Source organism: Massilia sp. ZL223 (assembly GCF_018119395.1).
In the GTDB taxonomy this organism is placed as follows: Bacteria; Pseudomonadota; Gammaproteobacteria; order Burkholderiales; family Burkholderiaceae_D; genus Telluria.
The window spans coordinates 56386-111654 of record NZ_JAGPWD010000003.1; the positions used below are offsets into that span (position 1 = coordinate 56386).

The window sequence follows — 55269 nt, forward strand, 5'->3', positions numbered from 1 at the left end:
TGCGCCCGGGTCAGCCTGGCCAGTGCGTCGTGGAGTTTGTCGTGTTCCGTAGCTATCGACGGCGGGACCCGGCCGCGCCCTGGTGCTTCCTGTGGCTGTTCGGGGCCCTGCATCCCGGCCATGCAATAGCCGCCCATCGCCGTGCTCGAGAGCGCACAAACTGCCGTGATGCGCAAAATCGTTCTCGTCAGCATGGAGCCTCCTTCGCCTTCGCTGCGGTTCTCAAGACCGGGCCCGGTGGGGCTCCGTCTCGTCGGCGCCCTCGCGGACATCGGGTCTTGCCGCCGGAACAGGCCCGTCGGCAGATGCGCCTCTGGCCGGCGCGTCCTGCCATTGAAGCCACCAGAAACCCAGGACGCAGATCAGCAGGACCACGGCCACGCCGCGCCGTGCGCTGTGTATCCCGTCTTGTGGTGCACCGGACTTGCGTCCGCTGATCATTGCCGCGACCAGGTTTTCACGGTGAACCGCGCTGCCGGCAAGGACCCCGGCCACGTGAACACCGACGATCGCCAGCATGAGGTTGGCAAGGACCTCGTGGAGTTCTTCCATCGTGTCGCCGGCCAGCCCCCTGTCGGTGGCCCAACCGGAGCCGGCAATAATGACGGTCAGGAGCAGAAAGGCGAGAATTGTCATCGCGCCGGCAGGATTATGGCCGACGTAATGTTCGGGCCGGCCACGAAGCAAGCCGCGGAAGTAGCGCAGGATGCTGCCGGGACCGCGGACGAAATCGGTGAACCGCGCATGGTGCGTTCCGATCACGCCCCAGGCGATGCGGAAGACAACCAGCCCAGCCATGGTGTAGCCTAGCGTGACGTGCAACAGGCGCCACTCGTCCAGCTCGGCGGTCAGGTAGGCGCCGGCAAAGCACAAGACCATGAGCCAGTGAAACACGCGCACCGGGGCATCCCAGACGAGGATCTTGCGGGTCGCTGCTACCTTGTCGATCGCTTCGGTATGAAACAGCCGGTGCGTACCCATGCCGGTCTCCTTGAAAGGGGTGGGTCCCAGGATGGCGCGGCGTGCACCCGGGCGCTGTCCATCCCTGGAGCCCTCATTGGCATTAGATGCCACGCCGGGCATGAGTACGTTTGATGCAGGTCAAAATACTTGGTTTTAGTCGAGAGCTACGTTCGGGGCGGGGGCGTCATCATGCATATGAATCGGCGGTTGAATGTGCTCCAGGTGGCAATCTGCGCGCTTGCCCTGGCCACCGGGGGAGCCTTGTACCTGCTCGGCATGGCGCGCCCCGCGACCTGGGTCTGGCTGGGCGGCGCCACTGTTGTGCTCGTTGCGGTGCTGCACAATACCGCCTTGGCCTTGTGGCAGAAGAAATTCGGTCTCGACCTCATCGCGCTGGTATCGATCGTCGGCGCCGTGGCGCTCCAGGAGGCCCTGACCGCGGCGGTCATCGCCTTGATGTTTGCGAGCGGGCGCGCGCTGGAGGACTACGCGGAAAAGCGGGCGCAGGACGAGATGTCCGCACTGCTGAGCCGGGCGCCGAAGCTGGCCAACCGTTATGAACATGGCTCGGTGGTGCAAGTGGCGCTTGCCGCGGTACAGCCGGGCGACAGGCTCCTGGTAAGGCCGGGCGAGACCGTGCCGGTGGACGGTAGGCTGCTCACTGGCGCCACGGTCGATGAATCGAGCCTCACAGGCGAGGCCCTGCCGGTGACATACGGGCCTGGAAACACGGTAGGCAGCGGTGTCGTCAATGCCGGCAATGCCTTTGACTTGCTTGCCACGACCACGGCGGAGGACAGCAGCTTTGCCGGCATCATCCGTCTCGTGCGCGCGGCCCAGGAATCCAGGGCGCCTGCGGCACGCCTGGCGGACCGGTATGCGCTGTTGTTTGTTCCCCTGGCACTCGGGATCGCCGCGATCGCATGGCTCGCGACGGGGGACCCGAACCGGGCCCTGGCCGTGGTCGTGGTCGCCACGCCGTGCCCCCTGATCCTTGCCGTGCCCGTCGCGATCGTCAGCGCGATGTCGCGCTGCGCCCAACGGGGCATCCTGATCAAGCACGGCGGTGCGCTGGAAAAGCTGGCGCAGGTGAACACTATCTTCTTTGACAAGACGGGGACGCTTACCGGCGGCAAGGCCCGGCTGGCCGCTATCGCGGCCGATCCGCTGCTGCAGCCGGAGCACGTGTTCAGGCTGGCGGCATCCCTGGAACAGATGTCCGGCCATGCGATTGCCCAAGCGGTGGTCGGCGCGGCGCTCGAACGGGGAGCGGTCCTGTCGCTCCCCGAAGAGGTGAGCGAGGAGGCCGGCGCGGGACTTTCCGGGTTCGTGGACGGAGCGCTGGTGCGCGTCGGCACCTATCGCTACGTCTCGGGGGATGCGGAGAAACCGGGCTGGGCCGCCAGCGTCCTCGAACGCGCCAGGTATGAGGGCGCTGCCGTGGTCTGCGTCGCCATCGGCGGGCGCTTGAGCGGCGTCTTGCTGATGGCCGATGAGATCCGGCTCGATTCACCCCGGGCATTGCGCCTCTTGCGGGCCTCGGGCGTCACCCGGATCGCAATGCTGACCGGCGACCGTAGCGACGTCGCCGCGACGATCGCGGCGTCACTGGGGATCGATACCATCTTGCCTGAGCAGACGCCGGCATCGAAGCTTGCCGCCATCTCCGCGGCGCGGATCGACGGGGTGACGATGATGGTCGGCGATGGCATCAACGATGCCCCGGCGCTGGCCGCCGCCGACATCGGCGTCGCCATGGGCGCGCGCGGCGCCGCCGCTGCGGCCGAGTCGGCGCAGGTGGTGCTGCTGGTCGACCGTCTCGACCGCCTGGTGTTTGCGATCCGTATCGCCCAGCGGACCCGCAGCATTGCGCTGCAGAGTGTCATTGGAGGCATGGGCATGTCGATCATCGCCATGATCGTTGCGGCTTTCGGCTATCTGCCCCCGGTCGCCGGCGCACTCCTGCAGGAATTGATCGACGTCGCCGTCATCCTGAACGCGCTGCGCGTCCTGCGCCTGGACACGGGAGACGCCGGACGACAGATGCCGCCCCGCGAAGCCAGCCGCTTGAAGGAGGAACATCAGCGCCTGATGCCGGTCATCGATCACGTGGGCTGGCTGGCCGACCGGGTGGACGGCATGCCGGCCGAGGTGCTGCGAAGCGAAATCTCGCAGGTGAATGCAGCGCTTCGCGACCGCATACTTCCCCATGAGTCGAACGATGACGCCGCGCTGTACCCGCAGCTGGCGCGGATGCTGGGCGGCGAGGACCCGATGGCATCCATGAGCAGTACGCATCGGGCGATCTTTCACCTGAGCCGTGTCATCGAGCGGCTCGCCAGCGCCACGCCGCAGGACGGCGAAGCCGGCGAGTCCAGGCGCGAGTTGCGCCGGACCCTGTATGCACTCGACTCCATCCTGAGATTGCATTTCGCCCAGGAGGAAGAGCTCTACCATGCCTTGACATCCTAGGCGAATCAGGCCCCGTGCGGCAGGCCCAGGTTCTGGTTGGCGGGCACGGCCACGTCGATCAGCTTCGGCTTCGGCAGGTTCAGTTCGCCCATGAGCTTGACGAAATCCGCGCGGCTGCGGCCGGCCAGGCGCGCGTTATGGCGCTTTTCCCAGCCGATTGTCGATACCGCCTGGCCTTTGTAGTCGTGGCCCGGCCACATGCGCGTGTCGTCCGGCAATGTAAACAGCTTGGCGTTGACGCTGTCGTACAGCGCGTCGGCGCTGCCGCTCTGGAAGTCGGTGCGCCCGCAGCCGTCGATCAGGAGGGTGTCGCCGGTGAAGACGTTGCCGCGCCAGACATAGCTCATGCTGCCGGCGGTGTGGCCCGGGGTATGGAGGACGGCGATCTCCTCGCCGGCGCCGAAGCGGAGCACGTCGCCGTCCTTGAGTTGCAGCTCGGCGGGTGCGATGCCGCAGCCCGCCGGCACGGCGGCGGCGGCGCCGGTCAGTTCGCGCAGCCGGCCTGCCGAGGTCACGTGGTCGGCATGGGCGTGCGTCTCGAGCACGTAGCGCAGCTTCAGGCCGAGGCGCTCGAGGTGCCGCAGGTCGCGCTCCCAGTGGCGCTCCACGGGATCGATGATGACGGCCTCCGTCTCGCCGGGTGCGGCCAGGATGTAGGTGAAGGTCGAGGATTCGGTGTCGAACAGCTGGATGGGATTCAGGTTCATATCGTTCTCCAAAAGGAAGGGAGGCTGCATTTCAGGCGAGCAGGGCCTTTGCGATCATGCCGGCGGCTACCAGGGCCGAGACCGCGGCGAAGGCCTTTTGCAAGGCTGGTCCCGCCACCCTGGCGGCGAGCGACCGGCCGCCCAGCATGCCGGCCAGGGCGCCGCCGGCAAACGGGACCGCCATCGGCCAATCGATGCCGCCCTGGGCCGCCGACGCCGCGACCCCGGCGGCGGAAATGATGGCGATCACGGCCAGCGAGGTCGCGACCGCCGATTTGATGGGCAGGTCGGTATAGCGCTGCAGGGCGGGCACCATGACGAAGCCGCCGCCCACTCCGAGCAGGCCGGACAAGAAACCGGCAAGCGCGCCGGACAGGCCCAGCGCCCGCGCACAGGGGCGGGTCCAGACGAAGCGGCCGGTCTGTTCGCCGCGCAGGCATACCGGCGCAGCCGCGGACTGGCCCGGGACGGGTAGGGCGGCCTGGCGCCAGGTCCTGGCCGCCACATACAGCAAGGTGAGGGCGAACAGCAGGCCCAGCCAGCGGGCGTCGGCCAGGCGCGCCGCCCACAGCCCGGCCGGCGCCAGCAGCATGCCGGCTGCCGCGACCAGAAGGGCGGCGCGGTAGCGCACCTGCCCGGCGCGCAGCCCGAGGATGGCGCCCAGCGTGGCCGCCATCCCGACCGCCAGCAGGCCGATCGGACCGGCCTGGGCGACCCCGATGCCGGTGCCGAACACCAGCAGGGGCACGGCGAGGATGCCGCCGCCTGCGCCGGTCAGCGCCAGGACCAGGCCGACCGCGAGGCCGAGCAGGGCAGGGATCATGGCGTCCGCCTCAGGCCTTGGCGGCGGCGCGGGCGGCGCCCAGCCGTTCGAGCAGTTCGAACACCCCCATGCCGGCGACCATCGCGGCCGTGAACACGAGCGGCTTGGCGCTGCCGCTCGCCAGCGAGGCCAGCGCCGGGCCGGGGCAGTAGCCCGCCAGGCCCCAGCCGGCCCCGAAGGCGAGCGAGCCCAGCACGAGGCGGCGGTCGATCCGGGTCGCGCTCGGCAGGCGCATGGCCTCGCCCAGCAGCGAGCGTTCGCGCCTGCCGGCCACGCGGAAGGCAAGCAGCCCGACCAGGATCGCCCCGCCCATCACGAAGGCGAGCGAGGGGTCCCAGTTCCCGGCCAGGTCGAGGAAACCGAGCACCTTGGACGGGTCGGTCATGCCCGAGACGATCAGGCCGATGCCGAACACCAGTCCGACGATGAGTGCGCTAAGGATGTGCATGGCGGTGTCTCCAGTCTCAGGTGAACAGGTGGCGCGTGAGGAATACGGTGGCGAAGCCGGCCAGCATGAAGGCGGCGGTAGCCACCAGCGAGCGCGGCGACAGGCGCGAGATGCCGCACACGCCATGCCCGCTGGTGCAGCCGGCGCCATAGCGGGTGCCCACGCCGACCAGCAGGCCGGCGGCGACCAGGGTCGGCCCATCGGCCTCCACGGTGACGGCGGGCGGCGCCGCCAGCAGCGCGTAGGCGAGCGGCGCACTTACCAGGCCGAGCAGGAAGGCCAGGCGCCAGCCGATGTCGCCGCGCGCGGGACGGAGCAGCCCGCCCAGGATGCCGCTGATGCCGGCGATCCTGCCGTTGAGCAGGATGAAGGCGGCGGCCGCCGCGCCGATGATGAGCCCGCCGGCGAGCGAGCTCCAGGGGGTGAAGTGGATCCAGTCGATGTTCATGGTGTGACTCCTTGGGATGGCAGGCAGAACTGCTGGTACAGCACCTGCATGAGCGCCAGCGCTTCATTGCTGTCGATTCGGTAGAAGATCTGCTTTCCTTCGCGCCGCGTGCCGACCAGCTGTTCTTTGCGCAGCACGGTGAGCTGCTGCGACAAGGTCGGCTGGCCGATCCCCAGCAGGGACTCCAGCTCGCCGACGGCGTGTTCGCCCTGGCTCAGCTGGCACAGCAGCATCAGCCGGTCCGGATTGCCCAGGACCTTGAGGAGGGCGCAGGCCTGGGCGGCGGCGGCGCGCATCTGCTGCAAGTCGAGTTGTTGTGTGTCGCGCATAAGGTTCTCCGTCAATCTATTGAATTACATTATATCGACAAACAATCTATTTTTCAATATAATGTAATTTATCGACGCACAGGAGAGCAACATGACGATCCGTTATCTCGGCACGCACTACGCAGTGGCGCTGCAAATCACGCCCGCGGACGTCGGGCGGCTGAAGGAGCAGGGCTTCGCCACCCTGGTCTGCAACCGGCCGGACGGCGAAGGCCCCGGCCAGCCCTCCTTCGCCGAGATCGAGGCGGAAACGATGAAACACGGCATGCGGGCGCTGCACCTGCCTGTCACGCCGGGCAGGATCACGCAGGCCGACCTCGACGCCTTTGCCGCCTGCTATGCAAGCGCGCCCAAGCCGGTCCTCGGCTTCTGCCGTACCGGCATGCGGGCCGAGGCGCTGTGGGAGGGCACGCGGCTCAGGTGATCCGCAAGCTGATTTCCGCGACCGTGCCCTGGCCGTCCGGCTTGCGCCTGATGCGGACCTGGCCGCCGTGCTGGTCGACGATTTCCTTCACGATCGCCAGCCCGAGGCCGAAACCGCCTGCGGGAGCGCCCTGCACGCGATAATATGGCGTGAACAGTTTGGCGATCTCGGCCTCCGGGATCGGCACGCCGTCGTTCGATACCGTCAGGACGGCGGCTTGCCCGCGCCGCGCCAGGGTGACCTGGATGTCGCCGCCGGCGGCGCCGTGCACCGACGCGTTGTCGATCAGGTTCTGCAGCATGCGCCGCAGCTGGGCCGGTTCGCCCAGCACGTGGCAGTCCTGCAAGGCTTCCAGGCCGATGCTCTGGCCGCGCTGGTCGAGAAGCGGTTCGAGGGTGCCGATCACGTCGCAGCAGACTGCCATCAGCGACAGGCGCTCCAGCGGCGCGGCGTCGCCGCCGGAACTGATCCGGCTCAGGGTGAGCAGCTGTTCCGTCAGCCGGCTGGTCCGGCGCGCCGCCGCCAGCGCGGACTCCAGCGATCCGGTGCGCTGGCCTTCGTCTCCCGCGCGCAGCGCATTTTCCAGGTGCAGCTGCACGGCCGCGATCGGCGTGCGGATCTCGTGGGCGGCCGCGTTCAGGAAACGCTGCTCGCGTTCCATCGAGGCGCGGGTTCGGTCCATCAGCTTGTTCAGCTCGGTCACGATCGGCATCAGCTCCAGGGGCGCGGCGTGCAGTTCGACCGGATCGAGCGATTCGGGCTTGCGCGCCGCGATCAGGGTAGCCAGTTCCGACAGCGGGCGGGTGCTGCGCAGGATCAGCCAGTTCAGCACCGCCAGGAGGCACAGGGCGCCCAGCGCCAGCGGCGCCAGGATCGACATGCCGATGCCTTCCGAAAGTTCTTCGCGCACTTCCTCCTTCTCGGCGGCCATGATCCAGACGTCGCCCGAGCGCAGGACGAACACCTCCCACAGCACGCCGCCGATGTCATGCTCGGAAAATCCCGGCCGCAGCGGCGCCAGCGGCGCTTCCGGCGCGGCGGCCGACTTCACCAGTAGCGCCCCATCGCGCCAGACCTGGAAGGCGATCTTGGTCTCGTAGCGGTGGCCGAAGAACTCGGGCAAGTCGCTGGTGCTGGTTTCCAGCTCCTGCGGCAAGGAGATCACGATCGGCCGGCCGACCGTGGCCGACGCCAGCTGCTGCGCCACCAGCGCCTCCAGCACCCGGGCCGAGGTGGCCAGGCGCGCGCTGAACAGCTCGACCGATTCGTGGCGCGCCACCTTGTGGGCGCCGACGCCGATGCCGGCGAAGATCAGCAGGATGCAGGCCAGAGTGCCGAGCACCAGGCGGCGCCGGCCTGAATACGGGCGCCCGCTCATGCGGCCAGGTCGCCGATGCGGTAGCCGACTCCGCGTACGGTCTTGATCGCCTCCGGCCCCAGCTTGCGGCGCAGGTGGTGCACGTACACGTCGATGGTATTGCTCTCGCTGCCTTCACCCCAGCCATACAGGGATTCCTCGAGCTGGGCGCGGTTGAACACGCGCTGGGGGTGCTCGGCCATCTGCTTGAGCAGCATGAATTCCAGGCGCTGCAGCTCGACCGGCTCGCCCCGCCAGCGCACGCTCAGGCTGCCCATGTCCATGGCCAGCGCGCCCAGGGTCAGCTGGTTCACCTGGTGCCCGTTGCGGCGGCGCGCCAGCACCCGCAGCCGCGCCAGCAGCTCGTCCAGCTCGAAGGGCTTGATCAGGTAATCGTCGGCGCCCAGGTCGAGGCCGGCGATACGGTCGCGGGTGGCGTCGCGCGCCGACAGGATCAGCACCGGGATCGGATTGCCGGCGGCGCGCAGTGCCTTGAGCACCGCGATGCCGTCGATCCCGGGGAGGCCGAGGTCGAGCACCATCATGTCGAAATCGTTGTGCGCCAGCGCCGACAGAGCGGCCTCGCTGGTGCCGACGTGTTCGACCGTATATTGGGCCTGGCGCAGGGCGACCTGCAGGCCGCTGCTCAGCAGTTCATCATCTTCGACCAGAAACAGCCTCACATTCTCCCCCTGCTTGAATTACCGGCGCTTCGCAGCGATCTGTTCGAGCAGCTGCGCGATCTCGCCGCGCCGTCCTTCGTCGGCCAGCTTGCGGCCAGGACGCGCCGGCGCCTGCAGCGCCTTGCGCAGGGCGCGTTCGGCGCCCTCGTAGTCGCCCTTGCGGAACAGGTAGTCGCCATAGAAATAATTCGGGTCGATGCCGTCCGGATTGATCGCCAGCCCGCGCCTGAGGTTCTCGAGCGCCTTTTTGTCGTCGCCGAAGCCGATCGGCCAGCCCGGCACCTGATAATGCAACGAGCCCAGGCTGGTATAGGCCGAGCCGTTCAGGGCCTGCGGGTCGATCGCCAGCGCCTGCTCCAGCGTCTTCTTGGCGTTCTTCACGTGCGACAGGGCCCCCAGTCCGCCCTTGGCGCCTGCATAGGTCGACTCGATGATCGCATACCAGATCAATACCTCGGCGCTCGCGGGATTCTGGAGGGCGGCCTGGCGCGCCTGCCCGGTCAATTGCTCGAACTGCTTTTCCTGCTGGTTGGCCGGTGTCTGGTATTTGATCTGCTCCCAGGCGCCCTGCAGGCGGGAAACTTCCTCCGGCGGCGTGGCCGCGGCCGACAGCGCGACGGCGGACAGCAGGGCAATGGCGAATCGGGCGAATAGGTTCATGGCGTTTTACTCCTGGTGATGGGCGAGGCTTTTCAGCCGGGCAAATGCTTGCGGATGACCGCCAGCTGCTTGCGGATCCCGCCGTCCGGCAGGCCGGGCAGCAGCTTGTTGACGAGCACGAAGAAGCTCTCCTTGCGGCCCAGCGTACGCTGGAAGGCGCTGCCGCCGAGGAAGGCCATGAACGCGGCCGCTACCGCCTCGGGCGTATCCTCGGCGGTGCCGAGCTCGCGGTTCATGGCGTCCACCGCGCCGCTGTTGATGGCGGTGCGGGTGGCGCGCGGCGCGAAATGGCGCACCGTGATCGTGGTATCGAGCAGCTCGCGCCGCAGCGCCTGGGAAAACGTCAGCATGCCGGCCTTGCTGGCGCCATAGGCGGCAAAGCCCGGATAGCCCAGCTGGCCGAAGACCGAGCCGACGTTGACGATCTGGGCCGCGGACGCCTCCTTCAGCAGGGGCAAGAGCTGGCGCGTCAGCAGCATCGGCGCGAGCAGGTTGGTCTCGAGCATGGCGCGGATCCGTGCCGGAGACTGGGTCTCGAAGGCGTGGAAGTCGCTGATGCCGGCGTTGTTGACCAGCAGGTTGATGCCGCCTGCGGCGCGCCCGGCGGCTTCGACGGCGGCCAGGGTCGATTCCTCGCCCAGGTCGCCGCAGACGATCCGCACCGGCACAGCAAGTCCGGCGGCGAGGGCGTCCAGCGGTTCGCGCCGGCGCCCGACCAGCACCATGGCGTCGGCGGTGGGCGCCATGGCGCGTGCGATCGCCGCGCCGATGCCGCCGCCGGCGCCCGTGATCACGGCGCGGTAGCGCGCGCCGCTCACGGCGCCTCCGCGAACAGGGCCGCGCCGCGCGGCAGGCTGCGGAACACGCCGCCGTACAGGCCGTACATCATGCGCGCCATATGTACCACCGCATCCTGGTCGCGCGGGTCGTCGAGACGGTTCACCAGCTTCTCGAAGAAGGCCACGTGTTCAAGATCGAGGCTGCCGTGCGAGCTGAGATAGCTGAACGCCTCCGGCGGCAGCGCCAGGGCGCCGCGGATGGTGTCGGCGGCGTGGGTGGCAAGCGCGGTGCTGGTGCCTTCCAGCACATGCACCATGCCGAAGAAGGCCACCGGATTGCCACGATCGACCTGGTGGTAGGCGTAGGCGACCATCAGTTCCGTGCTGGCGTGCGGGCGCGAGGCGCGCGCCGCCGCGGCGTCGCCGCCGCAGGCGGCGATGTCGTTCAGGATCCACTCCTGGTGCCCGATCTCTTCCTCGATGTATTCCGCGATCGCCTGGCGCAGCCACTCGTGCCGCTCGTCCAGGCGGCTGCCGCAGGCCATCATGAGGGGCACCGTGTGCCTGACATGGTGGTAGGCCTGGGTCAGGAAGGCGATGTACTGGCCGGTCGTCACGCTGCCTTGCAGCGCGTCCTGGATGATCGGGATGGAGAACAGCTGCTGCCGTTCCTGCTCGGTCTCTGCCTTGAGCTTGTCGAAAAAATTCACGATGCGTGCTCCGTCTGGTCGAAAAGGGATGCGATGCGGTCCGCATACTGCTGCTGGATCGGCGCGCGGCGCGGACGGCCGTTGGCGGTGGCCAGGCCATTCGCCGGGGTGAACGGCGCCGCCGGCGCCCAGCGCCGTATCTGCGCGTAGTCCGGCAGCTCGCGGTTGGCCAGGTCGACCGCTTCCTGCAGCTGCTGCGCGGTGAGGCCGGGGGCCGCCGGCACCAGCAGGGCGGCCAGCCAGGGCTGGCCGTCGCCCACCACCAGCGCCTGGGCGATGCTGCCGGTGCCGAGCAGCGCCGACTCCGGCCATTCGGGCGACACGTTGCGGCCGTAGCCGGTGATCAGGATGTCCTTCTTGCGCCCGTCGATATACAGGTAGCCGTCCGGGTCGAGGTGGCCGAGGTCGCCCGTCGCGAACCACTCGCCGGCGCCGGCCGCGCCGTCCAGCTGCCCGAGGTAGCGAGCGGGGGCTCCGCGCACCTCGATTTCGCCGTCCGGCGCGATGCGCAGGCTGCGGTTCGCCAGCGGGCGGCCGACGCTGCCGTCGCGCGCCGCGCCCGGCAGGTTCAGAGCGACCACCGAGCTGCATTCGGACAGGCCATAGCCTTCGTATACGGGAAGCCCGCGCGCGCGGGCCGTGGCCAGGATCCGCGCCGGCGTCCTGGCGCCGCCCACGGCGGCGAAGCGCAGGCTGGCGAGGCGCGGGTCGCCAGGGGCGCTGGCGGCTAGCAGCGCGGCCAGCATCTGCGGCAACAGGATCACGCTGTTCGCCTGGTGGCGGGCGATCGCGTCCAGGCAGCGCTGCGGATCGAAACCGCTGGCGCCCGACAGCCCGACCTCCGCCAGCGGCGGGCAGATCGTGGTGGCGCCGCTCAGCAAAGCCGTATAGGGGCCGGCGATGTTCTCTAGCAGCACTGCGAACGGCAGCAGGCACAGGTGGCGCTCGACGTCCAGCCTGCCCAGCCCGGCGGCATGCAGCGCCTGGGCCACTTCCCATTGCTGGGAAGTGCTGAGGCAGACCCCCTTGGGCGCCGAGGTGGTGCCGGAGGTGAAGGTGATCTTCTGCACGCCGTCCAGTCCCGGGGCCGGAGCAGGGGCGGCCGGGCCCGGACGCTGGCACAGCGCCAGCGGGCCGTCCAGGGCGACGGTCCCGGTAAAGCCGAGCGCGGCTCCCTGGGCGGGATCGGCGCAGAACAGGGCTTGCGCGCCGCTGGCGGTGATCGCATGCTGCCACTGGGCCGGGGTGAAGAACAGCGGCAGCGGCACCAGGGTCAGACCGGCCCGCTGGGTGGCCAGGTCGATCGCCAGCCATTCCGGGCTGTTGTCGGCCAGGATCGCCACCGGGGCGCGCGGCGCCGTGCGCGCCGCCAATGCCTTCAGCAGGGTGGCGATGCGCTGCGCCAGCGCGGCGCGGTCGAGCGTACGGACGCCGTCGCTCAGCAGGGCGCGGCCCGGCGGGAAAGTGTCAGGAAAGCTTGTCATGGCCATAACGGATGTCGCCGAACATTACTTGAGGATGGGTGTCGTAGTAGCTTCCCCAGTCGCGCCCGCCGTCGGGCAGGCGCGCCGGGTCGGCCTGCGCCAGCAACTGCGGCTGCAGGCGCAGGCGCCGGAAGGAATTCAGGAGGCTGGGCGTGGCCGTGAACGCGACCCAGCGCAGGCCCAGCCCGTGCAGCAAGTGGGTGGTATGCACGATCAGCGCGCGCGCCGCGCCCGCGTGGATGGCGGCCAGGTTGCCCACTTCGACCACGCCGGCGCGGTCGACCGGCTGTCCGGTCCGGGCGGCGATCTCGCATTCCAGCGGCGCGTCCAGGTATTGCTCGAGGAAGACCGGGCCCGCGGCGGCGGGGGTGTAGCCAAGCGCCGCGATCCAGTTGCCATCCTCGTCGGCGCAGCCGATCAGGGTGGTGCTGAAATGGTGTACGCGCGAGCCGTAACTCGCGAGGAAGGTCTGGGCGATAAAAGCTTCCAGGCCTGCGCGGCGGCTGTCGCCGCGGCTGACGGTTTCGATCTGGTAGCGGGGAGGGCGCGCGGCGTGCGGCGCTTGCGCACGCGGAAAGACCGGCTCGGCGAGGGCGGGAGGCATAGGGCTTCTTCCATTTCTTTGTTGCATTGGAAGAAGCCTATGCAGCGAACATTAATTGCAGATTAAACGGCCGGGCAAGCGTGCGCCTGCCGGCGGGAAACCGCTGCTCAGGCGGCGCGCTCGCCCAGGCGCCCCAGGCGCGCGCACCAGCGGGCGGCCCGCTCGGGCGTCATGGCGCCGGCGCCGCCGACGATGGTCGTGGATACCGGAGCGATGCCGACGAAGTGCAGGATATTGCGGCGCAGCGAGCGCACGCTGTGCGCACGGTAGAACGAGCGGTACAACAGCGAGGGCATCCCCATCGTGACGATCACGCGCGCACTGCGGCCGCCGAGCAGCCCGGCCTTGAGCGGATTCGCGGGAGTGCGCGCCAGCGCGAAGCCGGGCCGCAGCACCTGTTCGAGGAAGCCTTTCAAGAGCGCAGGCATGTCGCCCAGCCACAGCGGATAGACCAGCACGATATGCGCGGCGCGGGCGATCGCTTCCTGCGCCGGCAGCAGCGCCGCCGGCGGCGCGCCATCCTGCCACTGCTGCGCATCGGAAAGCAGGCTGAAATCGAGGCGCGCCGGTTCGATGGTCTCGACGACGTGACCGGCGGCGCGTGCGCCGTCGGCGTAGGCTTGGGCAAGCGCGTGGCACAGGTGTTGGCGGGCGCCGTCCGGGTGCCCCTGGATGATCAGGATGTGCTTGCTCATCACGCGGCCCGGCCGGCATCGAGAATGCGCCGCATCGTCACCATCCCGTCCGCGCCGGCATGGACGTCGAAACCCAGCGCGTGCGCCAGCCCATGCATGCCGGCATTCTCCGGCAGGGCGACCCCTTCGACGACGGCCACGCCGCGCTGCGCGCAGTAGTCGAGCAGGCAGTCCATCAACAGCCGCCCGAGACCGCGTCCCTTCAGGTCGGAACGCACCGTCACCGCGAACTCGCCGCGCACGTCGTCCGGGTCGATCACGACGCGCGCCACGCCCAGCGTTTCGCCATTCCCGGCCGGATCCGGGCGGGTGGCGATGAAGGCCATCTCGCGCGCGTAATCGATCTGGGTGAAGCGCGCCAGCTGCTGGGGCGAAAGCTCCCGCATCAGGCCGAACATGCGCATGTGGACGTCCTGCGGCGTGAGTGCATGGAAGAAGGCCACGTGCGCGGCGGCGTCCTCCGGACGAATGGGACGCAGCGTCAGCCTGCCTGCCGCGCTGTCCACCTGGCGTTCCAGTTGTTCCGGATAGGGCAGGATCGCCAGCCGCGCATGGCTGTCGCACCCGGCGGGAACCGGCTGCAGCCGCATGCGGGCGTCGAGCGCGATCACGCCGCCGGCGTCGGCCAGCAGAGGATTGATGTCGAGCTCGGCCAGTTCCGGCAGGTCGGCCGCCAGCTGGCCCACCCGGACCAGCACATCGTACAGGGCTTCCATGTCGGCCGGCGGCCGGCCGCGGTAGCCCGCCAGCAGGCGTGCCACCCGGGTACGGCTGACGAGCTCGCCGGCCAGGACCCGGTTCAGCGGCGGGAGTGCGACCGCCTGGTCGGCCGTGACCTCGACGGCGATGCCGCCGTGGCCGAACAGCACCACCGGCCCGAACACGGGGTCGGTGCTGAGGCCGACGATCAGTTCCAGCGCCTGCGGCCGGCGCGCCATCGCCTGGACCGTGAAGCCGTCCACGCGCGCGTGCGGAAGCCGGCCGCGCACGCGCTCCAGCATGGCGTCGAGCGCCGCGCCAAGCGCTTCCGGGGTGGCCAGGTCGAGCGCTACCCCGCCGACATCGGACTTGTGGACGATGTCCGGCGACACGATCTTGAGCGCCACCGGATAGCCGAGGCGGCCGGCGGCGGCGAGCGCACTGGCGGCGTCGGCGGCGAACTCGGTTGCCACCACGGGAATGCCGTAGGCTGCCAGCAGGGCCTTGGTGGCGCGCTCCCCGACCGCACCGTTCGGATCCGTGCCGCCGGCCAGCAGCCGGTCGATGTGGGCGCGGGCGGCCGGGCGGTCGGGAGCGCCCAGTTCGCACGGTCCCGGCGCCTGCATCAGGGCGGCCTGGTTGCGGCGGTAATCGACCAGCTGCTGGAATCCCTTGACGGCTTCCTCCGGGGTGTCGAAAACCGGGACGCCGGCCTCGATGCACAGGCGGCGGGCCTCGGCCACGCTGGGGCCGCCCAGCCAGCAGCACAGCACCGGGCGGGCGGCGCCGGCCATCAGGGGCAGCAGGATGCGGGCGATCTCGGCGCTGGGTACGATCGCCGTCGGCGCATGGATCAGCAGGACTGCATCGGTCTCCGGCGCGTCCAGCAGTACGGCCAGCGCATGGCGGTAGCGCTCGGCGGGGGCATCGCCCACGATGTCGACCGGGTTGGCGTGCGACCACAGCGGCGGCAGGCCGTCGCCGAGCCGGGCCAGCGTGGGCGGCGCGAGCTGGGCCAGTACGCCGCCCGCGTCCGCCAGCGCGTCGGTCGCCATGACGCCGGGCCCGCCGCCATTGGTCATGATCGCCAAGCGCTCGCCGCGCAGCGGCCGGGTGCGCGCCAGCATTGCCACCGCGTCGAACAGTTCGTCCGTGGTGAGCACGCGCAGCATGCCGGCGCGGCGCAGCGCGGCGTCGTAGACCAGGTCCGAGCCGGCCAGCGCACCGGTATGGCTGAAGGCCGCGCGTGCGGCGTCCTCGCCGCGCCCGGCCTTGACGATCAGGGTCGGCTTGCCGCGCGCCGCGCTGCGCGCGGCGCTCATGAACTTGCGGGCCTGGCGCACGCTCTCGGCATACAGCAGGATGGCGTCGGTGCCCGGGTCGGCGGCGAGGTAGTCGAGCAGGTCGCCGAAATCGACGTCGCTGCCGTCTCCCAGGGAGACGAAGCAGGAAAAGCCGATCCGCCGCGCCGCCGCCCAGTCGAGCACGGCGGTGACCAGCGCCCCTGACTGCGCCACGAAGGCCAGCCGGCCGGGCAGGGCCGCGCCCGGCGCGAAACTGGCGTTCAGCCCGATGCCGGGCACCAGCAGGCCGACGCAGTTCGGACCCAGGATGCGCAGCAGCCAGGGTCGCGCCGCTTCCAGCATCGCCTGGCGCAGGCTGCGGGCGCCGCCGGCGTCCGCGTCCATGCCAGCGCTGATCACCACGGCGGCGCGGCAGCCGGCGGCGCCGAGCTCGCCGATCAGTTTGGGCACCGTGGGCGCAGGGGTGCAGATCACGGCAAGGTCGGGCACGCCGGGCAGGTCGCGCACGCTGCCGAAGGCGGGATGGCCGCCGACCTGGGCATGGCGCCGGTTGACGGGCCACAGCGGTCCTCCGAAACCGCCTGCGAGGACGTTCCGCCACACCGTCGCGCCCACGCTGCCGGGCCGTTCGGAGGCGCCGATCACGGCCACCGAGCGTGGGTGGAACAAGTGCCCGAGGTTGCGAATGCTCATGAAGTCTCCTTCCGATGGCTGGATTGGATCAGCCTAGCGAAGCATTACAAGGATTTATTTGACCGCAATCAAAATTTGCTCCGAAAGTTATGTTAAGGCAGCGGCGCGGCTGGACGGCTTGCCTCCGTGCCGCTACCCTGTCCGGATTCCTTCCGCCCGACGTGCTCGCGCAGGCTGGACCGGCCGCGCAGGCGCGCTGCGACCAGCTCAGGCACGAGGCGCGCGAGGCTCTGGCGCGCTTCGCAGCGCTGGCCGAGGCGGAAGGCGTCGCGTCGTTCGAGCACAGCCTCGCCGAGGACGAGGTCGGGTGCGTCCTGGCGCTGCGGGCACGTTAATGCGACCTGGTCGTGGTAGGACAGGACATGGCCGAAACGGGGAGATCTGCACCGGGCGACCTGGCTGCACATGTGCTGCTGCATGGCGCACGGTCCGTCCTGGCGATTCCCGGCGCGGGTACTGCGTGGCCCGGCATGGATGCGCTGGTGGGCTGGGACGGCAGCGCGCAGGTCTGCCGCGCGCTCGACGGCGCCATGCCCCTCCTGCGCGCCGCCCGGCAGGTGACGGTCATGTCCCTCGGGGAAGGCGACGAGGGCCAGGAGCGGGGCGCAGCGGACCGCTGCGTCGCCTTCCTACGGCGGCACGGCGTCGTCGCGACATTCCTGCAACAGCCGGGCGCGGGCCGTACCGGCGAGGTTCTGCTGAACGCGGCCCTCGCCGCAGGGCCGGGGCTGCTCGTCATCGGCGCCTATGGCCATGCGCACCTGCGCGAACAGATCCTCGGCGGCGTCACCGCGACGGTGCTGAAGGACATGTGGCTACCCGTCCTGTTGGCCCACTAGCCGTTGTAATGGTCGACCTGAGCGCCGAGACGAAAGTCGACTGATGGTCAATTCATGGGGAGCAAGTCGATTTGATCTCGGTCAAACACGCCGCCGAGCGAAGCGGGGAGACTGTCTTGATTCCGAACATCATCAACATGGGGAGCAGGAACGATGAGCTACAAGACCATATTGGTGCATGCCGACTTGTCACGCCATGCGCCCGCACGCATACGGATCGCTGCGCAGCTGGCCAAGGCGCATGGCGCGCACCTGATCGGCCTTGCCGCCACCGGCGTGTCGCGCGACGTATTCCCGCACGGGTATCATGCTGCTCCCGACAGCCTCGAGGCGAGCTATTTCCAGCCCCTGCACGACACGGCGTCCCGCGCGCTCGAGCAGTTCACGACGATTGCCGCCGAGGCCGGGGTGTCGTCGGAAAGCCGCCTGGTGTGCGACCTGGCCAGCGATGCGCTGGCCCGCGTGGGTCGCTTCAGCGACCTCGTGGTCGTCAACCAGGACGACCTGGCCGAAGCGCTGACCGATACGATCGGCCGCATCCCCGAATACGTGCTGTTCACCAGCGCGCGCCCGGTGCTGGTCGTGCCCTGCGCACCCGTGGCGCGCCAGCCTGGCGACCATGTCCTGGTCGCCTGGAATGGCAGCAAGGAAGCCTCCGCCGCGCTGCGCGCCGCACTGCCGGTGCTGCAGCGCGCCGTCCGCGTCACCGTCGTGTCCTTCCGCCTTCCTGACGAGAGCAGCCTGGTCGAGGACGACGACGACGCCGGCATCACCGCCTTCCTCGGCCGCCACGGCGTCCAGGCGCAGATGCTGACGATCGGACGCAACATCGATTGCGGGCACAATCTGCTCACGCTGGCGACCCAGGACGGCTACGACCTGGTGGTCATGGGGTGCTACGGCCACACCCAGTTCCGCGAACTCTTCCTGGGAGGAGTGAGCAGGACCTTGCTTCAGAACAGCACAGTGCCGCTGCTCATGGCGCGCTAGGGCGGGCGTCCCAGCCTAGCTGGCCGGCCGGTCGCCGAACTCGGGCTGCGAGGCCTCGCGCGGCACGCGCAGCAGCATCACCGGAACCGTCGAGTTCGCGAGCACGTACTGGGCGACGCTGCCGGCAAACAGCCGGTTGGCGTCGTTGGGCCCATGGGTACCCATCACGATCAGGTCGCAGCCCTGTTCTTCCGCGATCCGGACAATCTCCGGACCCGGCGTCGACGAGAGCGGCGCCGCCGTCTCGCAGCTGACCCCGGCGGCTTGCGCGATGCGCAACACCGTGTCGAGGTGGGACTGGGCGGCCTCGTGCGCGCGCAGAAACTCCGCCTGCGCGTCGGGCATGGCAGCGGACCGCTCCGGCATGGAGAAATGCGGCTGCGCAACCGACACGGCGAACATCCGTCCCGCGCCCGAGCGGGCGAGCAGGGCGGCCATCTGGGCGGCCTGTACCGCGAGGTCGGAGCCGTCTGTTGCCACGCAAACTCGCTCTAGGAACATGATCATCGGCCCTGGAAGAGATGAGTCGTCAGGATTACCAGTCTTGATCTTGTTGTGTTTGACTAGCGTCAAAGAACTGCTAAGTCAGCCCCGCAAAACGGTGTATCGACCGGTCATGACCCATCATCGCCAGCTTCGGCCTGCCGGGATGTTCGGGGCGATCCCCTGTCCGGGGCGACAGAAGGTCCACAAGCACAGCTCCTGTGCAAATGCCGGTATGTTCAGCCGGCGCTCTGCGCCTTGCCCGCGACGACACTCACCTGCGCGAAGCGCAGGTTTTCATAGGTCCTGATGCGCCGCTTCAGCGGCCACCAGTCGTAGAGGAAGATCTGCACCGGGCGCCACATCGCCACCCAGCCGATGATGGTGAGGCTTTCGCGCGCGATCTTCCCGCCATGGCCGGGAGCCAGGCCGGTAATCAGCTCGGCCAGCACCAGGCAGGACGCGACGAAGCCCAGGCCGATCGCGAGGCTGGTCCGCCCCTGGCGCAGCAGTTGCCCGAGCTCGCCGCGCACCAGGCCGATCTTGTAGGTGTAATAGTTATGCACCGCATCCGCGACCATCTCCCCCGCATCCCGGGGCAGTTCCGGATTCTCGACGCGGATCGCCAGCCGCAGGTGGCTGTCGAGCGGCAGCGGCAGCGCCCAGCTCTCGATGAAGGCTTCGCACAGATGATCGAGGTCGCGGTTCAGGAAGGGGGCGGGATCGAGCGAATTGAACAGCTGCGCGAGCTCGCGCACGCGCAGGTCGAGCGTATGGGTAGGGTGCTGGGTGATGTGCATCGCTCAGGTCCGGCCACGCGCCATGCCCGGTGATCCATCCGTCCTAATGCGCCATCCAGAGCGGAATGGTCGAGGTCGCCAAGAGCGAGCGCGTCATCCCGCCGAGCATGATCTCGCTGAAGCGCGAGCGTCCGTACGCGCCCATGACGATCAGGTCCGCCTCCTTGGCGGCTGCGAACGCGAGCAGCGCGCGGTCCTCGTCGCGCCCGGCCCCGGTGACTGTGACTTCGACCTGCACGCCATGCTGGGCCAGGTAGGTGGCCATATCCGCGCCCGGTTCCTGCCCGTGCGCCCCGCGCGTGCTGCCGGGATCGAACACGACCAGGTCAACCTGGCGCGCCTGCCGCAGGAGGGGAAGGGCGCTTGCGATCGCCCTCGCCGCTTCCTTGCTGCCGTTCCACGCCACCACCACCCGCGTGCCGGGCACGGCGCCGCTCCAGGCGCTAGGGAGGACCAGCACCGGCCCGACCGCGTTCAGCACCACGTAGTCGGGAAAGTCGCTGCGCTGGCGCGGCAGGAACTCATCCAGGGAGGCCTGGCTGATGACGACCAGGTCGCTGTAGCGCGACTGCAGGCTGATGGCGATGCCCGCGTCCTCGTCCACGCAGCGCCGTTCGACCGAGGCCACGCCGGCGCGCCGCGCCGCGGCCTCGAACAGCTCGAGCGAGCGCTCGGCCTGGCCGCGCGCCTCTTCGAGCGGCGCGATGTCGACGGGCCCCGCGGCCACCATGCCGTCGGTGGGAAACAGGTAGGCGGGAACCCCGGTCGTGGCGACGCCGATCAGGCGGGCATCGCTGGCCAGCGCCATGGCCGCCGCCACCTCGGTGCGTTGCGCCGAGCGGGCGGTTTCGTCGACGTGAACCAAAATTGTCTTGTACATGGACTTCCTTTCTGTCGTGAAAGTGATGTCTGGACTGTACTTTGCGCGCCGCCGCGCTGTAATTGATGTGGATCAAATTTAGGATCGCATCGCTTGCCGTGCGGGTCAAGTCGTGCGGTCTTCAATCGGCGCGCAGGGCCCGGATCAGCGGCTGGTCCAGTCCATAGATGTCGTCGGCGAACAAGGCGCGCCCGTCGCGGTCTGCAAGCGCGGTCGCGTAGAACAGGACCACCGGCACCGGCGCGCGCAGCCTGACCGTGCGGCTCGGTCCCGGGCGCATCGCGTCGGCGACGCGCTCCGCGCTCCACTGTTCCGGGTCGGCGAGCACGAATTGCGCCAGTTCCGCCGGGCGCTCCACGCGGATGCAGCCGTGGCTCAGGTCGCGGCGCGTGCGGGCGAACAGCTCCTTCGAGGAGGTCGAATGCAGATAGACGTTCATCGGGTTGGGCATGGCGAACTTGACTTCCCCGAGCACGTTCGACGGCCCCGGGCGCTGCCGGGTCCGGGCCGTGCCGGCGCGCAGGCGCGCGAGCGCTTCGCCGCCCGTGGACGGCAGTACCTGGCCGCCGGCTCCCACCAGCTCCATGTCGTGCTGTTCGAGATAGGCCGGATTGCGCGCCAGCTTGGGGATGATTTCGCCGAGCTCTATGCTGCGTGGCACATTCCAGTAAGGGTTGAACTCGAGATAGCGCATCTGACCGATGAACAGCGGGGTCGGCGTCCTGGCCGCCTTGCCGACGATGACCCGCATTTCGAGCGGGGCCGTCCAGGAACGGCTGCCGAGGTCGAAGGCCCACAGGCGATAGGCCGGCAGGTTGACCGCCACCAGCCTGCCGTCCGGCGGCGGCGGCATCCAGCGCAGGCGTTCCAGGGTCAGCGCGAGCTGGGCGACGCGGTGGGTGAGCGGCACCGACAGGGCGGCAAGGGTGCCCGGGCCCAGCACGCCGTCCTCGACGAGTCCGTGGCGCGACTGGAAACGCCGGACCGCGGCCGCCAGCTCGGCCGTGTAGATCTGCTCGCCGGCGGGAGCGTCGTCCTCGCCGAGGTCTCCCAGCAGCTGCAGGCGTTCGCGCAGCAGCGCACTGCCGGGGTAGGCGCTTCCGGCCGCGACCCCCGCCTGGCCGGCGGGCGGCAGCGATGGCCATTCCGGATACAGCCGCGCCAGTTCCCGGTACTGCGCCAGCGCCGTCCTGACCCTGGCGTACAAGGGGATCGCCGGTGCGGCCTGGTCGACCGCCTGCGCCAGGCGTTTGGCGTCCAGCGCCAGGCGCAGCTGCAAGGCGGGGTCGAAACCGGCCGCGGCGCCCGGCGCGGGACGATAAGGCGAGGCGGTGCGGCCGGCATGCAGGTCCGCCAGGTAGCGGCCCATTGCGGCGCCAAGGTCGCGCTCGAACGCCGTCGCGCCGGTGGAGTCCTCGCGCATTTCCAGTGCGCCCAGCCGGCGCGTCAATGCGTCGGCGTCATAGCGCGCCGGGTCGAGGCCGTGCGAGGCGGCGTCCCGCAGCAGGCGCAGCGCCAGGCGCGCCTGCTCCTGTCCATTCTCCAGCCAGGGCAGAGGAAGGGCGGCGGCCGCGGCATGGATCAGCGAGAAAAGGATGCCGCAAGCGATACGGCGGAAAGAAATGGAAAGCATGATACTGAGCAATCGTTGACGTCACTGCACGATAGAGGAGCGGTCCGCGCACCGTCCTTGACCTAGGTCAAACCAGGGTGGAATCCTCCCGGAATGCCGCCGGCTTCGTGCCGGCGCGCTCGCCGGCGATCCTGACGCAGTTCCGGCCCGACTGCTTGGCGGCGTAGAGCGCCTCGTCGGCCTGTTTCAGCACCTCTTCCCACGTGGCGTGCGTGTCCTGCATGCGGGCCAGGCCGATACTGATGGTGACGCGCACAGTGCCGCCCTCGGCCGGGACTTCGAGCGCGGCGATGGCTTGCCGGATGCGTTCGGCGCAAAGGCTCGCGCTGGCGTCGGACGCCTGGGGGAAGATGCAGCAGAATTCCTCGCCGCCGAACCTGCCGGCATGATCGGTTTCGCGCAGGGTGCCCTGCATGGTGCGCGCCACGGCCTTCAGGACCTCGTCGCCGGCCTGGTGCCCGTAGCTGTCGTTGACGCGCTTGAAATGGTCGATGTCAAGCATGGCGAAGACCAGCTCCGTCCGGTAGCGCCGTGCCGACGAGAACGCCTGCGCGGCCGCCTGGCTCAGCCAGGCGCGGTTATGGATGCCGGTGAGCGGATCGTGGCTGGCCTCACGGACCAGCCTGGACTCGACCGCCTGCGCGTAGCGGCGCAGCGCGACCGCGATGTGCATCTGCACGAAAGCCACCGCCAGCGCCGAGGCGTACAGCAGGATGCCGCGCAGCAGTTCCGGCAAGCTGCAGGCCAGGACACTGCACGCTACGAACAGCAGGGCCGGGGGCGCGACGACCTTGGCGAAGTGGGCGCTGCCGTTCGCGATGAAGGGCACCAGGAACAGGCCGAGCACGATGCCCCCCACGCCCTGCACCAGGCCGCCGTCGAGCTGGGCGCTGGCCAGGATCACACCGCTGGACAGCATCCAGTGCGCCCATGCCGCCCGCAGGTGCGCCGAGCAGGTGGGGACGACCGGCCAGAACGCGAGCGCAGCCAGCACGGCGAACGCCGCCCGCGTCAAGCCGGACTGCAGGACGTGCGCCGGATCCAGCAGGAAGTCCCATACCGTATACACGATGAGTATCGCCGCCAGCGCCGGGCCGACGCGCGGCAGGAGATGGCGCAGGTCGGCCTCGGCGCGCGCATGCAGGGTGAGCACGGAGGAAGGAGGGTTCACGGGCGCCGGATTCATTGGCTGCGCTCAGGGACGGCGGGCTCCCAGCGCGCAAGCGCCGCTTCGTCGTGCTCGCGCGCCTCGACCCAGCGCGCGCCGGCGGGGCCCCATTCCTTTTTCCAGAAGGGGGCGCGGGTCTTCAGGTAGTCCATGACGAATTCGCAGGCCGCGAAGGCGTCGCCACGGTGCGGGGCCGCCACGGCCGCCAGCACGATCTGCTCGCAGGCTTTCAGCGCGCCGATGCGGTGCACGACCAGCACCTCCGAGACCGGCCAGCGCAGCATGGCCTGCGCCGAGATCTCCTCCAGTGCCGCTTCCGTCATGCCTGGATAATGTTCGAGCTCCATCAGCGCGACGGGACCCCCGGCGCCCATGTCCCTGACCGTGCCGACGAAGGCGACCACGGCGCCGATTTCCGGACGGCCGGCGCGCAGCCGCGCCAGTTCGGCGTTCAGGTCGAAGTCCTCGTGCTGGAGACGTACCGGCATCGCTAGCCTCCCGTCACCGGAGGGAATACCGCCATCTCGGCGCCGTCGTGGATGGGGCTGGCGAGGCCGCCCATGCGCTGGTCGACCGCGATCCGGTAGGCACGCTCCGGCCCGAGCGCGGCGTCCCATGGACCCCCGCGCCGGCGCAGCAGGTCCAGCACGTCGCCGGCGGTGGCGACGTGCTGCGGCACCTGGATGCGCTCGCCCGAGGTGCCCAGGGCTTCGCGCAAGCCGGCGAAGAAGCGAAGTTGAATATGCATGGTGCGGTCCAGTAGTCGATGCTGGCGCCATTGTAAAGACGGCAAGCGGTGGCCGCAGTCGGCATGACGGACTAGAAAGACTAGGCATTCGGTACTAGATCGTAGGGAGGGCGGACGGCGCCGATCGCGCTGTCTATACTCGGAGGGCGGCGACGGCGCCGCCAAGCAAAGGAAGAACCCATGCAAGACACTCGCACCTCCCACGCGCTGCTTGCGCACCTGGCGGCGCGCCGCAACACGCCGCCGCGGCGCCTGGCGGCGCCCGGGCCGGACCAGGACGGCCTGCACCGTATCCTGGAGGCGGCGGCCTGCGCCCCCGACCATGGGCGCCTGCTGCCATGGCGTTTCATCCTCATTCCGGACCACAAGCGCGCCGAGCTCGGCGCCGTGTTCGCCGCGGCGCTGGCCGAGCGCGACCCCGATTGCGGCGACGAGGCCCTCGCCGCCGCCCGCCAGCGCGCTTTCCACGCTCCCTGCCTGATGGCGGCGGTGCTGGCCGATGATGCTGCCGCCGGAGCGGTTCCGCTTGCGGAAAAGCTGGTGTCGCTGGGCTGCGCGATTCAGAACATGCTGCTCGCCGCGCAGTGCCTGGGCTTCGGCAGCGGCCTCGCCAGTGGAGGCGCGATGAACCACGCCGCGATGCGCGCAATGCTGGGCCTGGCGGGCGATGAGGAAGCGGTGTGCTTTATCGCCTTCGGCACTCCGGCAACGGCAAAGGCCGCACCCGCAAGGGCGCAGCCGGGGCAATTCTATTCGGTCCTGTAAGGCCTAGTGCCCGCCGCAGGAACCGCAGCACCCGCCGCCTGCGTGCGGCGCGCCCGCAAGCAGCGGGAAGCCCGAGCGGCTGACGCTGGTGCGGATTTCCTGCGCCGAGGTCAGGCTGTCGTCGAACTGCACATAGACCCGGCTGCTGCCGGCCGTGGCTTCGACCGCGCGCACGCCCGGGACCGCGCGCAGGGTCTGAAACATTTTTTCCACGCCCGGGTGGTCGAGCGTCGCGGAGAGTTGCAGGCTGTGTTCCATGTTGTTTCCTTGAGAAGTGAGGAGGAGCGATGGGTTCATCGTAGCCGGACGGCGCGCCGCCTTCCTTGAACCAGTTTCAGGTTTCGGCAAGCGGCGCAGGGAGGCGTCAGCCGCAGCTGCCGATGTAGTGGCATTCGGCGCAACGCGCGCAGCCGTCGACCTTGTGCAGCGCCCTGGCGCCGCATTCGGGGCATTTTGCGGCGCTGCCGGCGCCGGGTCCCGGCACGGGCTGGGGCTCCGGCTGGTGCTGGACAGGCCCCTGGCCGCGCAGCGCCAGCTGGCGGTCGAGCTGCTGCACCGGCACCTGGTTGCCCCAGGCGTCGAGGAAGCCGCGCCGGATCAGGACACGCTGCAACATGAAGGCGATCGCCGCGACTTCCGAGTCGTGGTAGACCGGCACCTGGACGCCGTCCTCGCGGGTCAGGAAGCCGCAGCGCACCGGTCCCTTTTCCCAGACCACCTCGCGCATGTCGGCCAGCGCCTTGGCGATCGAGCTGCCGGCGCGCGCGGCCAGCGACAGCAGGCGCATGGTCGAGGTGATCCACTGCTGGCCGTCGCTGCGCTGGTTGGCCGGCATGAAGAATTCGAAGGGGCGTTCGATCGCGACCTCGCGTCCGTCCAGCAACCCATCGGCGCGGATGAAGCTGATGGTCAGGTAGACCGCCTTCTTGCCTTCCTGGGTCGTGTACTCGACCTTGGAAGTCACCGACTCGAGCTCGCCGAGCGGGCGGCTGTCGAAGCGCTTGCGCAGCGGATCGATGTCGCCGGCGGCGGGAAGGGCCGCTGGCTCGGGCGCCACGCTCAGCACGCTGCCGGTGACGCTGTTGGGACGGTAGGTCGCCAGGCCCTTGAGGCCAGCGCGCCAGGCGTCGGTGTACAGGTCCTTGAACTGATCGTAGGGATAGTCGGCGGGGACGTTGACGGTCTTCGAGATCGCCGTATCGACGTAGGGCTGGACCGCTTCCATCATGCGCAGGTGGTCGTGGGCCGACATCGCGAGCGCGGTGACGAACTGGGGCGGCAGCGCGGCGTCGTCGCTTACGTCGTGGCCGAGCTGGCGGTACAGGCGCCAGGCGTGGTCGGCCACCTCGTAGCTGCGCAGGCTGTCGTCCGGCATGCGCTTCTTGCGCTGGTAGACCCAGGAGAACGCCGGCTCGATGCCGTTCGAGGCATTGTCGGCGAAGGCCAGCGAAATGGTGCCGGTCGGCGCCACCGACAGCAGATGCGAATTGCGGATGCCGTGTCGCGCGATCGCCGCGCGCAGATCCTCCGGCAGGCGGCGCACGAACTGGCCCGCCAGGTAGGCGTCGGCGTCGAACAGCGGGAAAGCCCCTTTTTCGTGCGCCAGCGCGACGGAGGCGGCGTAGGCCGCGTCGCGCAGTTCCTCGGCGATGCGGGCGGCCAACTGGCGGCCTTCTTCGCTGTCGTAGCGCACCCCGAGCATCACCAGGGCGCTGCCGAGTCCCATGAAACCGAGGCCGACGCGGCGCTTGCTGCGTCCTTCCTGTTCCTGCTGCGGCAGCGGCCACTGGGTGGCGTCCAGCGCCAGGTCGAGCATGCGCACCCCGATGCCCGCGACTTCGCGCATGGTGGCGAAATCGAAGTACGCGCCGGGCGTAAAGGGTTCGCGCACGCAGCGGGTGAGGTTCACGGAGCCGAGGTCGCAGCAGCCATAGGGGGGCAAGGGCTGTTCGCCGCAGGGATTGGTGGCGCACAGGCGCTCGGCGTAGTAGAGGTTGTTCTCCGCATTCATGCGGTCGATGAACAGCACGCCGGGCTCGGCATGGTCGTAGGTCGAGCGCATCACCTTGTCCCACAGGGCGCGCGCACCGATGCGGCGGTAGACCCACATGCCGTCCTCGCGCTGCGCCGCGCCGGCGGCCAGCAGTTCTTCGCCCGGCTCGGCCTGGTGCCACAGCTCGACCTCGCCGTCGCCCAGCACGGCGTGCATGAAGTGGTCGGTGACGCCGACCGACAGGTTGAAATTGCTGAAGGCCCCGCCGTCCTTGGCGGCGATGAAGCGTTCGATGTCCGGGTGGTCGATGCGCAGCACGCCCATCTGGGCGCCGCGCCGCGCGCCCGCCGATTCCACCGTGCGGCAGGAGGCGTCGAACACTTCCATGTAGGACACCGGTCCCGAGGCGCGCGAGCGGGTGCCCCGCACCGCGCTGCCGGCCGGGCGGATCGGGCTGAAGTCGTAGCCGACCCCGCCGCCTCGGCGCATGGTTTCGGCCGCCTCGGCGACGGCGGTATAAATGCCCGGCAAGCCGTCGTGCGCGCCGGTGATCGAATCGCCCACCGGCTGCACGAAACAGTTCATCAGGGTGGCCTTGATGCCCAGCCCGGCGGCGGAGTTGATGCGCCCGGCGGGCACGAAGCCGTGCTCCTGCGCCCACAGGAAGCGCTGCTCCATCTCGGCGCGCAGTCCTTCGGCCTCGTAGGCGGCGAGGGCGCGCGCGACGCGGGCGCGCACCTCGGCGATGGTGGTCTCGTTTCCTTTCGCGTACTTTTCGCGCAGCACGTCGACGGATACCTCTTGTGCCGGCATCGTTGCGGCGAACATCTGGTCGTTTGCGTTCATGGTTCTCTAGTCGGTGGATCGGGTGGATCCGGTTGGGGGAGGGCGCCGTCCAGTATCCGCTCCTCGCGCGGCGGGCGCCTTGAATCAGTTCAAGCAAGGACGACGCCATCCGCCGCGGGTGGCGCGGCCGGGGCGCTCGCCAGGGCGGCGACGTCCTTGGCCACGACGGCCACCAGCGTTTGCGCCTGCTCCGGCTCGAAGCCGGCGTGATAGCGCTTGCGCACGCCGTGTTCGCCCAGTTGCCAGTGCAGGGTGGGCGCCACGTCGTGGCGCGCCAGGCAATTCTTGGCGCACACCAGCGGGCAGCCGTCGACCACGACGACGGGGCGTCCGGATTTTGCCAGCTTGACCAGCGAGGGCACGTCGCCGCCGACGCCGGCGACGCAGGACATCTCCGCCACGCCGAGGCGGTCCAGCTCGAGGGCGAGGTGGTTCGCCATCTGGGCCGCGCTGGAGCAGCCGGAACATGAATACACCAGGGGGAAACTGCTGCGGGCCTTGGCCATAAGGTCCTCCTTCAATGTCGGGTGGATGGGCGGCCGGCGCGGCGCGGCGGGAACAGCTGCCCGAGCACCCTGCGCGGCGCCAGCGCGGCCGGGTCGAACAGGGGCGCGTCCACCGCGTCCAGGGTGTTCTTGACCAGCAGCCCCAGCTCGGTGTCGCCTTCCATTACCAGGCGCCGGCTGAAGAACAGGGTATCCGGGTCTTCCTTGCGCCGCGCCAGCAGGGAAAAGTCGTGGGCGCTGGCGCTGATGGTGAGGTCGGCGTCCGCGCCCGGCTTGACGGGACGGAAGGCGCGCCCGTCCCAGCTGAAGTCGACGGCGATGCCGGCGTCGCTGGCGCGCAGGCGCAGGCGCTTGCCGGCGAGGGTGGCGCGCACGTCGTCGGGCAGGTGGCGCACCACCGCCAGGTTCAGGGCGCAGGCGAACAGGCGCGAGCCCGGGTAGGCGGGAAGCAGGGAGAGCAGGCGGCCGAGCGGGGCCGGCAGGTGTTGCGCTTGGGTGTGCATGAGCTGTCCTTTCGTAGGCGGTCGCCTTCAGGCGGCCTGTTTGACAAGTCCGGGCCGGCCGTGCCAGAAGCCGTCACAGGCGGCGGCCGGCATCAGCGGCGTCATGCGGACGGCGGCATCGGCAGGCGCCAGGGCGCCGTCCACGGCGGCGCGCATCAGGGCCACGATCTCGGCCATGTGGGCGGACTGGGGACTGAGGCGCAGCACGTCGACGCCGGCGGCGCGCATGGCCGGGATCTCCGCCGCCAGGTTGTAGACCAGGGCCGACTGGGTCTGGATGCCGTTCAGCACCAGGAAGGGCTGCTTCTCGCGGGTCTCCATCAGCAGTCCGTCGGGGTGGTCGATGCAGCTGAAGCGGCAGTCGTCCTTGGGCAGGTTGCGGTGGCGCGCCGTGAAGCAGCGCGCCGAGAAGGCGAGCGGCAGGCGGCCGTAGGCGAAGACCTCGGTCTCCAGCCCTGCCGGGCGCCGGGCCAGCACCTGCTCCAGGCAGGTGCGCGACATTTCCAGCGGCATTACCCAGCGCACCGCCCCTTCGCGTGCGACGATCGCCAGGGACGGGGCGTTGTACAGGTTGAGGTGGGGACCGGCGACGAAGGGCCGCCCGCTCATGCACTGGACCGCGCCCATGTCGTTGGCCTCGACCAGGTGGCGGCCGTTGGACGCGATGCGGCGCAGGGTGCCCAGGTCGGAGCCCGATTCGATCAGCACCTGGGTCGAGAGCACCACCTGCTTGCCGGCCTGCTCGAGGCGGTCGGCCAGCGCCAGCCAGTCGGGCAGGCGCAGTTCGTGGCGGCGCGAGCACACGGCTTCGCCGAGGTAGACGATGTCGACGGGAGCCGCGGCCATCTCCTCGTAGAAGGCGAAGACTTTGTCGCGCGGCCAGTAGTACTGGATGGGGGCGAGGGCGAGTTTCAAGTCGGTTGCTCCAGGCAGTTCATGTTCATTTCCAAGGGCGGTGATAGGCGCCGAGCGTGTGCTGCTGACCCTCTGCGACCTTGTCCAGCTCGTTCATCCAGGCCGGCTTGACCGAGTAGCGCTGGTGTTCCGACAGGCAGCAGTCGATCGCTTCGCGCCACACGCGCGTGACCTGGGCAACATAGGCGGGGCTGCGCTGGCGGCCTTCGATCTTGACGGCGCGCGCGCCCAGGGCGACCAGCTTGGGCAGGATCTCGAGGGTGTTCAGGCTGGTCGGCTCCTCGACCGCGTAATAGGTTTCGTCGCCGACGTCGAAGCGGCCCTTGCACAGGGTCGGATAACCGGCATGCTCGCCTTCCGCATAGCGGTCGATCAGCACCTCGTTCAGGCGCGCTTCGAGTCCCCTGGGAGTGGGCTGCCAGCGCACCGCCTTGGCGGGCGAGCACACCCCGTGGGTGTTGGGCGACTCGCCGGTGGCGTAGGAAGACAGCTGGCAGCGTCCCTCGACCATCACGCACAGGCTGCCGAAGCCGAACACCTCGATCTCGACCGGGGTGTTGCCGATCACCTGCTCGACCTGGGCCAGCGACAGGACGCGCGGCAGCACGGCGCGGGCGATGCCGAAGTGGCGGTGATAGAAATTGATGGCCTCGGCATTGGTGGCCGAGCCCTGGACCGACAGGTGCAGGCGCAGCTTGGGATAGGTGCGCGCGGCATACTCCATCAGGCCCGGGTCGGCCAGGATCACGGCGTCGATGCCTAGGTCCGCGGCGTGGTCGACCGCGCCGCGCCATATCTCCAGGGCGCCCGGCTGGGCATAGGTGTTCAGGGCCAGGAAGACCTGGCGTCCGCGCCGGTGCGCGTAGTCGATGCCGTCGGCGATCGCGCGTTCGCTGAAATTCAGGCCGGCGAAGTTGCGCGCATTGGTAGCGTCGCGAAAGCCGAGGTAGACGCAGTCGGCGCCGTTGTCGACCGCGGCTTTGAGGGCCGGCAGGCTGCCGGCGGGGCAGACCAGGTCGAAGGCCGGCCTGGCCGCCGGGGCGGTGGCGGAATCGGTAAAGATGGAAGGCATGGATCTCCGTCTAAAAGGGGGAACGGCATTCACCCTGGCCGGAGCATAGCCCCGGCGCCCGGGGAAGCGCCATGAACTGGTTCAAGAAGGGCGCGGCTAGTGGAAATGCACGGTCCGGCCCTCGGGGTCGAAGGCAAGGAAGCGCTCGATGGCGCCGCGGTGGACCGCGTCGACCATCATCCGCAGCGCGCGCTCGACGTCGTTTTGTTCCGGGGTCCTGTTGTCGCGTCCGGGCAGCGCGGCCACGAACACCATGTCCCAGGGTTGGCCGGTGCGGCGGGATTCGGCCGCCAGCGCGGCGAAGCTGTCCAGCTCCGCAGGCGCCTTGTCGACGCACATGACCGGCGCCAGGGCGCCGCCGCGCCCGGTCTCGAAGCGCTTCTTCTGGCCGGGGGAATGGGTCTGCGGCAGCTCGGCCACGGCGAACACGAACAGCAGCCGCTGCGGCTCGTCCTGCGAGCGGGCGGCGGCGAGGAAATCGGAAAAATCTGTGATCTGCATGATGGAGAAGCGGCGCGTCAGCGCGCGAGATAGCGCCCGGGGCGGTGGTTGATCGCCAGGGACAGGTTGAGGACCGCGGTGCCGGCCAGCGACAGCAGCCAGGCGCGCAGCGGAATCACGGCCAGCGACGCCAGCAGGATCATGGCGTCCAGCGCCAGCTGCACCAGGCCGGCGCGCCAGCCGAAGCGCTCCTGCAGGTAGAGGCACAGGATGTTGAAGCCGCCCAGGCTGGCCTGGTGGCGGAACAGCATCAACAGGCCGACCCCGGCCAGGACCCCGCCCATCAGGGCCGCGTACAGCGGATGCACGCGCTCCAGCTCCAGGGCGCGCGGCAGCAGCTCGCTGGCGAAGGAGAACAGCAGGACGGCCCCCAGCGTCTTGAGCGTGAAGCGCCAGCCCAGCTTGCGCAGCGCAAAGGCATAGAAGGGCAGGCTGAGGGCGAAGAAGATCTTGCCGAAGCCGATTCCGGTCGCGTAGTGCAGCAGAAGGCACAGGCCAGCCACGCCGCCGGTCACCAGGCCGGCCTTGCCCATCAGCCCGACGCCCAGCGACACCAGCATGGTGCCGGCCACGAGCGCCTGCAGGTCGTCGAGCACGGAATGCGGCGCCACGGGCGGAACCGGAAGCATCATGTGGGAATGCGCCATGGGACGCCTACTGCACCAGCGGGGTGGAAGCGCCGTCCAGCGTGACGCCGCCGATCTCGGCGCGGCCCACCAGCAGCTGCATGTACTGGTGGATGCCGCGCTGCCAGGCCGCCGTGCTCAGGTAGTCGGCGATCTGCGCGTGCACGGCGGCGAACGGCAGCAGCCTGCCTTCGACGCGGCGCAGCACCTGCACGATGTGCAGGCCGAAGCGGGTCTCGACCAGGCGCTGGGCCAGTTCGCCTTCGCCGAGGCGGAACAGTACCTTGTCGAACTCCGGAACGCACTGGCCGCGCGAGAGCTGGCCCAGCTGGCCGCCGACCGCGCCCGAGCTGCAGTTCGAGTACTGGCGCGCCAGTTCCTCGAAGCGTCCCGGTTCGGCCTTGAGGGCCTCCAGCACGCCTTCCGCGGTGTCGCGCACCAGCTCCAGCGGCACGCTCGGCGTGACCTGGAACAGGATGTGGCGCGCTTCCAGCATCTCGCCGCTGGTGAAGCGCTGAGGATGCTGGCTGTAGAAGCGCGCGCAGGCGGCTTCGTCGGCCGGCGGCACCCGCACCTCGCGCTCGAACAGCGCCTCGATGAGGGTATCCTCGTCGCTACCGGTTAGCCCCAGCCGGCGGGCTTCCTGCAGCAGCACGGTGCGCAGCACGACTTCGTGCACCGTTTCCTTGAGCGGGTTGGCGCTGCCCTGGTGATGCGGCAGTTCCTGCGCGATCGCGCTGTCGTCGATGTCGACGCCGTTGACGGACAGTCCCATGATAGTCTCCTTGCTCGATTAACGCGGACGGACCAGCTGGAAGGCGCGGCCCAGGTAGGCGACGGCGCCGAAGCCGCTCCACACGTGCACCAGGCGGGTGAACGGGAAGATCACGAACAGCGACATGCCCATGAACAGGTGCAGTTTGAACACCAGCGGCGCATCGAGGATGAAATCCGGGGCGTCGCCGCGGAAGGTCACGACGTGCTGGGCCCACTGCATCAGCTGGACCATGGTGTGGCCGTCGAGGTGGTCGGCCGAGACCACGATGGAGTACAACCCCAGCAGCAGGGTGGCCAGGATCCACAGCAATACGACCTTGTCCTTGACGCTGGTGACCTTGCGCAGGCGGTCGCTGGCGAAGCGGCGCGCCAGCAGCAGCAGGATGCCGATCAGGCACAGGCCACCCATGATGCCGCCCGCGATCATCGCGAACAGCTGCTTGGCGCCGTGCGGCACGCCCAGGGTATCCCAGACCCAGACCGGGGTCAGCAGCCCCACGGCGTGGCCGAAGAATAGGCCGATGATGCCGATGTGGAACAGGGTGCTGCCCAGGCGCAGGCTGCCGCGGTGCAGCACCTGGCTCGATTCCGACTTCCAGGTGTACTGCTCGCGGTCGAAGCGGATCAGGCTCCCCAGCAGGAAGATCGCCAGCGCGATGTAGGGATAGATCCCGAAGGTGAAGTGGTGCAGGTAGTTCATGGTGGTCTCCTAGTGCTGGGCGGCGGCCGCGCGGTGCGTGCCTTTCGGGTAGAAGTTGATCGGCTGCAGGCCGCCGGCCTGGGGCTTGAGCAGCGGCTCAACGCCGTCCACGCCCGGGCCGAAGGTTTCCAGAGCCTCGTCCATGTCCTTGACCGGCGGCTCGCTGAGCGCCTCGGCCGCGACCGGGCTGAGTCCCTCCAGCACCTCGAACACGCAGGCGTAGACGCTATCGTTGGCGGACAGCTTGCGGCCGATGTGGGCCAGCACGTGCACCGCGTCGCCCAGCAGGCGGCCGGCAGCGTCCTCGGTCGGCAGCTGCGACAGGAATTCCAGGAACAGCGGCACGTAGTCGGGCAGCTCGTCGTCCGTCATGGCCAGGCCGTGCTTCTTGTATTCCTCCATCAGGTCGACCATGGCCTGGCCGCGGTCGCGCGATTCGCCATGGATGTGCTCGAACAGGTGCAGCGAGTGCGAGGGCGTGCGGTCGAACGTCTGGACATAGACCTGCTGCAGGGTGATCAGGTCTTCGCGCGCCAGGTGCTCGAACACCGGGCGCAGCACGGCCAGCATGCGCGGGCTGTGTTCGAGGCCGGCCTCCAGCTCGGGCAGCGCGGCCACCAGCTCGGGTTCGGGGTAGAGCAGCAGGGCCGACAGGATTTGAAAGTGTTGCATAGTGGTTCCTTAGACGGTGGCCGGGCTTACGCCTGCTCGGCTTCTTTTTTCTTGCGCGACTTGGGCATCGAGACGAAGATCACCGAGCCCTGCTTCTTCTTGCCGAACAGGGAGGCGTCGCTGACGCCGTCCGAGCAGCCGTTGCCGAACGAGAAACCGCAGGAGCCCTTCTCGTTGAAGCTGTCCTCGGCCATCTCCTTGTGGCTGCTCGGGATCACGAAGCGGTCCTCGTAGTTGGCGATGGCCATGATGTGGTACATGTCCTCGACCACCGCCTGGCTCAAGCCCACTTGTTCCAGCACCTTCAGGTCGCCGGCGCCATCGACCGACTTGGCGCGCATGTAGGCGCGCATCGCCAGCATGCGGTCGAGCGCATGGACCACCGGCGCTTCCTTGCCCGCCGTGAGCAGGTTGGCCAGGTAGCGCACCGGAATGCGCAGGCTGCGCGTGTCCGGCAGGATGCCGTTCATGCCCATCTTGCCGCTTTCCGCGGCGGCCTGGATCGGCGACAGCGGCGGGATGTACCAGACCATCGGCAGGGTGCGGTATTCCGGATGCAGCGGGAAGGCGATCTTCCATTCGACCGCCATCTTGTATACCGGCGAGCGCTTTGCCGATTCCAGCCAGGCGTCGGGGATGCCCTGGCGCCGCGCCTCCTCGATCACCTTCGGATCGTGCGGATCGAGGAACAGGCCGAGCTGGGCCTCGTACAGGTCCTGCTCGTCCGCCACCGAGGCCGCGGCCTCGATCTTGTCGGCATCGTAGAGCAGCACGCCCAGGTAGCGGATGCGGCCCACGCAGGTCTCCGAGCACACGGTCGGCTGGCCGGCCTCGATGCGCGGGTAGCAGAAGGTGCACTTCTCGGCCTTGCCCGAGGACCAGTTGTAGTAGATCTTCTTGTAGGGGCAGCCGGAGATGCACATGCGCCAGCCGCGGCACTTGTCCTGGTCGATCAGCACGATGCCGTCGTCCTCGCGCTTGTACACCGAGCCGGAAGGGCAGGACGCCACACAGGCCGGGTTCAGGCAATGCTCGCACAGGCGCGGCAGGTACATCATGAAGGTGTTCTCGAAGGTCGAGTACATCTCCTTCTGCACGTTGTCGAACAGCTTGTCCTTGCTGCGCTTGGCGAATTCGCCGCCCAGGTCGTCCTCCCAGTTCGGGCCCCACTCGATCTTGTCCATCTTCTTGCCGGTCAGGACCGAGATCGGGCGCGCGGTCGGCGGGGTTTCCGACAGCGGCGCGTTCTGCAGGCGCTCGTAGTCGTAGGTGAAGGGCTCGTAGTACTCGTCGATCGTCGGCAGGTTGGGGTTGGCGAAGATGTTCGCCAGGATCTTCAGGCGCGAACCCTGGCGCGGCTCGATCTTGCCCGACGGGAGGCGCTTCCAGCCGCCGTTCCACTTGTCCTGGTTTTCCCATTCCTTCGGATAGCCGATGCCCGGCTTGGTCTCGACGTTGTTGAACCACGCGTACTCGACGCCGTCGCGGCTGGTCCAGACGTTCTTGCAGGTCACCGAACAGGTGTGGCAACCGATGCACTTGTCCAGATTTAACACCATGCCGATTTGTGCTCTGATCTTCATATTGACTCCTGATTGATTCTCATGCGCCCTTGGGCGACGGCGCGAGGGCGATGGCGGGCTCGGTCTCGGCCGCCTTGGCCGGCTTCCTCGCCGCGTTCACCGCGCGCAGCGGACCCTGGCCGGTCTTCACATCGCCGTTCGGGCGCGACTCGTCGCGCGCGCCTTCCATCCAGTCGATGTCGCGCATCTTGCGCACCAGGACGAACTCGTCGCGGTTCGAACCCACCGTCCCGTAGTAGTTGAAGCCGTAGGACAGCTGGGCGTAGCCGCCGATCATGTGGGTCGGCTTGGTCACGGCGCGGGTCACCGAGTTGTGGATGCCGCCGCGTTTCTTCGAGGTCTCGGCGCCCGGCACGTTCACGATCTTTTCCTGGGCGTGGTACATCAGGGTCATGCCTTCCGGTACGCGCTGGCTGACCACGGCGCGGGCGGTCAGGGTGCCGTTCACGTTGAACACCTCGATCCAGTCGTTGTCCTCGATCCCGGCCGCTTTGGCGTCGATCTCGGACAGCCACACGTGGGGGCCGCCGCGCGACAGGGTCAGCATGCGCAGGTTGTCCGAATAGGTCGAGTGGATGCCCCATTTCTGGTGCGGGGTGATCCAGTTCAGCGCGATCTCCTTGTTGCCGTTCGGGCGGGCGTTCAGCATCGCCTCGGTGGTCTTGGTGTTGATCGCGGCCTTGTACACGCACAGGCCCTCGCCGAAGTCGCGCATCCAGGCGTGGTCCTGGTAGAACTGCTGGCGGCCGGTGAGGGTGCGCCATGGGATCAGTTCATGCACATTGGTGTAGCAGGCGTTGTAGCTGACTTCCTCGCTCTCCAGGCCCGACCAGGTGGGCGAGGAGATGATCTTGCGCGGCTGGGCCTGGACGTCGCGGAAACGCACGCTGTCGTGCTCGCGCGGGATCGCCAGGTGGGTGTGGTCGCGGCCCGTGATCTTCGACAGGGCATCCCAGGCCTTGACGGCCACGTGGCCGTTGGTCTCGGGCGCCAGCGACAGGATCATCTCGGCGGCGTCGATCGCCGTGTCCAGGCGCGGCTGGCCCTTGGACACGCCTTCCTCGAGCACGGTGCGGTTGATGCCGCGTAGGATCTCGACTTCGTGCCCGGTCTTCCAGCCGATGCCCTTGCCGCCGTTGCCCACTTTCTCGAGCAGCGGGCCGACCGAGGTGTATTTCTTGTAGACGTCGGCGAAGTTGCGCTCGACGACGGTCATGGCCGGCATGGTCTTGCCCGGGATCGGCTCGCACTCGCCGGCGCGCCAGTCCTTGGGATCGAAAGGCTGGCCCAGTTCGCCCGGGGTGTCGTGCATCAGCGGGGTCAGCACCAGGTCCTTGCCCGTGCCCAGGTAGGCGCCGCCGATTTCCGAGAACTTGGCGGCGATGCCCTTGTAGATCTCCCAGTCCGATTTCGACTGCCACAGCGGCTGCACGGCTTCCGACAGCGGGTGGATGAAGGGGTGCATGTCGGAGGTGTTGAGGTCGTCCTTCTCGTACCAGGTGGCGGTCGGCAGCACGATGTCGCCGTACAGGCAGGTGGTGGACATGCGGAAATCCAGCACCACCAGCAGGTCGAGCTTGCCCTCGGCGGCCGGGCGCACCTTGATGTCGCGCGGCTTGATGCACTCGTCCTCGTCGCTCATCAGGGCGTTCTGGGTGCCCAGCAGGTACTTCAGGAAGTATTCGTGGCCCTTGCCCGAGCTCCCCAGGATGTTGGAACGCCACACGAACATATTGCGCGGGAAGTTGACGGGGTTGTCCGGGTCGTCGCAGGAGAAGTTCAGCTTGCCGGCCTTGATCTGCTCGACGGCGTACTTGACCGGGTCCTGGCCCGCGGCTTCGGCCGCGCGCACCACCTCGAGCGGATTGGTCTCGAGCTGGGGCGCCGAAGGCAGCCAGCCCATGCGCTCGGCCTTGGCGTTGAAGTCGATCAGGGACATTTCGCCCAGTTCGCCGTCGGCGGTGGGGCAGAGGATCTCGTCGGTGTGCAGCTTCTCGTGGCGCCACTGGCTGGTATGCGCGTAGAAGAAGGAGGTCGAGTTCATCTGGCGCGACGGGCGGTTCCAGTCGAGCGCGAAGGCGAGCGGGGTCCAGCCAGTCTGGGGACGCAGCTTTTCCTGGCCCACGTAGTGGGCCCAGCCGCCGCCGCTCTGGCCGATGCAGCCGCACATCATCAGCATGTTGATGATGCCGCGGTAGGTCATGTCCATGTGGTACCAGTGGTTCAGCGCGGCGCCGACGATGACCATCGACTTGCCCTTGGTGCGGTCGGCGTTGTCGGCGAACTCGCGCGCCACGGTGATCACGTCGGCGGCCTTGACGCCGGTGTGCTTGACCTGCCAGGCCGGGGTATAGGGAACGTCGTCCTCGTAGCTCTTCGCCGCGTTCGGGCAGATGCCGCGGTCGACGCCGTAGTTGGCCATCGAGAGGTCGAACACGGTGGTGACCAGGGCTTCGCTGCCGTCGGCCAGGGTGATTCTCTTTACCGGCACGTTGCGCAGCAGGAGGTCGTCGGCGTCCTTGCCGCCGAAGTAGGGGAAGCCGACCGGGACCACGCCGTCGTTGGCTTCGATCAGGGACAACTGCGGGTCGATGGCGGCGCCGCTCGTGCCTTCCTTCTGCTCCAGGTTCCACTTGCCGGATTCGCCCCAGCGGAAGCCGATCGAGCCGCTCGGCGCGACGATGCGGCCGCTTGCCTGGTCGAGCACCAGGGTCTTCCATTCCGGATTGTTGGACTCGTCCAGGCTGTTCGCCAGGTGGGAGGCGCGCAGGAAGTAGTCGGGCACCAGGGTGCCGTCGCGCTCCTTGAGCAGGACCAGCATCGGGAAGTCGGTGTACTGCTTGGCGTAGGCGTTGAAATAGGCCGACTTGCCGCTGGCGTGGTACTCCTTCATGATCACATGGCCCATGGCCATCGCCAGCGCGGCGTCGGTGCCCTGCTTGGGCGCCAGCCAGATGTCGCCGAACTTGGCCATCTCGCCGAAGTCCGAGGACACGGCAACGGTCTTGGTGCCCTTGTAGCGCACCTCGGTGTAGAAGTGGGCGTCGGGAGTGCGGGTCATCGGCACGTTCGAGCCCCACACCATCAGGTAGGTCGAGTTGTACCAGTCGGCCGACTCCGGCACGTCGGTCTGTTCGCCCCAGACCTGCGGGCTGGACGGCGGCAGGTCGCAGTACCAGTCGTAGAAGCTCATGGCGACGCCGCCGATCAGGCTCAGGTAGCGGGTGCCGGCGGCGTAGCTGACCATCGACATGGCCGGGATCGGCGAGAAGCCGATGATGCGGTCCGGGCCGTACTTCTTGATGGTGAAGGCGTTGGCGGCGGCGATGATCTCGTTGACCTCGTCCCAGCTGGCGCGCACGAAGCCGCCCTGGCCACGCACCGATTTATAGCTGCGGGCGCGTTCCGGGTCCTGGCTGATGTATTCCCAGGCCCCGACCGGATCGCGGGTGATGCGCGCCTCGCGCCACATCTGCATCAGGCGGCCGCGCACCATCGGGTGCTTGACGCGCTGGGCCGAATACACGTACCAGGAATAGCTGGCGCCGCGCGGGCAGCCGCGCGGCTCATGGTTGGGCAGGTCGGGGCGGGTGCGCGGGTAGTCGGTCTGCTGGGTTTCCCAGGTGATCAGGCCGTTCTTGACGTAGACCTTCCAGCTGCACGAGCCGGTGCAGTTGACGCCGTGAGTCGAACGCACGATCTTGTCGTGCTGCCAGCGCTGGCGGTAAGCGTTTTCCCAGGTACGGTCCTCCTGGACGACGGCGCCGTGGCCGTTCGAAAAGGTTTGCTTGGGGGTGCCGAAGAACTTCAGGCGGTCCAAAAAGTGGCTCATGATTTCTCCATCGGTGCGCCCGCCAGGGGGCGGGGCGCATTCAGAATTACGGTGCGTGCAGCTGGAGCCAGTGTAGGATCCGGGCTTCCGGTTGAGTATTCGCAGGAAGTCGGTCCCGGTCCCGCATTGGGACTAGGCCGACTAGTCATTTGGAACTAGCAGGGCATCTCGGCGCCCTTGCGCGCATAGCACCACCAGGTGATGGCGATGCAGGTGGCGTAGAAGCCGATGAAGCACCACAGGGCCGCGCCCGGGCCGCCGGTGAGGGCGATCGAGGTGCCGTAGCTCTTCGGGATGAAGAAGGCGCCGTAGGCCGCCACCGCGGAGGTGAAGCCCAGCACCGCGGCCGCTTCCTTGTTGGCGTTGGCGACGGCCTGGGCCTGGATCGCGGCCGGCTTGCCGGCGCAGGCGCGCTGGTGCAGGGTCAGGAAGATCACCGGGATCATGCGGAAGGTCGAGGCATTGCCCACGCCGGTGCAGGCAAACAGCGCCATGAACATCCAGAAGAAGCCCCAGAAGCTGCCAGCGGTGCCGGCGGCCGGCAGGAAGTGCAGCACGCCCAGCACCGCGGCGATCATGGCGACGAAGGTCCACAGGGTGACGACGGCGCCGCCCAGGCGGTCCGAGATCCAGCCGCCGGCCACGCGCGCCAGGGCGCCGACCAGCGGGCCGAGGAAGGCGTACTGCAGCGGGTTCACGTCCGGGAACAGGGTCTTGGTCAGCAGCGGGAAGGCGGCCGAGTAGCCGATGAAGGAGCCGAAGGTGCCCACGTACAGCCAGCACATCAGCCAGTTGTGCTTGCGCTTGAAGATCACGGCCTGCTCGGCGAAGGAGGCCTTGGCCGAGGCCAGGTCGTTCATGCCGAACCAGGCGGCGACCGCGGTCAGGGCGATGAAGGGCGCCCAGATGAAGCCCGCGTTCTGCAGCCACATCTGCTTCGTCTCTTCGCCTTTGATCCAGGCCTGGGGCTCGCCGCCGAACACCGCGGCGGTGATCACCAGCGGCACTACGAACTGCACCGCCGACACGCCCAGGTTGCCCAGGCCGGCGTTCATGCCCAGGGCATAGCCTTTCTGCGACTTGGGGAAGAAGAAGCTGATATTGGCCATCGAGGACGCGAAGTTGCCGCCGCCGAAGCCGCACAGCAGGGCAAGCAGGAGCATGGTCGGGTAGCCGGTGGAGGGGTCCTGCACCGCGAAGCCGATCCCGATCGCCGGAATCAGGAGCGAGGCGGTGGAGATGGCGGTCCATTTGCGGCCGCCGAACACCGGCACCATGAAGGAATAGAAGATGCGCAGGGTGGCGCCCGACAGCCCGGGCACGGCGGCCAGCCAGAACAGCTGGTTGGTACTGTAGGTAAAGCCGATGTTGGGCAGATTGACGACCACCACGCTCCACACCATCCAGACCGCGAAGGCCAGCATCAGGGCGGGGATCGAGATCCACAGGTTGCGGTTGGCCGTGGACTTGCCCCGGCTTTGCCAGAAGGCGGGAACCTCGGGTTCCCAGGTCGAGATGAGATAGCGGCTCACGTTGTTTCTCCAGTCAGGTTAGGGGGAAGCGCCTCAGGCCGCGCGCTTGAGCGGCGCCGCGCCGGCGGGGGTGGCGAGGCCTTGTGGCTTGAACGAGTAATGCATCCAGATCAGCGAGACGCAGACGGTGCCGTACAGCAGCATGAAGGAGCTGGAACGGATGCCGGTGAAGTCGACGACGGCGCCGAACATGATCGGCAGGATGAAGCCGCCCAGGCCGCCGGCCAGGCCGACCACGCCGGACACGGCGCCGATGTTGTCGCTGAAGTCGTCGGCGATGAACTTGAAGACCGAAGCCTTGCCGACCGCCATGGCCACGCCGACCACGAACAGCAGGACGGTGAAGGCGACCGGGCCCAGGCCGAGCGCCAGGTCCATGCCGCCGTCGACGGTCTGCACCCTCATCGTGGTCTGCGGATACGAGAGGATGAAGAAGCACACCCAGCACACCCACATCACCCACCAGGTGACCTTGTAGGCGCCGTACTTGTCCGAGATCCAGCCACCGAGCGCGCGCAGCACGCCGCCGGGCAGCGAGAAGCAGGCGGCCAGCAGGGCGGCGTGCTTGAGGTCGAAGCCGTATTCGCCGACGTAGTACTTGGTCATCCACAGGGCCAGCGCGACGTAGCCGCCGAAGACCACCGAGTAGTACTGGCAGTAGCGCCACACGCGCGGATCCTTGAGCACGGCCAGCTGCTGGCTGAAGGTGGCGCCGCCGGCGCTGCGGTGCGAGGGATTGGAGTAGGAAAACAGCCAGAACAGCACGGCGGTGCCGAGCATCAGGGCGGCGTAGGCCTGGGGCAGGGCTTGCCAGCCCCAGGCCGCGATGATCGCGGGCGCCACGAACTTGGTCAGGGCCGATCCCGAATTGCCGGCGCCGAACACGCCCATGGCGAAGCCGCGGCGCTCCTGCTTGTACCAGCGCGCCACATAGGGTGTGCCGACCGAGAAGGAGCCGCCGGCCAGGCCCACGAACAGGCCGAGCACCAGGAAGTGCCAGTATTGGGTGGCGTAGCCGATCAGCCAGATCGGCAGTACGCAGGCCAGCATCAGGCTGAAGAAGACGATGCGTCCGCCGAAGCGGTCGGTCCAGATCCCGAGCGGCACCCGGGTCAGCGCGCCAGTCAGGACCGGCGTGGCGACCAGCAGGCCGAACTGGGTCTCGTTCAGGCCCAGCTGGGTCTTGATCGGGATGCCCAGCACCGCGAACATCATCCAGATGGCGAAGCAGATCGTGAAGGCGAAGGTGCTGCTGGCGAGGACCGAAAACGGCCTCCTGTCGGTTCCCATGTGATTCTCCTTGTCGTAGGTCGCGATACCTCAAGCCTACGGGGCGCGCCTCAGCCCGGCCATTCGCCGGAGGGTGAAGCGCAGCAAGGGAATCGGCCTAGGCACGGCCCGCCGGATGGGCTAGGCCGGCGCGCACGCCTAGTCAGAAAGGGCTAGGAGCTTCAGGCGAGCAGGGAGGAGAAGGGCAGGTAGGGGACGGCGTCGCCGCGCGCGATGGACTGGCCGGGCGCGCGCAGCACCAGGCCGTCGGCGCCGACAGCGGAGCCGAGGATGGCCGAGCCCTGGTGCGGCAGCAGTTCGAGCGCGCCAGCGGCGTTGACGCGGGCGCGCAGGAATTCCAGGCGCTGGTCGGGACGGTCGACCTGGAAATCGGCGCGCAGCATCAGCGGCGCCGGCCGCACCTCGCGCGCACCCTGCAGGCGCAGGATGAAGGGACGCGCGAACATCAGGAAACCGATGAAGGCGGCCACCGGGTTGCCCGGCAGGCCGAGGAAATGGGCGCCCCCGGCGGACCCGAAAGCCAGCGGCTTGCCGGGCTTCATGGCGATCTTCCACATGGCGACGCTGCCTTCGGCGGCGACCGCCGCGCGCACGTGGTCTTCCTCGCCGACCGAGGCGCCGCCCGAGCTCAGGATCAGGTCGTGGCCGGCCGCGGCGTCGCGCAGCGCCGCGCGGGTGGCGTCGAGGCGGTCCGGCACGATGCCGTAGTCGCTGGTCTCGCAGCCGAGCCGGGCGAGCAGGGCGCCGAGGGCGTAGCGGTTGGCGTTATAGATCTGTCCCGGCGCCAGCGGCTGGCCTGGCGTGGCCAGTTCGTCCCCCGTGAACAGCATCGCCACCCGGATGCGGCGCGCCACCGGCAGCCGGTCCAGGCCGCAGGACGCCGCATAGGCGAGTTCCTGCGGGCGCAGGACGGTGCCCGCCTCGAGCAGCACGCTGCCGGCGCGGACGTCCTCCCCGGCGCGGCGCAGGTGTTCGCCCGGCGCCGGAAGGTGCAGCAGGGTCACCGCGCCGTCCGGGCCGGGACGGCAGTGTTCCTGCATGACCACCGCATCGGCCCCGGGCGGCATCGCGGCGCCGGTGAAGATGCGCGCCGCGCTGCCCGGCGCGAGCGGTTCCGGCCTGGCGCCGGCGGTGATGCGCTGGCTGACCGGGAGCGCCGCGTCCGGCCCGCAGCCGGCGCTGCGCACGGCGTAGCCGTCCATCGCCGCGTTGTCGGCCGGCGGCAGGTCGAGCGCCGCGTACTGGGTGGCGGCCAGCACGCGGCCGCAGGCGGCGATGGTGCCGACGGTATCGGTCCCGGCCACCGGCGTGGCCCTGGAGAGAAGAAGGTCGAGTGCTTCGTGTACGCTCAGCATGGTGTCGCTCGCAGAAAAGGGAAGGCGCGCTCGCCGCGCCGCTGCCGCCATTCTCGGCAGCCGCCCGAGTGTTGCGCAATATGCCGAAATGACGATGGGCGGCCGTGCAAGGTCTTCACCGGCCCAGGCAGGAGGTGTAGGATCACGCTTGTTTCCACTAGTAATCTTGTTATGAAGAACACCCTCAGTCCCGAGCAGCTCGCCGGGATCCTGGAAATCGCCGACAACGCCATCGTCTGCACCGACGAGGCGCAGCGCATCGTGTTCTTCAACCAGGGCGCCGAGCGCATCTTCGGCTGGCGCGCGGCGGAAGTGATCGGGCAGGAGCTCGCGGTCCTGATCCCGCCGCGCTTCCGCGCCGGCCACGGCCGTCACATGGCGGGATTCCGGAGCGGCGAGCAGCAGGCCCGCAACATGGGCGAGCGCGGCGCGATCTACGCGGTGCGCAAGGACGGCAGCGAGTTCCCGGCCGAGGCCTCGATCTCGCGCTCGCATACCGCCAGGGGCTGGCTGATGACCGCGATCCTGCAGGACATCTCGGAGCGCCAGGCCTACGAGCGCGCACTGGAAGCCGCCAAGGAAAAGGCCGAAGCCGCGATGCAGGCCAAGAGCATGTTCCTGGCCAATATGAGCCATGAGATCAGGACGCCGCTGAACGCGGTGATCGGCATGACCAGCCTGCTGCTCAACACCGGGCTGGACGAGGAGCAGCGCGACTACACCGAGACCATCCGCCACAGCGGCGAAGCCCTGCTGGCGATCATCAACGACCTGCTCGACTACTCCAAGATGGAAGCGGGCCGGCTCGACATCGAACGCCATCCGGTCGACCTGCGCCGCTGCGTGGAGGATGCGCTCGACCTGCTGGCGCCCGCCGTGGGCGGCAAGGACATCGAACTGGCCTGCGTCATTGAGCCGGAGGCGCCCGCCACGATCCTGGCCGACGCCGCGCGCCTGCGCCAGGTGCTGGTCAACCTGCTGTCGAATGCGGTGAAATTCACCCGCCAGGGCGAGGTGGTGGTCGAGGTCGCGGCCGCGCCGCTGGAGGGCCAGCGCCACGCGCTGCGCATCACGGTGCGCGACAGCGGCATCGGCATCCCCGCGCACCGCCTGGACGACATCTTCGAATCCTTCACCCAGGTCGATCCATCGACCACGCGCGAGTACGGGGGCACCGGCCTGGGACTGGCGATCAGCCGGCGCCTGGCCGCGATCATGGGCGGCGCCCTCTCGGTCGAGAGCCGCCTGGGCGCCGGTTCGCGCTTCACCCTGGCCTTCGAGGCGGAGGCGGTCGGGGCCGGGCTGGCCCGGGACCTGCTGCAGGACCGCTCGGGGCAACTGGCGGGGCGGCGCCTGCTGATCGTCGACGACAATGCCACCAACCGCCGCATCCTGGTGCGCCAGGCCCTGCTGTGGGGCATGGAGGCGGTGGCGGCGGCGTCGGCGGCCGAGGCGCTCGACCTGGTCAGGCATGGACAGGCCTTCGACGCCGCCATCCTCGACATGCACATGCCGGAGATGAACGGCGAGCAGCTGGCCGCCGAGATCCGCCGTGCCGAAGGGCAGGGTGCGGGCCTGCCACCCTTGCCGCTCCTGCTCCTGACCAGCCTAGGACAGCGCGCCCGCGCCGGCGCCGTGGAGGGCCTGTTCGCCGCCGCCCTCAACAAGCCGGTCAAGCCGGCGGCGCTGTTCGAGGCGCTGCTGCACGCCATGGGCGGGGCACGTCCGGCCCCCGTGCCGGAGCTGCCGGCGCCGGCGGCCGGCATCGACATCCTGGTGGCCGAGGACAACACGGTCAACCAGAAGGTCGTCAAGCAGCTGCTGCGCCACCTGGGCCACCGCGCCGACATCGTGGCCAACGGCGTGGAAGCGCTCGAGGCCATGGAGCGCCAGGACTATGGCGTGATCCTGATGGACATGCAGATGCCCGAGATGGATGGCATCGAAGCGACGCGCCGCCTGCGCCGGCGCTTCCGCGGCGCCAGCGCGCCCTGGATCATCGCGATGACCGCCAATGCGCTCCCCGGGGACCGCGAACGCTGCCTGGAAGCGGGCATGGACGCCTACCTGCCCAAGCCGGTGGTGCTGGAGGAACTGCGCCGGGCGCTGGCGGCCGGCATCGGCGCCGTGGCCGTGCGCCGCCGCGCACCGGAGGCGGTCGACCCGGCCCGCCTGCGGGAGCTGCGTGGCGCGGCCGGCGGGAACGATGGTGTGCTGGAGGAAGTCATTGCGGCCTTCCTGGATGGCGTGCCGCCTCTGCTGGCGCGGGCCGGGCAGGCGATCGATGCGGCGGACGGACCACTGCTGGCAGCCACCGCCCACTACCTGCTGTCCAGCATCGATTGCGTCGGGGCGGGGCGCATGCGCGTGCCCTGCCTGAACCTGGAGTTGCTGGGGAAGGCCGACAACGTCGAGGGCGCGCGCGCGGAGCTCGCGGCCCTGGCCAGGGAATTCGAGGGCGCGCGCGAAGCGCTGCGGGCCTACTTGTCCTGAGCGGCGCCCAGACCGTTCTCGACCGCGAACACGGCGGCCTGCACGCGGCTCGTCAGGCCGAGCTTCTTGAGGATGTTCTGCACGTGGATCTTGACCGTGCTCTCGGCCAGGTCGAGCACGCGCGCGATCAGCTTGTTGCTCTCGCCGCGCGCCAGGCAGGCCAGGATCTCGCGTTCGCGGGGGGTCAGCTTGTCCAGTTCCGACACCGGCGCCGGCGCCTTGGCGCCGCCGCGCTGGACGTGGGCGAACAGCTTGCCGGCCATCGACTCGGCCAGCACCGATTCTCCGGCGGCGGCGCGCTCCACCGCCCGGATCAGGTAGTCGGCGTCGATGTTCTTGATCAGGTAGCCGCGCGCGCCCGCCTGGAGCGCGGCGGCCAGGTCTTCCGCTTCTTCCGACACGGTCAGCATCAGTACCGCGGCGTCCGGGCGGTCCTGGAGCAGGAGCTGCAGGGTCTCGACCCCGGACATGCCGGGCATGTTCAGGTCGAGCAGGATGACGTCCGGCCGCAGCTGCAGCGCGCGCTTGACGCCCTCGACGCCGTCGGCAGCCTCGCCGACCACGGCGAAGCGTTCGTTGCGCTGCAGGAGCGAGCGCACCCCGCTGCGGAACAGGGTATGGTCGTCGATCAGCAGCACGCTGATGGTATCGCGGTCACTACTCATTCAGGTCTCCAGATTGCATAATTCACGCCGCGCGGCGCTGGGCCTGCCCCAGCCGCAGCCGCACCGTGGTGCCGGCGCCGGGCCGCGACCGCACCTCGAGGGAGGCGCCGATGCGCCCCGCGCGTTCGCGCATGATGTGCAGGCCGACATGGGCATCGTCGCGGTCTTCGCCGCCATCGGCATCGAAACCGACGCCATTATCGCCGATCGAGAGCAAATAGTCTTCTCCGTCCTCGACCCCGATCTCTACCCGCCCGGCGCGCGCGTGCTTGCGGATGTTCGACAGCGCCTCCTGCGCGATGAACAGGATCTGGAGCTGGGCTTCGCGCGGAATCGGCGGCCCGCCGGCGCCGTTCACGGCGAAGGCCGTGGTGATCCCGGTCTGGTCGCCGAACTTGTTCGCGGTCTTGCGCAGCGCCGCGTTGAGATCGTCCTCCTCGAGCCGGCTGCGGAAATTGAGCAGCAGTTCGCGCACGTCGGCATAGCTTTCCGCAACCCCGGCGCGCAGGGCGGGAACGATGGCCGCGGCCTCGCCGGTCTTGCCGGCGCGCAGCGATTCGTCCAGCATCTGCACTTGCAGGTTGAGGAAGTTCAGGCCCTGGGCGATGCTGTCGTGCAGGCCGCGCGCGACCAGGTTGCGCTCCTCGGAAATGGCCATTTCGCGCTCGCGCGCCGCCAGGCGCATGTTCTGGATCGCCACGCCGAGCAGCTTGGCCACGGTCTCGAGCAGGGCCTGTTCGCGCGGCGTGAGGACGCGCCCCTCGCGGAAATGCAGGCTGAGCAGGCCGAGATGCTGGTCCTGGGCGACGATCTGCGACACCGACACGGTGGCGAAACCTTCACGTGCGCATTGCAGGGCTTCGCCGCCGGGCATCTGGTCGAGCCGGTGCACGACGGAGACTTTCCTGGCCGCCGCCTCGCCGCACAGGCAGTCGCCGATCTTCATGCAGCGTTCGGACTCCGCCATTCCCGCCGACAGGCCCTCGTGCACGACCAGGTGGACATTGCCCTTGCCGGCGTCGATCAGGCGCACGCTGCCGCCCCCGGCGCCGAAGTAGGCGGCGATGCGGCGCAGGAAGCCGTCGCACATGGTGTCCAGTTCGTGGCGCTGCTGGAGGTAGGCGGCGCAGTCGTACAGCAGGGCGAGCTCGCGGTTCTTGTCTTCCAGGTTGGCGGTCTTGAGGCGCACCTTGTCTTCCAGGCTGCCGTACAGCTGCTGCAGGCGGTCCGCCATTTCGTTGAAGCCTTCCGCCAGCTGCCCGAACTCGTCGCGGCTCGCGACCTCCAGCCGTACCCCGAAGTCCGACTCGGCCATGCTGCGCATGCCTTCGCGCAGGCGCATGACCGGATCGACGATCAGGCTGAACATCAGGTAGACCAGGGCCACGGTACCGCCGATCGCCATCGCCACCAGCATCAGCTGCGAAGCGCGCAGCCAGAAGGTGCGCAATTCGTTGTCGCGCTCGATCAGCCCGACCAGGCGGTCGATCTCGGCCACGAAGTCCTCGACATGGCCGCCGAAGCGCGCCACCGCCGCGCGACGGGCATCGCTGTCGCCGTCCAAGGCCGCGAGCGCGAGCGGACGGGTCGCGCCGCTCCAGCGCCGGCCGAGTTCGAGGAAGGCGCCGCGGATCGCCGGCGCGGGCGGCAGGCCGAGCGGCCGCTGCGGATCGCCCCGTTCGACCAGGGCGAGGGTGGCGTCGATCCGGGCGATCTGGCGCCTGGCCTCGGCGGCGTGACTCAATACAGGTTGGCTCTCGGCCCGTTCCAGCAGCAGGGCAAGCCGGTAGCTGTGGCGGCGCAGGCTGCCGGTTTCGTTGATCGCCGCCGCGGCGCCTTCCAGCTGCCAGGACAGCCAGAGAGTGGCGCCGATGGCGACCAGGGCGAGCAGCAAAAAGCCGATCAGGGCGCCGACGATCTTGGTCGACAGGCGCTGGCGGTTCAGGAGGGCGGAAACCATCGGTGGCAGGAACGGAAGACGGGAATCAGGCGGCGCACGCCGCGGGCGGAACAATCGGCTCGAGGATGCTGAGGAATTCCTGCTTGCGCGGCGAGTAGGCGAGCAGGGTGCCGGCGGCCAGGTCGAAGTACCAGCCGTGCAGGGCCAGCTTGCCCTCGGCGACACGGCGCGCGATCCAGGGGTAGCTCATCAGGTTGTCGAGCGAGTGCAGGATGCTGGCCAGTTCCGCCGCGCGGCACTGGGCATCCTGGTGCTTGTGCTGCAGTTCGCGCAGCACGTCGCGCCGCACCGGTTCGGCGATGCGCATCCAGCGCGCCACGAAATCGGTCTCGGTGGTCACGCTCTGCGCCGACATCAGCGCGCGGATGCCGCCGCAGCGGGCGTGGCCGAGCACGATGATGCGCGCCACCTCCAGTCCGCAGACGGCGAACTCGATGGCCGAACTGACGCCGGGTGGCGCGTCCGGCGTGCAGGGCGGCACCAGGTTTGCGATGTTGCGTACCACGAACATGTCGCCCGGGTCGCAGCCGGTGAGCAGGGCCGGATCGACGCGCGAGTCGCAGCAGCCGATCACCAGGGTGCGCGGATGCTGGCCCTGGCGCAGGATGTCGAGGGCGGTCGGCTCGCTCAGGTACTGCTGCTGGAAACGGGCGAAGCCGCGGATGAATTTTTCGATGTCCTGCACGTCAGCCTCCGGTCTGGGCCATGAAACGGATGATTTTTTGGGGAGCGGCGTTGAACTCGTGCTTGTGGGGCTTGAGTTCGATGGCCTCGCGGATCGCCGCCTCCAGCTCGGCGTCCGAAGCGCCGCCGCGCAGCAGGGGGCGGAATTCGAACTTCTCTTCCTGGCCCAGACACAGGTAGAGCGTGCCGTCGACCGACAGGCGCACCCGGTTGCAGGTGGCGCAGAAATGCTGGGACAGCGGCGTGATGAAGCCGATGCTGGACCTGCCGTCGGGAGTGGCCAGGTAGCGCGCCGGACCGCCGCCCAGTTCCGCCGCCTGCGGCACCAGGCCGAAGCGCTCGCGCAGCCGGGTCTGCACTTCCTGCAGGTCGAGGTAGGCCGCATTGCGGCCGGTGGCGCCCATCGGCATCACCTCGATCAGGCGCAGCATGAAACCGTGCTCGATGCAGAATTCGGCCATGGCCTCGATCTCGCCGTCGTTCACCCCGCGCATCGCCACCATGTTGATCTTGATCGGCTCGAAGCCGGCGGCCTTGCCGGCCATCAGTCCGTCCATGATGCGCGCCAGGCTGTCGCGGCCGGTGATCTTTTCCATGCATGCGCGGTCGAGGCTGTCGAGGCTGACGTTGATGCGGCGTACTCCCGCCAGGCGCAGGGCGCCGGCGTGGCGCTCCAGGCGGGTGGCGTTGGTCGACATCGACAAGTCCTCGATGCCGGGCAGGGCGGCCAGGCGGCCGGCGAGGACGGCGACGTCGCGGCGCAGCAGCGGCTCGCCCCCGGTCAGGCGCACGCGCCGCGTCCCGAGGCGTGCGAACGCGGCCACCAGGCGCTCCATCTCGTCGAAGCTGAGCCAGTGTTCCGGCTCCTCGAAGCCGCGAAAGCCGGTGGGGATGCAATAGGTGCATCGGAGATCGCAACGATCCGTCACCGACAGCCGCAAGTAGTCGATGGATCGTCCGAAACGGTCGCGCAGCATGCGGGCCTCCTTTGGTCGTCAGGTTTCCATTGTAGGGATTCGCGCCGCCGCGGAGAGTCGGCATGACGGACTAAACGGCCCTAGTCATTAAGAACTATGCCGAACCTCTCTCGGAAGTATTTGATTTTCATGAGATTTGGCTTGTAATGACGACATCGGGAAGGCGTCTTGCGGCGCCGTTCCCGCCCTCCACCAGCCGACCCTCGCCATGCTCAGAACCCGCATCGATCCCCGCCAGTTCCTCAAGCGCCTGCCGCTGTTCGCGGACCTGGCTCCCGCGGACATGGACATGGTGGCCGCGGCGACCACCGAGCTGCACCTGCCGCGCGGGCGGGTGATCTTCAAGCGGGGCGACCCCTGCAACGGCTTCCATACCGTGATCTACGGCAGCGTCAAGCTGTGCTTCGTTTCCTCCCAGGGCGACGAGAAGGTGGTCGAGCTGATCGGCCCCGGGCAGAGCTTTGGCGAGGCGCTGATGTTCATGGAGCGCGACTACATCGTCCAGGCCGAGGCCCTGGCCGACTGCATGCTGCTGCACATCGGGAAGGAGGCGATCCTGTCCGGGATCGAGCGCGACCCGGGCTTCGCACGCCGCATGCTGGCCGGGATGAGCCGGCGCCTGCACGGCCTGATTTCCGACGTCGAGTCTTATACCCTGCGCTCGGGCAGCCAGCGCGTGGTGGGCTACCTGCTCAAGGACGATCCGCGCCAGGGCGGCGAGGTGACGCTTTCGGCAAGCAAGAAGATGGTCGCCTCGCGCCTGAATATCACGCCCGAATACTTTTCGCGGGTGCTGCACGACATGGCCGGCCGCGGCCTGGTCGGCATCGCCGGCCGCAGCATCACCATCCTCGACCTCGAGCGCCTGCGCGCCTACGAGGGCTGAGCGGCGCCTCTCACCACAGGAACCTGCCATGACACTGCTACGCATCGACGATCCCGCCGCCCCGGCACGCCCGGGGGGCCTGCAAGGGCAGCCTTTGTTCGCCCTCGGCTTCCGACCCTTCTACCTGCTGGGCGCCGCCTTCGCCGGCGTCGCGGTGCCCGCCTGGACCGCGTCCTGGCTGGGCTGGTCCGGCGCGCCGCAGCTGACCCTGGCCTGGCACATGCACGAAATGCTGTTCGGCTTCGTGATCGCCATCGTGGTCGGCTTCCTGTTCACGGCCGGGCGCAACTGGACCGGCCTGTGGACGCCGCGCGGCGGCCACCTGGCGGCGCTGGCGGCCCTGTGGCTGGCCGGCCGCGTGGGCATGGCGGTCCTTCAGCCGGCGGCGGCGGCCGCGCTCGACGTGATCTTCCTGCCGCTGGCCGCCTGGCCGCTGTACCGGGTGATCCGGCGCGCCGGCAATACCCGCAACCTGGTGATGGTGGCGCTGCTGGCAGTGCTGGCGGCCGCCAACGCCGTCTTCCATGCCGCCGTGCTGGGATGGCTGCCGGTCTCGCCCGTGCAGCCGCTGTACGCCGCCATCGTGGCGGTGATCGTGATCGAATCCGTACTCGGCGGCCGCGTTATCCCCAGCTTCACCGCCAATGCGTTGCGCGGCGTGCGCACGGCCACCTCGCCCCGGCTGGAGAAGCTCAGCCTGGCGCTCACCGTGGCGACCGGCCTGGCCTGGGCCCTGATGCCGCTGTCCTTGCCGCTGGCCGTGCTGGCCGCGGGGACCGCGGTGGTCCAGGGGCTGCGCATGGCGGGTTGGAAACCGCTGGCGACCCTGGGTACGCCGCTGCTGTGGATCCTGCATGTTTCCTACGCCTGGATCCCGCTCGGTTTCCTGATGCTGGCCCTGGCCTGCGTGGGCCTCGCGCCGCAAAGCGCCGCCGTGCACCTGCTGACCGTGGGGGCGATGGGCGGCCTGATCATCGGCATGATCACCCGCACCGCGCTCGGGCATACCGGGCGCATGCTGAAAGCCGGCCGGGCGGAGACCGCCATGTACCTGCTGCTGCAGGCGGGCGTGCTGGCGCGCCTGGCCGCGGCCCTGAGTGCTGGCAGCCTGTACCGGGCCGGCCTGGTGGCGGCGAGCATCTGCTGGAGCCTGGCCTTCGCGCTGTACTGCATCACCTACGGGCCTTACCTGCTGCGGGCGCGCGTCGATGGCCGCGAAGGCTGAGCGGCGCCGTTCAGGCGGTGCGCGAGTAGGGCATGCGCAGCAGCGGCTGGGCGCCGGCGCTGCCCAGGTAGCGGTCGAACACCATGCAGATATTCCGGACCAGGAAGCGCCCGCTGGGAGTGACGTCAAGGCGGCCGGGCGTGCGCGCCAGCAGGCCATCGGCCTCCAGGGCCGCGAGCTGCGCTGCTTCGCGCGCGAAGCAGGCGCCGAACTCGATGCCATGGCGCCGCTCGAAGGCCTCGACGTCGAGGCTGAAGTCGCACATCAGGCGCTGGATCAGGTCGCGCCGCAGCAGGTCGTCCGTGCCGAGGTTCAGGCCGCGCGCGACCGGCAGCTCGCCCTGGTCGAGCCGCGCGTAGTAGCGTCCCAGCGACTTCTCGTTCTGGCTGTAGGCCGCGCCGACGGCGCTGATGGCCGAGACGCCGCAGGACAGCATGTCGGCGCCGGCATGGGTGGAATAGCCCTGGAAGTTGCGCTGCAGCCGGCCCTGGCGCTGGGCCAGGGCCAGCTCGTCGTCCGGCCGGGCGAAATGGTCCATGCCGATGTAGACGTAGCCGTTGCCGGTCAGGTGGGCGATGCACAGCGCCAGCAGTTCGAGCCGGGTCTGGGCCGAGGGCATGTCTTCCTCGCGGATCAGGCGCTGCGACTTGAACAGCTCGGGCAGGTGGGCGTAGTGGTAAACCGAGATGCGGTCGGGACCGGCCTGCACCACCTGGTCCAGGGTGCGCCGCATCGATGCCGGGCTCTGCTTAGGCAAGCCGTAGATCAGGTCGATGCTGATGGAGCGGTAGCCCGCCGCGCGCGCGGCCGCGATCGCGTCCAGGGTCAGCGCCGCCGGCTGGATGCGGTTGACGGCGCGCTGCACGTCCGGATCGAAGTCCTGCACCCCCAGGCTGAGGCGGTTGAAGCCCTGGGCGCGCAGCTCGTGGATGCGCGCGGCGTCGACCGTGCGCGGATCGATCTCGATCCCGTATTCGCCTTCGGCGTCGCCGGCGAACTCGAAGGCCCGGCGCAGGTGACTGGTGAGGACGCCCATCTGCTCGCCGGACAGGTAGGTCGGAGTGCCGCCGCCGAAATGCAGCTGCGCGACCCGGTTCATGCCGTCGAACAGGGCGGCCTGCATGTCGATCTCGCGCAGCAGGTAGCCGAGATAGACGGCGGCCTTGTCGCGCTCGCTGGTAATGATCTTGTTGCAGGCGCAGTAGTAGCACAGCGACTGGCAGAACGGGATGTGCACGTACAGCGACAGCGGCCGCCTTGGGTCCGCGGCGCGCCGCGCCGCCACCGCCGCGCGGTAGTCGGCGACGCCGAAGACCGGGCCGAAGCGGTCGGCGGTCGGATAGGAGGTATAGCGCGGGCCGGGACGGCTCATGCGGGCCAGCAGATCGGGGGCAGGGCTATCAACGAAAACGGGGGAGGAAGTCATGGCGTGTCACTCGCTGAACAATGTGGATGCGCATGCCAGCTTATGCCGGGCCCGGCGCCGGCACAACGGGATGGAGGCGCAAAAAGCGGCGCCGGCGGGAGCAGGTCGCGATTTCTTGATCTGGCATATCCAATACATGCAATTTGTTTGCATCATTTTGGGCGGAACCCTAGGATGAGCGCCGGTAGCACACCGCTTTCGTTCATCACTCACAAGGAATAGTCATGCAAGCCACAAGAAAACTATGGACATGGCTCGCCGTCATCTGCGTGATTTCCTTCTCCGTACTCGGCTGGGTCGGCAGGGAAATCTACTTGCAGGCGCCGCCGATACCGGTCACCGTCACCGATCCGCAGGGAGGCGTCCTGTATTCTGCCGGCCAGATCCAGCAGGGCCAGCAGGCCTGGCTGGCGGCCGGCGGCCAGCAGCTCGGCACCGTCTGGGGCCACGGCAGCTATGTCGCCCCGGACTGGTCGGCCGACTGGCTGCACCGCGAAGCCGAGGCGCTGCAGGATGCGCTGGCGCGGCGCGAATTCGGCGCCGGCTACGCGCGCCTGGATGCGGCGCGCCAGGGCCATGTCGACGCGCTGGTGCGCGCCGAGCTGCGCCGCAATACCTATGACGCGGCCAGCGGCACGCTCTCCCTGTCCGCCGTGCGCGCCGAGGCCGTGCGCGAAGTGGCGCGCCACTACGCCGGCCTGTTCGGCGACGAGGCCGGCCTGGACGGCCTGCGCGAGCAGTACGCGATGCGCCCCAACTCGCTGGCGGCGGAACAGGACCGCGCCGCGCTCACCGGCTTCTTCTTCTGGTCGGCCTGGGCCGCGGCCGCCGACCGCCCGGGCGAGACGGGCCTGAGCTACACCAGCAACTGGCCGCACGAGCCGCTGGCCGGGAACACCCCGACCGCCGGCGCCGGCATCTGGTCGATCGCGAGCGTGATCCTGATGATCGGCGCCATCGCCGCCATGGTCTTCTTCCATGGCATGCACAAGGACGAGGAAGATCCGCCGGCGCCGAAGAGCGATCCCCTGATCGACCTGAAGGCCACGCCCTCGATGCGCGCTACCCGCAAGTACTTCTTCGTGGTGGTCGGCCTGATCCTGGCCCAGGTGGGCATGGGCGTCATCACGGCACACTATGCGGTGGAGGGCAACAGCTTCTTCGGCATTCCGCTGGGCGACGTGCTTCCCTTTACCGTGAGCCGCACCATCCACACCCAGTTCGCGGTGCTGTGGATCGCCACCGCCTGGCTGGCCACCGGCCTGTACATCGCGCCGGCCATTTCCGGCCATGAGCCGAAGTACCAGAAACTGGGCGTCGACGTGCTGTTCTACGCGCTGCTGTTCATCGTGGCCGGCTCCACCGCCACCGGCTGGCTCGGCACCTTGCGCGGCGCCGGCAGCGAATTCTCCTTCTGGATCGGCAACCAGGGCCTGGAATTCACCAGCATGGGCCGGGTGTGGCAAGTGCTGCTGTTCGCCGGCCTGCTGTTCTGGGCCTTCCTGCTCGGGCGCGGCCTGTGGCCGGCCCTGCGCAAGCCGTCCGAGAGCCGCGGCCTGATCGCCATGGTCTTCCTGGCTGCCTTGTGCATCGGCGGCTTCTACGCCACCTCGCTGACCTGGGGCCGCGGGACCCATTACTCGATGGTCGAATACTGGCGCT

54 protein-coding genes (2 of these 54 cut by a window edge) are annotated in these 55269 nt (G+C 68.9%); 10 read left to right on the forward strand and 44 right to left on the reverse strand.

Features of this window, described 5'->3' with window-relative positions; translation table 11 throughout:
• Together KBW95_RS03060 and KBW95_RS03065 are read right to left on the reverse strand one after the other, a co-directional pair.
• A protein-coding gene (locus tag KBW95_RS03060; protein WP_211527454.1) for a hemerythrin domain-containing protein crosses the window boundary here: on the reverse strand, window positions 1-194 show its 5' portion. 367 nt of this gene lie to the left of the window's left edge; only the first 194 of its 561 coding nucleotides appear in the window; it begins with the start codon at window positions 192-194; its stop codon lies beyond the left edge, outside the window.
• Between the two features lie 28 nt (window positions 195-222).
• A complete protein-coding gene (locus KBW95_RS03065) occupies window positions 223-981 on the reverse strand; it encodes a cytochrome b/b6 domain-containing protein (RefSeq protein ID WP_211527455.1) in 759 nt (252 codons plus the stop codon).
• A 171-nt stretch (window positions 982-1152) separates the two neighbouring features.
• On the opposite strand from KBW95_RS03065, the gene KBW95_RS03070 reads away from it, so the two are divergent.
• Complete coding sequence (locus KBW95_RS03070; protein WP_229429511.1) at window positions 1153-3435, forward strand: heavy metal translocating P-type ATPase; 2283 nt, start codon at window positions 1153-1155, stop codon at window positions 3433-3435.
• Window positions 3436-3440: 5 nt separating this feature from the next.
• Here KBW95_RS03070 and KBW95_RS03075 read toward each other — a convergent pair whose 3' ends face one another.
• From KBW95_RS03075 to KBW95_RS03095, 5 genes are read right to left on the reverse strand one after another with little or no spacing between them, the layout of a single operon-like run.
• Window positions 3441-4142: an MBL fold metallo-hydrolase gene (locus KBW95_RS03075; protein ID WP_307727632.1), complete on the reverse strand. Its 702-nt coding sequence runs from the start codon at window positions 4140-4142 to the stop codon at window positions 3441-3443.
• Window positions 4143-4173: 31 nt separating this feature from the next.
• Complete coding sequence (locus KBW95_RS03080; RefSeq protein ID WP_211523152.1) at window positions 4174-4965, reverse strand: sulfite exporter TauE/SafE family protein; 792 nt, start codon at window positions 4963-4965, stop codon at window positions 4174-4176.
• A 10-nt stretch (window positions 4966-4975) separates the two neighbouring features.
• Window positions 4976-5413 carry a DUF6691 family protein gene (locus KBW95_RS03085; RefSeq protein WP_211523153.1) on the reverse strand — a complete coding sequence of 146 codons (438 nt, stop codon included), beginning with the start codon at window positions 5411-5413 and terminating at the stop codon, window positions 4976-4978.
• Window positions 5414-5429: 16 nt separating this feature from the next.
• Window positions 5430-5861 carry a YeeE/YedE family protein gene (locus KBW95_RS03090; protein ID WP_211523154.1) on the reverse strand — a complete coding sequence of 144 codons (432 nt, stop codon included), beginning with the start codon at window positions 5859-5861 and terminating at the stop codon, window positions 5430-5432.
• Window positions 5858-6190, reverse strand: a complete 333-nt coding sequence (locus KBW95_RS03095; protein WP_211523155.1) for a metalloregulator ArsR/SmtB family transcription factor — start codon at window positions 6188-6190, stop codon at window positions 5858-5860. Before KBW95_RS03095 ends, KBW95_RS03090 begins: the two co-directional genes overlap by 4 nt.
• 91 nt (window positions 6191-6281) lie before the next feature.
• Here KBW95_RS03095 and KBW95_RS03100 point away from each other — a divergent pair, with 91 nt between their 5' ends.
• The gene (locus KBW95_RS03100) at window positions 6282-6614 is read left to right on the forward strand and encodes a TIGR01244 family sulfur transferase (protein ID WP_211527456.1); all 333 of its coding nucleotides are present in this window, start codon (window positions 6282-6284) and stop codon (window positions 6612-6614) included.
• Here KBW95_RS03100 and KBW95_RS03105 read toward each other — a convergent pair.
• The 9 genes from KBW95_RS03105 to KBW95_RS03145 form a co-directional block, all read right to left on the reverse strand.
• Entirely contained in the window at window positions 6607-7992 is a 1386-nt protein-coding gene (locus tag KBW95_RS03105) for an ATP-binding protein (RefSeq protein WP_211527457.1), read from the reverse strand. The genes KBW95_RS03100 and KBW95_RS03105 overlap by 8 nt on opposite strands.
• Complete coding sequence (locus KBW95_RS03110; protein ID WP_211527458.1) at window positions 7989-8654, reverse strand: response regulator; 666 nt, start codon at window positions 8652-8654, stop codon at window positions 7989-7991. Before KBW95_RS03110 ends, KBW95_RS03105 begins: the two co-directional genes overlap by 4 nt.
• Before the next feature lie 18 nt (window positions 8655-8672).
• A complete protein-coding gene (locus KBW95_RS03115; protein WP_211527459.1) occupies window positions 8673-9314 on the reverse strand; it encodes a hypothetical protein in 642 nt (213 codons plus the stop codon).
• A gap of 32 nt (window positions 9315-9346) precedes the next feature.
• Complete coding sequence (locus KBW95_RS03120) at window positions 9347-10132, reverse strand: SDR family oxidoreductase (protein ID WP_211527460.1); 786 nt, start codon at window positions 10130-10132, stop codon at window positions 9347-9349.
• A complete protein-coding gene (locus KBW95_RS03125; RefSeq protein ID WP_211523161.1) occupies window positions 10129-10803 on the reverse strand; it encodes an iron-containing redox enzyme family protein in 675 nt (224 codons plus the stop codon). The genes KBW95_RS03120 and KBW95_RS03125 overlap by 4 nt, the downstream gene beginning before the upstream one ends.
• A complete protein-coding gene (locus KBW95_RS03130; protein ID WP_211527461.1) occupies window positions 10800-12287 on the reverse strand; it encodes an AMP-binding protein in 1488 nt (495 codons plus the stop codon). The genes KBW95_RS03125 and KBW95_RS03130 overlap by 4 nt, the downstream gene beginning before the upstream one ends.
• Window positions 12271-12891 carry a thermostable hemolysin gene (locus KBW95_RS03135; protein WP_211523163.1) on the reverse strand — a complete coding sequence of 207 codons (621 nt, stop codon included), beginning with the start codon at window positions 12889-12891 and terminating at the stop codon, window positions 12271-12273. The genes KBW95_RS03130 and KBW95_RS03135 overlap by 17 nt, the downstream gene beginning before the upstream one ends.
• A gap of 107 nt (window positions 12892-12998) precedes the next feature.
• Window positions 12999-13586: an NAD(P)H-dependent oxidoreductase gene (locus KBW95_RS03140; protein WP_229429512.1), complete on the reverse strand. Its 588-nt coding sequence runs from the start codon at window positions 13584-13586 to the stop codon at window positions 12999-13001.
• On the reverse strand, window positions 13586-16282 hold the full coding sequence (locus KBW95_RS03145) for a bifunctional acetate--CoA ligase family protein/GNAT family N-acetyltransferase (protein WP_211527462.1): 2697 nt from the start codon (window positions 16280-16282) through the stop codon (window positions 13586-13588). The genes KBW95_RS03140 and KBW95_RS03145 overlap by 1 nt, the downstream gene beginning before the upstream one ends.
• 161 nt (window positions 16283-16443) lie before the next feature.
• Between KBW95_RS03145 and KBW95_RS03150 the strand changes: the two genes are divergently transcribed.
• The 3 genes from KBW95_RS03150 (at window position 16444) to KBW95_RS03160 (ending at window position 18111) form a co-directional block, all read left to right on the forward strand.
• A complete protein-coding gene (locus KBW95_RS03150; protein ID WP_211523768.1) occupies window positions 16444-16617 on the forward strand; it encodes a hypothetical protein in 174 nt (57 codons plus the stop codon).
• 27 nt (window positions 16618-16644) lie between these two features.
• The gene (locus tag KBW95_RS03155; protein ID WP_211523767.1) at window positions 16645-17121 is read left to right on the forward strand and encodes a universal stress protein; all 477 of its coding nucleotides are present in this window, start codon (window positions 16645-16647) and stop codon (window positions 17119-17121) included.
• A gap of 153 nt (window positions 17122-17274) precedes the next feature.
• Window positions 17275-18111: a universal stress protein gene (locus KBW95_RS03160; RefSeq protein ID WP_211527463.1), complete on the forward strand. Its 837-nt coding sequence runs from the start codon at window positions 17275-17277 to the stop codon at window positions 18109-18111.
• A 15-nt stretch (window positions 18112-18126) separates the two neighbouring features.
• Here KBW95_RS03160 and KBW95_RS03165 read toward each other — a convergent pair whose 3' ends face one another.
• The 7 genes from KBW95_RS03165 to KBW95_RS03195 form a co-directional block, all read right to left on the reverse strand.
• The gene (locus KBW95_RS03165) at window positions 18127-18618 is read right to left on the reverse strand and encodes a universal stress protein (protein ID WP_211523765.1); all 492 of its coding nucleotides are present in this window, start codon (window positions 18616-18618) and stop codon (window positions 18127-18129) included.
• Window positions 18619-18833: 215 nt separating this feature from the next.
• Window positions 18834-19394: a hypothetical protein gene (locus KBW95_RS03170; RefSeq protein ID WP_211523764.1), complete on the reverse strand. Its 561-nt coding sequence runs from the start codon at window positions 19392-19394 to the stop codon at window positions 18834-18836.
• 43 nt (window positions 19395-19437) lie between these two features.
• Window positions 19438-20274, reverse strand: a complete 837-nt coding sequence (locus KBW95_RS03175) for a universal stress protein (protein ID WP_211523763.1) — start codon at window positions 20272-20274, stop codon at window positions 19438-19440.
• A 121-nt stretch (window positions 20275-20395) separates the two neighbouring features.
• Entirely contained in the window at window positions 20396-21907 is a 1512-nt protein-coding gene (locus KBW95_RS03180) for a murein L,D-transpeptidase (protein ID WP_211527464.1), read from the reverse strand.
• A 67-nt stretch (window positions 21908-21974) separates the two neighbouring features.
• A complete protein-coding gene (locus KBW95_RS24785) occupies window positions 21975-23078 on the reverse strand; it encodes a GGDEF domain-containing protein (protein ID WP_211527465.1) in 1104 nt (367 codons plus the stop codon).
• Between the two features lie 11 nt (window positions 23079-23089).
• Entirely contained in the window at window positions 23090-23563 is a 474-nt protein-coding gene (locus KBW95_RS03190; protein ID WP_211527466.1) for a molybdenum cofactor biosynthesis protein MoaE, read from the reverse strand.
• Window positions 23564-23565: 2 nt separating this feature from the next.
• Window positions 23566-23823, reverse strand: a complete 258-nt coding sequence (locus KBW95_RS03195) for a MoaD/ThiS family protein (RefSeq protein WP_211523759.1) — start codon at window positions 23821-23823, stop codon at window positions 23566-23568.
• A 180-nt stretch (window positions 23824-24003) separates the two neighbouring features.
• On the opposite strand from KBW95_RS03195, the gene KBW95_RS03200 reads away from it, so the two are divergent.
• Window positions 24004-24588, forward strand: a complete 585-nt coding sequence (locus KBW95_RS03200; protein ID WP_211523758.1) for a nitroreductase family protein — start codon at window positions 24004-24006, stop codon at window positions 24586-24588.
• 3 nt (window positions 24589-24591) lie between these two features.
• On the opposite strand, the gene KBW95_RS03205 is transcribed toward KBW95_RS03200, so the two are convergent.
• The 16 genes from KBW95_RS03205 to glp form a co-directional block, all read right to left on the reverse strand.
• Window positions 24592-24846 (reverse strand): heavy-metal-associated domain-containing protein, encoded by a 255-nt coding sequence (locus KBW95_RS03205; protein ID WP_211523757.1) that lies wholly within the window; start codon window positions 24844-24846, stop codon window positions 24592-24594.
• Window positions 24847-24952: 106 nt separating this feature from the next.
• A complete protein-coding gene (locus tag KBW95_RS03210; protein WP_211523756.1) occupies window positions 24953-27427 on the reverse strand; it encodes an adenosylcobalamin-dependent ribonucleoside-diphosphate reductase in 2475 nt (824 codons plus the stop codon).
• An 89-nt stretch (window positions 27428-27516) separates the two neighbouring features.
• Window positions 27517-27933: a putative zinc-binding protein gene (locus KBW95_RS03215; RefSeq protein ID WP_211527467.1), complete on the reverse strand. Its 417-nt coding sequence runs from the start codon at window positions 27931-27933 to the stop codon at window positions 27517-27519.
• Between the two features lie 11 nt (window positions 27934-27944).
• The gene (locus KBW95_RS03220; protein ID WP_211527468.1) at window positions 27945-28436 is read right to left on the reverse strand and encodes an SCP2 domain-containing protein; all 492 of its coding nucleotides are present in this window, start codon (window positions 28434-28436) and stop codon (window positions 27945-27947) included.
• Window positions 28437-28463: 27 nt separating this feature from the next.
• Window positions 28464-29351 (reverse strand): U32 family peptidase, encoded by an 888-nt coding sequence (locus KBW95_RS03225; RefSeq protein ID WP_211527469.1) that lies wholly within the window; start codon window positions 29349-29351, stop codon window positions 28464-28466.
• Window positions 29352-29376: 25 nt separating this feature from the next.
• Window positions 29377-30423 (reverse strand): peptidase U32 family protein, encoded by a 1047-nt coding sequence (locus KBW95_RS03230; RefSeq protein WP_211523752.1) that lies wholly within the window; start codon window positions 30421-30423, stop codon window positions 29377-29379.
• Window positions 30424-30519: 96 nt separating this feature from the next.
• A complete protein-coding gene (locus KBW95_RS03235; protein WP_211523751.1) occupies window positions 30520-30924 on the reverse strand; it encodes a ribonucleotide reductase subunit alpha in 405 nt (134 codons plus the stop codon).
• 17 nt (window positions 30925-30941) lie between these two features.
• On the reverse strand, window positions 30942-31556 hold the full coding sequence (locus KBW95_RS03240) for a YitT family protein (RefSeq protein WP_211523750.1): 615 nt from the start codon (window positions 31554-31556) through the stop codon (window positions 30942-30944).
• Between the two features lie 22 nt (window positions 31557-31578).
• Window positions 31579-32325: a peptidylprolyl isomerase gene (locus KBW95_RS03245; protein ID WP_211523749.1), complete on the reverse strand. Its 747-nt coding sequence runs from the start codon at window positions 32323-32325 to the stop codon at window positions 31579-31581.
• 18 nt (window positions 32326-32343) lie between these two features.
• Window positions 32344-33027, reverse strand: a complete 684-nt coding sequence (gene narI, locus KBW95_RS03250; RefSeq protein ID WP_211523748.1) for a respiratory nitrate reductase subunit gamma — start codon at window positions 33025-33027, stop codon at window positions 32344-32346.
• A gap of 9 nt (window positions 33028-33036) precedes the next feature.
• On the reverse strand, window positions 33037-33699 hold the full coding sequence (narJ, locus tag KBW95_RS03255) for a nitrate reductase molybdenum cofactor assembly chaperone (protein WP_211523747.1): 663 nt from the start codon (window positions 33697-33699) through the stop codon (window positions 33037-33039).
• Window positions 33700-33725: 26 nt separating this feature from the next.
• Complete coding sequence (gene narH, locus KBW95_RS03260) at window positions 33726-35282, reverse strand: nitrate reductase subunit beta (RefSeq protein ID WP_211527470.1); 1557 nt, start codon at window positions 35280-35282, stop codon at window positions 33726-33728.
• Window positions 35283-35301: 19 nt separating this feature from the next.
• A complete protein-coding gene (locus KBW95_RS03265; protein ID WP_211523745.1) occupies window positions 35302-39114 on the reverse strand; it encodes a nitrate reductase subunit alpha in 3813 nt (1270 codons plus the stop codon).
• A 155-nt stretch (window positions 39115-39269) separates the two neighbouring features.
• A complete protein-coding gene (locus KBW95_RS03270; protein ID WP_211523744.1) occupies window positions 39270-40646 on the reverse strand; it encodes a NarK family nitrate/nitrite MFS transporter in 1377 nt (458 codons plus the stop codon).
• A gap of 33 nt (window positions 40647-40679) precedes the next feature.
• Window positions 40680-41936, reverse strand: a complete 1257-nt coding sequence (locus tag KBW95_RS03275; RefSeq protein WP_211523743.1) for a nitrate/nitrite transporter — start codon at window positions 41934-41936, stop codon at window positions 40680-40682.
• Between the two features lie 161 nt (window positions 41937-42097).
• On the reverse strand, window positions 42098-43291 hold the full coding sequence (gene glp / locus KBW95_RS03280; RefSeq protein WP_211527471.1) for a gephyrin-like molybdotransferase Glp: 1194 nt from the start codon (window positions 43289-43291) through the stop codon (window positions 42098-42100).
• A gap of 171 nt (window positions 43292-43462) precedes the next feature.
• On the opposite strand from glp, the gene KBW95_RS03285 reads away from it, so the two are divergent.
• Complete coding sequence (locus KBW95_RS03285) at window positions 43463-45784, forward strand: response regulator (protein WP_211527472.1); 2322 nt, start codon at window positions 43463-43465, stop codon at window positions 45782-45784.
• Here the strand turns inward: KBW95_RS03285 and KBW95_RS03290 are convergent.
• From KBW95_RS03290 to moaA, 4 genes are read right to left on the reverse strand one after another with little or no spacing between them, the layout of a single operon-like run.
• On the reverse strand, window positions 45772-46449 hold the full coding sequence (locus tag KBW95_RS03290; protein WP_211520672.1) for a response regulator transcription factor: 678 nt from the start codon (window positions 46447-46449) through the stop codon (window positions 45772-45774). The genes KBW95_RS03285 and KBW95_RS03290 overlap by 13 nt on opposite strands.
• Before the next feature lie 22 nt (window positions 46450-46471).
• Entirely contained in the window at window positions 46472-48409 is a 1938-nt protein-coding gene (locus KBW95_RS03295) for a type IV pili methyl-accepting chemotaxis transducer N-terminal domain-containing protein (RefSeq protein WP_211527473.1), read from the reverse strand.
• 25 nt (window positions 48410-48434) lie between these two features.
• Window positions 48435-49094, reverse strand: coding sequence for a carbonic anhydrase (locus KBW95_RS03300; protein WP_211527474.1), 660 nt, complete (start codon window positions 49092-49094; stop codon window positions 48435-48437).
• Window position 49095: 1 nt separating this feature from the next.
• Window positions 49096-50070, reverse strand: a complete 975-nt coding sequence (gene moaA / locus KBW95_RS03305) for a GTP 3',8-cyclase MoaA (protein ID WP_211523738.1) — start codon at window positions 50068-50070, stop codon at window positions 49096-49098.
• Between the two features lie 208 nt (window positions 50071-50278).
• Between moaA and KBW95_RS03310 the strand changes: the two genes are divergently transcribed.
• Together KBW95_RS03310 and KBW95_RS03315 are read left to right on the forward strand one after the other, a co-directional pair.
• Window positions 50279-50956 (forward strand): Crp/Fnr family transcriptional regulator, encoded by a 678-nt coding sequence (locus KBW95_RS03310; RefSeq protein WP_211523737.1) that lies wholly within the window; start codon window positions 50279-50281, stop codon window positions 50954-50956.
• A gap of 28 nt (window positions 50957-50984) precedes the next feature.
• Window positions 50985-52181: an NnrS family protein gene (locus KBW95_RS03315; protein WP_211523736.1), complete on the forward strand. Its 1197-nt coding sequence runs from the start codon at window positions 50985-50987 to the stop codon at window positions 52179-52181.
• Between the two features lie 10 nt (window positions 52182-52191).
• On the opposite strand, the gene hemN is transcribed toward KBW95_RS03315, so the two are convergent.
• Complete coding sequence (gene hemN, locus KBW95_RS03320) at window positions 52192-53607, reverse strand: oxygen-independent coproporphyrinogen III oxidase (RefSeq protein WP_211527475.1); 1416 nt, start codon at window positions 53605-53607, stop codon at window positions 52192-52194.
• A 224-nt stretch (window positions 53608-53831) separates the two neighbouring features.
• Here hemN and KBW95_RS03325 point away from each other — a divergent pair, with 224 nt between their 5' ends.
• On the forward strand, window positions 53832-55269 hold the 5' portion of the coding sequence (locus tag KBW95_RS03325) for a nitric-oxide reductase large subunit (RefSeq protein WP_211527476.1). 830 nt of this gene lie beyond the right edge of the window; only the first 1438 of its 2268 coding nucleotides appear in the window; it begins with the start codon at window positions 53832-53834; its stop codon lies off the right edge, out of view.

Bases quoted from the DNA above. Each gene is read 5' to 3' on its own strand.
- KBW95_RS03065 (WP_211527455.1), bottom strand. From the start codon at position 981: ATGGGTACGCACCGGCTGTTTCATACCGAAGCGATCGACAAGGTAGCA.
- KBW95_RS03070 (WP_229429511.1), top strand. From the start codon at position 1,153: ATGCATATGAATCGGCGGTTGAATGTGCTCCAGGTGGCAATCTGCGCG.
- KBW95_RS03075 (WP_307727632.1), bottom strand. From the start codon at position 4,142: ATGAACCTGAATCCCATCCAGCTGTTCGACACCGAATCCTCGACCTTC.
- KBW95_RS03080 (WP_211523152.1), bottom strand. From the start codon at position 4,965: ATGATCCCTGCCCTGCTCGGCCTCGCGGTCGGCCTGGTCCTGGCGCTG.
- KBW95_RS03085 (WP_211523153.1), bottom strand. From the start codon at position 5,413: ATGCACATCCTTAGCGCACTCATCGTCGGACTGGTGTTCGGCATCGGC.
- KBW95_RS03090 (WP_211523154.1), bottom strand. From the start codon at position 5,861: ATGAACATCGACTGGATCCACTTCACCCCCTGGAGCTCGCTCGCCGGC.
- KBW95_RS03095 (WP_211523155.1), bottom strand. From the start codon at position 6,190: ATGCGCGACACACAACAACTCGACTTGCAGCAGATGCGCGCCGCCGCC.
- KBW95_RS03100 (WP_211527456.1), top strand. From the start codon at position 6,282: ATGACGATCCGTTATCTCGGCACGCACTACGCAGTGGCGCTGCAAATC.
- KBW95_RS03105 (WP_211527457.1), bottom strand. From the start codon at position 7,992: ATGAGCGGGCGCCCGTATTCAGGCCGGCGCCGCCTGGTGCTCGGCACT.
- KBW95_RS03115 (WP_211527459.1), bottom strand. From the start codon at position 9,314: ATGAACCTATTCGCCCGATTCGCCATTGCCCTGCTGTCCGCCGTCGCG.
- KBW95_RS03130 (WP_211527461.1), bottom strand. From the start codon at position 12,287: ATGACAAGCTTTCCTGACACTTTCCCGCCGGGCCGCGCCCTGCTGAGC.
- KBW95_RS03135 (WP_211523163.1), bottom strand. From the start codon at position 12,891: ATGCCTCCCGCCCTCGCCGAGCCGGTCTTTCCGCGTGCGCAAGCGCCG.
- KBW95_RS03140 (WP_229429512.1), bottom strand. From the start codon at position 13,586: ATGAGCAAGCACATCCTGATCATCCAGGGGCACCCGGACGGCGCCCGC.
- KBW95_RS03145 (WP_211527462.1), bottom strand. From the start codon at position 16,282: ATGAGCATTCGCAACCTCGGGCACTTGTTCCACCCACGCTCGGTGGCC.
- KBW95_RS03155 (WP_211523767.1), top strand. From the start codon at position 16,645: ATGGCCGAAACGGGGAGATCTGCACCGGGCGACCTGGCTGCACATGTG.
- KBW95_RS03160 (WP_211527463.1), top strand. From the start codon at position 17,275: ATGAGCTACAAGACCATATTGGTGCATGCCGACTTGTCACGCCATGCG.
- KBW95_RS03165 (WP_211523765.1), bottom strand. From the start codon at position 18,618: ATGATCATGTTCCTAGAGCGAGTTTGCGTGGCAACAGACGGCTCCGAC.
- KBW95_RS03170 (WP_211523764.1), bottom strand. From the start codon at position 19,394: ATGCACATCACCCAGCACCCTACCCATACGCTCGACCTGCGCGTGCGC.
- KBW95_RS03175 (WP_211523763.1), bottom strand. From the start codon at position 20,274: ATGTACAAGACAATTTTGGTTCACGTCGACGAAACCGCCCGCTCGGCG.
- KBW95_RS03180 (WP_211527464.1), bottom strand. From the start codon at position 21,907: ATGCTTTCCATTTCTTTCCGCCGTATCGCTTGCGGCATCCTTTTCTCG.
- KBW95_RS03190 (WP_211527466.1), bottom strand. From the start codon at position 23,563: ATGCCGGTACGTCTCCAGCACGAGGACTTCGACCTGAACGCCGAACTG.
- KBW95_RS03195 (WP_211523759.1), bottom strand. From the start codon at position 23,823: ATGCATATTCAACTTCGCTTCTTCGCCGGCTTGCGCGAAGCCCTGGGC.
- KBW95_RS03200 (WP_211523758.1), top strand. From the start codon at position 24,004: ATGCAAGACACTCGCACCTCCCACGCGCTGCTTGCGCACCTGGCGGCG.
- KBW95_RS03205 (WP_211523757.1), bottom strand. From the start codon at position 24,846: ATGGAACACAGCCTGCAACTCTCCGCGACGCTCGACCACCCGGGCGTG.
- KBW95_RS03210 (WP_211523756.1), bottom strand. From the start codon at position 27,427: ATGAACGCAAACGACCAGATGTTCGCCGCAACGATGCCGGCACAAGAG.
- KBW95_RS03215 (WP_211527467.1), bottom strand. From the start codon at position 27,933: ATGGCCAAGGCCCGCAGCAGTTTCCCCCTGGTGTATTCATGTTCCGGC.
- KBW95_RS03220 (WP_211527468.1), bottom strand. From the start codon at position 28,436: ATGCACACCCAAGCGCAACACCTGCCGGCCCCGCTCGGCCGCCTGCTC.
- KBW95_RS03230 (WP_211523752.1), bottom strand. From the start codon at position 30,423: ATGCCTTCCATCTTTACCGATTCCGCCACCGCCCCGGCGGCCAGGCCG.
- KBW95_RS03235 (WP_211523751.1), bottom strand. From the start codon at position 30,924: ATGCAGATCACAGATTTTTCCGATTTCCTCGCCGCCGCCCGCTCGCAG.
- KBW95_RS03240 (WP_211523750.1), bottom strand. From the start codon at position 31,556: ATGATGCTTCCGGTTCCGCCCGTGGCGCCGCATTCCGTGCTCGACGAC.
- KBW95_RS03245 (WP_211523749.1), bottom strand. From the start codon at position 32,325: ATGGGACTGTCCGTCAACGGCGTCGACATCGACGACAGCGCGATCGCG.
- narI (WP_211523748.1), bottom strand. From the start codon at position 33,027: ATGAACTACCTGCACCACTTCACCTTCGGGATCTATCCCTACATCGCG.
- narJ (WP_211523747.1), bottom strand. From the start codon at position 33,699: ATGCAACACTTTCAAATCCTGTCGGCCCTGCTGCTCTACCCCGAACCC.
- narH (WP_211527470.1), bottom strand. From the start codon at position 35,282: ATGAAGATCAGAGCACAAATCGGCATGGTGTTAAATCTGGACAAGTGC.
- KBW95_RS03265 (WP_211523745.1), bottom strand. From the start codon at position 39,114: ATGAGCCACTTTTTGGACCGCCTGAAGTTCTTCGGCACCCCCAAGCAA.
- KBW95_RS03275 (WP_211523743.1), bottom strand. From the start codon at position 41,936: ATGGGAACCGACAGGAGGCCGTTTTCGGTCCTCGCCAGCAGCACCTTC.
- glp (WP_211527471.1), bottom strand. From the start codon at position 43,291: ATGCTGAGCGTACACGAAGCACTCGACCTTCTTCTCTCCAGGGCCACG.
- KBW95_RS03285 (WP_211527472.1), top strand. From the start codon at position 43,463: ATGAAGAACACCCTCAGTCCCGAGCAGCTCGCCGGGATCCTGGAAATC.
- KBW95_RS03290 (WP_211520672.1), bottom strand. From the start codon at position 46,449: ATGAGTAGTGACCGCGATACCATCAGCGTGCTGCTGATCGACGACCAT.
- KBW95_RS03295 (WP_211527473.1), bottom strand. From the start codon at position 48,409: ATGGTTTCCGCCCTCCTGAACCGCCAGCGCCTGTCGACCAAGATCGTC.
- moaA (WP_211523738.1), bottom strand. From the start codon at position 50,070: ATGCTGCGCGACCGTTTCGGACGATCCATCGACTACTTGCGGCTGTCG.
- KBW95_RS03310 (WP_211523737.1), top strand. From the start codon at position 50,279: ATGCTCAGAACCCGCATCGATCCCCGCCAGTTCCTCAAGCGCCTGCCG.
- KBW95_RS03315 (WP_211523736.1), top strand. From the start codon at position 50,985: ATGACACTGCTACGCATCGACGATCCCGCCGCCCCGGCACGCCCGGGG.
- hemN (WP_211527475.1), bottom strand. From the start codon at position 53,607: ATGACTTCCTCCCCCGTTTTCGTTGATAGCCCTGCCCCCGATCTGCTG.